Origin of the sequence: Plectonema radiosum NIES-515, assembly GCF_025753815.1 — a bacterium.
Taxonomy (GTDB): Bacteria; Cyanobacteriota; Cyanobacteriia; order Cyanobacteriales; family Nostocaceae; genus Hassallia; species Hassallia radiosum_A.
The window spans coordinates 57,672-114,194 of the sequence record NZ_JAOWRF010000276.1 but is presented as its reverse complement, the minus strand read 5'-3'; the positions used below and the strand labels follow the sequence as shown (position 1 = coordinate 114,194).

35 protein-coding genes and 2 pseudogenes (1 of these 37 cut by a window edge) are annotated in these 56,523 nt (G+C 42.4%); 12 read left to right on the top strand and 25 right to left on the bottom strand.

All coding sequences use genetic code 11. The annotated features are described in order from the left end of the window. The first annotated feature begins 242 nt into the window (after window positions 1-242). The gene (locus tag OGM63_RS19335; protein WP_263747286.1) at window positions 243-1,607 is read left to right on the top strand and encodes an SNIPE associated domain-containing protein; all 1,365 of its coding nucleotides are present in this window, start codon (window positions 243-245) and stop codon (window positions 1,605-1,607) included. Between the two features lie 40 nt (window positions 1,608-1,647). Here OGM63_RS19335 and OGM63_RS19330 read toward each other — a convergent pair whose 3' ends face one another. Continuing rightward, entirely contained in the window at window positions 1,648-2,910 is a 1,263-nt protein-coding gene (locus OGM63_RS19330) for an SUMF1/EgtB/PvdO family nonheme iron enzyme (protein WP_263747285.1), read from the bottom strand. Window positions 2,911-2,949: 39 nt separating this feature from the next. Continuing rightward, complete coding sequence (locus OGM63_RS19325; protein ID WP_263747284.1) at window positions 2,950-4,011, bottom strand: trypsin-like peptidase domain-containing protein; 1,062 nt, start codon at window positions 4,009-4,011, stop codon at window positions 2,950-2,952. A gap of 133 nt (window positions 4,012-4,144) precedes the next feature. Here OGM63_RS19325 and OGM63_RS19320 point away from each other — a divergent pair, with 133 nt between their 5' ends. The 6 genes from OGM63_RS19320 to OGM63_RS19295 all read left to right on the top strand — a co-directional run bounded on the left by OGM63_RS19320 (window position 4,145) and on the right by OGM63_RS19295 (window position 8,366). Next, window positions 4,145-4,303, top strand: a complete 159-nt coding sequence (locus OGM63_RS19320) for an ATP-binding protein (RefSeq protein WP_263747283.1) — start codon at window positions 4,145-4,147, stop codon at window positions 4,301-4,303. Continuing rightward, window positions 4,290-4,856 carry a hypothetical protein gene (locus OGM63_RS19315; protein WP_263747282.1) on the top strand — a complete coding sequence of 189 codons (567 nt, stop codon included), beginning with the start codon at window positions 4,290-4,292 and terminating at the stop codon, window positions 4,854-4,856. Before OGM63_RS19320 ends, OGM63_RS19315 begins: the two co-directional genes overlap by 14 nt. A 107-nt stretch (window positions 4,857-4,963) precedes the next feature. Continuing rightward, window positions 4,964-5,845 (top strand): tyrosine-type recombinase/integrase, encoded by an 882-nt coding sequence (locus OGM63_RS19310; RefSeq protein ID WP_263747281.1) that lies wholly within the window; start codon window positions 4,964-4,966, stop codon window positions 5,843-5,845. Between the two features lie 277 nt (window positions 5,846-6,122). After that, the gene (locus tag OGM63_RS19305) at window positions 6,123-6,290 is read left to right on the top strand and encodes a hypothetical protein (protein ID WP_263747280.1); all 168 of its coding nucleotides are present in this window, start codon (window positions 6,123-6,125) and stop codon (window positions 6,288-6,290) included. 59 nt (window positions 6,291-6,349) lie between these two features. Next, on the top strand, window positions 6,350-7,606 hold the full coding sequence (locus tag OGM63_RS19300) for an AAA family ATPase (protein WP_263747279.1): 1,257 nt from the start codon (window positions 6,350-6,352) through the stop codon (window positions 7,604-7,606). 175 nt (window positions 7,607-7,781) lie between these two features. After that, window positions 7,782-8,366 carry an HNH endonuclease family protein gene (locus tag OGM63_RS19295; protein ID WP_263747278.1) on the top strand — a complete coding sequence of 195 codons (585 nt, stop codon included), beginning with the start codon at window positions 7,782-7,784 and terminating at the stop codon, window positions 8,364-8,366. 93 nt (window positions 8,367-8,459) lie between these two features. Here OGM63_RS19295 and OGM63_RS19290 read toward each other — a convergent pair whose 3' ends face one another. Further along, window positions 8,460-8,642 carry a hypothetical protein gene (locus tag OGM63_RS19290; protein ID WP_263747277.1) on the bottom strand — a complete coding sequence of 61 codons (183 nt, stop codon included), beginning with the start codon at window positions 8,640-8,642 and terminating at the stop codon, window positions 8,460-8,462. A gap of 286 nt (window positions 8,643-8,928) precedes the next feature. Between OGM63_RS19290 and OGM63_RS19285 the strand changes: the two genes are divergently transcribed. Beyond that, on the top strand, window positions 8,929-9,132 hold the full coding sequence (locus OGM63_RS19285) for a hypothetical protein (RefSeq protein WP_263747276.1): 204 nt from the start codon (window positions 8,929-8,931) through the stop codon (window positions 9,130-9,132). Beyond that, on the top strand, window positions 9,110-9,829 hold the full coding sequence (locus tag OGM63_RS19280) for a hypothetical protein (RefSeq protein ID WP_263747275.1): 720 nt from the start codon (window positions 9,110-9,112) through the stop codon (window positions 9,827-9,829). The genes OGM63_RS19285 and OGM63_RS19280 overlap by 23 nt, the downstream gene beginning before the upstream one ends. Before the next feature lie 514 nt (window positions 9,830-10,343). On the opposite strand, the gene OGM63_RS19275 is transcribed toward OGM63_RS19280, so the two are convergent. Both OGM63_RS19275 and OGM63_RS19270 read right to left on the bottom strand, forming a co-directional pair. Then, window positions 10,344-11,522 (bottom strand): iron-containing redox enzyme family protein, encoded by a 1,179-nt coding sequence (locus OGM63_RS19275; protein ID WP_263747274.1) that lies wholly within the window; start codon window positions 11,520-11,522, stop codon window positions 10,344-10,346. 151 nt (window positions 11,523-11,673) lie between these two features. Next, window positions 11,674-13,770, bottom strand: a complete 2,097-nt coding sequence (locus OGM63_RS19270) for an NACHT domain-containing protein (protein ID WP_263747273.1) — start codon at window positions 13,768-13,770, stop codon at window positions 11,674-11,676. A gap of 53 nt (window positions 13,771-13,823) precedes the next feature. On the opposite strand from OGM63_RS19270, the gene OGM63_RS19265 reads away from it, so the two are divergent. Next, entirely contained in the window at window positions 13,824-14,108 is a 285-nt protein-coding gene (locus OGM63_RS19265) for a hypothetical protein (protein WP_263747272.1), read from the top strand. A gap of 249 nt (window positions 14,109-14,357) precedes the next feature. Here the strand turns inward: OGM63_RS19265 and OGM63_RS19260 are convergent, their stop codons facing one another. The 15 genes from OGM63_RS19260 to OGM63_RS19190 all read right to left on the bottom strand — a co-directional run bounded on the left by OGM63_RS19260 (window position 14,358) and on the right by OGM63_RS19190 (window position 34,875). Beyond that, window positions 14,358-16,133 (bottom strand): AAA family ATPase, encoded by a 1,776-nt coding sequence (locus OGM63_RS19260; protein ID WP_263747271.1) that lies wholly within the window; start codon window positions 16,131-16,133, stop codon window positions 14,358-14,360. A 178-nt stretch (window positions 16,134-16,311) separates the two neighbouring features. Beyond that, entirely contained in the window at window positions 16,312-17,880 is a 1,569-nt protein-coding gene (locus tag OGM63_RS19255; RefSeq protein WP_263747270.1) for a hypothetical protein, read from the bottom strand. Then, window positions 17,880-18,194 carry a hypothetical protein gene (locus OGM63_RS19250; RefSeq protein ID WP_263747269.1) on the bottom strand — a complete coding sequence of 105 codons (315 nt, stop codon included), beginning with the start codon at window positions 18,192-18,194 and terminating at the stop codon, window positions 17,880-17,882. The genes OGM63_RS19255 and OGM63_RS19250 overlap by 1 nt, the downstream gene beginning before the upstream one ends. A 235-nt stretch (window positions 18,195-18,429) precedes the next feature. Next, window positions 18,430-20,283, bottom strand: a complete 1,854-nt coding sequence (locus OGM63_RS19245) for a type IV secretory system conjugative DNA transfer family protein (RefSeq protein ID WP_263747268.1) — start codon at window positions 20,281-20,283, stop codon at window positions 18,430-18,432. A 251-nt stretch (window positions 20,284-20,534) separates the two neighbouring features. Then, complete coding sequence (locus OGM63_RS19240) at window positions 20,535-21,101, bottom strand: hypothetical protein (RefSeq protein ID WP_263747267.1); 567 nt, start codon at window positions 21,099-21,101, stop codon at window positions 20,535-20,537. Window positions 21,102-21,161: 60 nt separating this feature from the next. After that, window positions 21,162-22,988: a hypothetical protein gene (locus OGM63_RS19235; protein WP_263747266.1), complete on the bottom strand. Its 1,827-nt coding sequence runs from the start codon at window positions 22,986-22,988 to the stop codon at window positions 21,162-21,164. Between the two features lie 30 nt (window positions 22,989-23,018). Next, window positions 23,019-23,804, bottom strand: a complete 786-nt coding sequence (locus tag OGM63_RS19230; RefSeq protein WP_263747265.1) for a hypothetical protein — start codon at window positions 23,802-23,804, stop codon at window positions 23,019-23,021. Window positions 23,805-23,910: 106 nt separating this feature from the next. Next, a complete protein-coding gene (locus tag OGM63_RS19225) occupies window positions 23,911-25,920 on the bottom strand; it encodes a TrbI/VirB10 family protein (RefSeq protein ID WP_263747264.1) in 2,010 nt (669 codons plus the stop codon). Continuing rightward, window positions 25,920-26,717 carry a hypothetical protein gene (locus OGM63_RS19220; RefSeq protein WP_263747263.1) on the bottom strand — a complete coding sequence of 266 codons (798 nt, stop codon included), beginning with the start codon at window positions 26,715-26,717 and terminating at the stop codon, window positions 25,920-25,922. The genes OGM63_RS19225 and OGM63_RS19220 overlap by 1 nt, the downstream gene beginning before the upstream one ends. Before the next feature lie 130 nt (window positions 26,718-26,847). After that, window positions 26,848-27,876 carry a hypothetical protein gene (locus OGM63_RS19215; protein ID WP_263747262.1) on the bottom strand — a complete coding sequence of 343 codons (1,029 nt, stop codon included), beginning with the start codon at window positions 27,874-27,876 and terminating at the stop codon, window positions 26,848-26,850. A gap of 31 nt (window positions 27,877-27,907) precedes the next feature. Next, entirely contained in the window at window positions 27,908-28,639 is a 732-nt protein-coding gene (locus tag OGM63_RS19210) for a hypothetical protein (RefSeq protein WP_263747261.1), read from the bottom strand. 35 nt (window positions 28,640-28,674) lie between these two features. After that, window positions 28,675-31,407: a putative type IV secretion/conjugal transfer ATPase gene (locus tag OGM63_RS19205; RefSeq protein ID WP_263747260.1), complete on the bottom strand. Its 2,733-nt coding sequence runs from the start codon at window positions 31,405-31,407 to the stop codon at window positions 28,675-28,677. Window positions 31,408-31,551: 144 nt separating this feature from the next. After that, window positions 31,552-31,911 carry a hypothetical protein gene (locus OGM63_RS19200; RefSeq protein WP_263747259.1) on the bottom strand — a complete coding sequence of 120 codons (360 nt, stop codon included), beginning with the start codon at window positions 31,909-31,911 and terminating at the stop codon, window positions 31,552-31,554. Window positions 31,912-31,913: 2 nt separating this feature from the next. Then, window positions 31,914-32,513, bottom strand: a complete 600-nt coding sequence (locus tag OGM63_RS19195) for a hypothetical protein (RefSeq protein WP_263747258.1) — start codon at window positions 32,511-32,513, stop codon at window positions 31,914-31,916. Window positions 32,514-33,354: 841 nt separating this feature from the next. Further along, on the bottom strand, window positions 33,355-34,875 hold the full coding sequence (locus OGM63_RS19190) for a beta-barrel domain-containing protein (RefSeq protein ID WP_263747257.1): 1,521 nt from the start codon (window positions 34,873-34,875) through the stop codon (window positions 33,355-33,357). Between the two features lie 199 nt (window positions 34,876-35,074). Between OGM63_RS19190 and OGM63_RS19185 the strand changes: the two genes are divergently transcribed. After that, window positions 35,075-35,455, top strand: a complete 381-nt coding sequence (locus OGM63_RS19185; protein ID WP_263747256.1) for a four helix bundle protein — start codon at window positions 35,075-35,077, stop codon at window positions 35,453-35,455. Between the two features lie 45 nt (window positions 35,456-35,500). Here OGM63_RS19185 and OGM63_RS19180 read toward each other — a convergent pair whose 3' ends face one another. From OGM63_RS19180 to OGM63_RS29880, 4 genes and pseudogenes are all read right to left on the bottom strand, one after another. Then, a complete protein-coding gene (locus OGM63_RS19180) occupies window positions 35,501-38,461 on the bottom strand; it encodes a peptidase domain-containing ABC transporter (protein ID WP_263747255.1) in 2,961 nt (986 codons plus the stop codon). A gap of 201 nt (window positions 38,462-38,662) precedes the next feature. Then, a complete protein-coding gene (locus OGM63_RS19175; RefSeq protein ID WP_263747254.1) occupies window positions 38,663-39,097 on the bottom strand; it encodes a peptidylprolyl isomerase in 435 nt (144 codons plus the stop codon). Between the two features lie 67 nt (window positions 39,098-39,164). Next, window positions 39,165-39,455 (bottom strand): hypothetical protein, encoded by a 291-nt coding sequence (locus OGM63_RS19170; RefSeq protein WP_263747253.1) that lies wholly within the window; start codon window positions 39,453-39,455, stop codon window positions 39,165-39,167. Window positions 39,456-39,673: 218 nt separating this feature from the next. After that, a pseudogene (locus OGM63_RS29880) lies at window positions 39,674-44,413 on the bottom strand (beta strand repeat-containing protein); the annotation flags it as partial. 1,170 nt (window positions 44,414-45,583) lie between these two features. Between OGM63_RS29880 and OGM63_RS29875 the strand changes: the two are divergent. After that, window positions 45,584-46,108 (top strand): pentapeptide repeat-containing protein, encoded by a 525-nt coding sequence (locus OGM63_RS29875; RefSeq protein ID WP_375340499.1) that lies wholly within the window; start codon window positions 45,584-45,586, stop codon window positions 46,106-46,108. A gap of 111 nt (window positions 46,109-46,219) precedes the next feature. Here the strand turns inward: OGM63_RS29875 and OGM63_RS19165 are convergent. Beyond that, a pseudogene (locus OGM63_RS19165) lies at window positions 46,220-56,523 on the bottom strand (CARDB domain-containing protein) (its annotated part continues 13,663 nt past the right edge of the window); the annotation flags it as partial.

Below are 56,523 nucleotides of genomic sequence, written 5' to 3'. Positions count from 1 at the left end.
CAATTGCATAAGCGTCTCTACTTGAATACAATTAGGCGACAGCAGCAACCACTGACCGAGGTGTAATTGAACTGCCATTGTGGGGAAATGCTCAGAATCGCCCCTATTAGCTTTGACGATAAATGCTAGTGTCTAAATTTTAGTATGAGCGATCGCTAATTATCTCAAAACTATCTTGCCATAAGTTCTAAAAAATACTCTAAGCTAAGTAAAAAGGTACATAAGTGGAAATACTAGGTTCTATGTCATTAACACTTCTAGGCTTAGTGATATTAGTAGCTGGGCTTATTGCTGCATTGGCACAAGCCCTAATTCAAGAGTCTCGGCTGAGGAAGAAGTTACGCAAGTATGACACATTAGATAACAAAGAGGTTTATGAACGGGAATTAGAATTAAACATTCGTCTAAAACAAGGCGAGGTTGCTGAACTCGAAAACCAAAAGGAATCCCTAAATATCCAAATCAGAAATATAACGCAAAAAGTACGTGAGCTTGATGCAAAAGCATATCTTCAGTCCATAGATTCTTATGAACCAAAATATGACTTTATAAGTTCTGGAGATTATCTGCTTAGGCTTCGTGAGATCAAATCACAACAGGAAAGAATGCGAGGAAATAATCAAGCTTATATTTGTGATACTCAATGGAGTGTAAGGGAAAGTAAAAGAGAAGGTAAAAAAATGATAACTGATCTTCTCAAAGTGGTAGAGTTCGCCTTTGAAGATCGGTGCAAGTATGCAATTAAAGAGGTGAAATACAATAACGTTGATTCTTTCAAGAAAAATCTAAATAATACTTTTGTTAAAATAAATAAATTGTTAAAGACGATAGAGTGTAAAATCTCTCCAGAATATTTACAACTTAAGTTAATAGAATTAGATATTCAGTATGAGTTAGAGTATAAAAAACAGCAAGAGCGCGACAAAGAGCAAGAAATTAAAAAGCAAAATAAAGAAAATCAAGCTCTTGATAAAGTAAGAAAGAAAGCTGAAGAAGCTGAAGAAAGAGAAAATCTTCATCAACAAGAGCTTGAACAGCTTCAACAACAAATAGAAAAGATAGAACAATCTGAAGATGAAAAGCTAAAACAGCTACAGTCTCAGATTCAACAACTAAAGCAACAATTACTTCAAGATAAAAGTGATAAAGAGAGGGCTATTTCTGAATCGAGAAAGCTCAAATCAGGATACATTTATATAATTTCAAATATTGGCTCTCTTGGACGAGATGTATACCGTATATGTAATACCAATCGTCAGAAAGAAGATGAATATATTAGCGAAATGAACCCCGCAGTTCCCTTTAGATTTGACATTCACTTCAAAATATTTTCGGAAGATGCCTCAGATACATTAGAAAATTTGCATCAGCGTTTCGCTGATAAAAGAGTGAATGTAGTTAATACAAGGAAAGAGTTCTTCAAAGTTTCAATGGATGAAATTAAACAAGCCGTGGAAGAAATTGTTAAAAAAACCGGATTTTTGAGGATTGATAAATTTGAAGCAGCACCTGAAGCAAATGAATATCGCCAAACTTTAGCTGCACGTAAACAGCATCAACACCTAACCTCTGACGATTCGTATTTAAAGGAAGATGAAATAGCATAGGTTAAAAATAAAATAGAAGATACTTCTACACTACATCAGCTTAAAGAGAGTAAACAATTCTAAAACCAATATTATTGGATTTATCACTTGCATTTTTTTGTAAGCGGGAACTTGATCGGCACGAGTATGGGTCGTTTAACCATGATCCACCACGCATTACACGAATTTGATTCTCACTACTATCTAGCCAAGCATCTTCATTGGTAGGTGCATTATTATAATTATTATGCCAATGGTCTAAGCACCATTCCCAAACTAACCCGTGCATATCAAATAGTCCAAAGGAATTAGCAACCTGCAAACTACCCACTGGAGTAGTTTTTTCACGATAAATTCCTTTTTTTTCTGAGCCATAGAGGTAACTACCATCGTAGTTAGCTAAATCGGAGGTAATAGTTTCCCCAAAGTGGAAAGGGGTTGTAGTTCCAGCACGACAGGCGTATTCCCACTCTGCTTCGGTCGGAAGACGATAGCTATGACCTGTTTTTCCAGATAAGCGATCGCAAAACTCAACAGCATCAAACCAAGAAATTTGGCTAATAGGATGACTTTTGCCTCCATTACGCGATGGGCTTTTTTTGAGCTTTTGACGAACTTCTGACCAATTAGCAACTTCTCTCCACTGTGCTTGTGTAATCGGGTGCTTGCTCATGAAAAATGGTTTGACTGTTACTGAATGTCGGGGTCTTTCATTGGAGTATCGCTTTCCTTCAGATTCTGGCGAACCCATCAAAAATTCTCCGCCTGGAATATAGACCATTTCTAAAGTTACCCTGTTCCCAAGGTCTTCAGTTAAATAGTGGTTTTGTCTTCGATGGCAGTTAATCTCTTTGCCTTGGGCATCTACCATTACAACTGTAAATTCAAAGGCTTTAGTTCCAAGAATCGATGGGATAATCAGCTTTGTATCTTGTTCTTCCTCCAAACGTCCCGCACTTTGCATAGGAGTAGAAGGAATACTAACTGGTTGATTCCGATTAAAATTGATAAGTTCTCTATTCCATTGTTGAGTATCTACAGCCGCAATTTCTGCAATAAAATCGTTCAGTTTCCCCTTAACTTCCAAACCGACCAATCCACTAGCCGCAAGCGCATTAATGAATTTTAATAATTGAGCTTGCCCTTCATAAAAGACGAGTTCAACCAATTCCGAAAAAAATACATGATTGCTTTTTTCAAGGGAATTTATTCTAGCAATCAGATAATCAAACCCAGCGATACTTAAAAGCGCTTTACGCTCCCCAACGGTTTGGGTAGCAGGCATATTTATTAGCAACTGTATCAACCGAGGCTTGATATCCATAACCATTGGACTCTAGATACTTGTAGAATTTCTCTAAAATTATGTATTTATTTCTGCATTAAGCAAGTCTACAAGTTCTAAGGGTAAGTCAGCCAAGATGCTGCCTACCAGTATGCCTTCGTTTCTAACGTAACGTCGCTGGGTTGTTGGTTCAGGGATATCACCTCCTGCATGGTGCAGTGCAACAACCTCCCAAGCATCATTAAAGACTGGAGAGCCAGAAGAACCAGGCAAGGTGGAGGTTATATACTGCATCACATTGCCGCCTACGTATTCAACAAAATTGTTCTGTAGTGAAATTTGCTTGGCTTGTCCCGATGGGTGCTGAATAATATTGACTCTGCCACCACTACTAATTCTTTTAGGCATTAGTGGCAACCAACCCCATTTTTTTCCAGGTTCTCCTTCAAGTTCAACTAAAGTATAATCAAGAGTTTGGTTGGTATGAAAAATTCCATTGGGTTTAGGGCGATACTCATCAGTTGTTTGAGCTTCCCCCTGAAAATTCTCCTCGTAATTAAAACGAAAAATTGTACCTGGCAGTAAATCTGAACTAGGTAGAACGTGATTATTAGTTAATAATAAATTCTGAGTTACAACAAACCCTGTACCTGACCAGCGTTCCTGGCTAGTCCGTACTCCAATATAAGCAACTGATCGTGCTGCCTGAAGTCCCTGTTGCAAGAATGAGATAGGGCGCAGCGTATTCTCACCAATAATTTTCTCTAATATATCTGTAGTGGTTTCTTTCCCTCGCCAGTCATTGATTGCAGGTAACGCTGCAATTGGGGTCATCATGTCATATTTAGTCAGCAGCATATCCAGAAATGCTTGCTGCTGCACTCCCATAAAGCTTTTCAAAGTATTCAAGAACAGCCCTAATGCTTCGTGGTCATAAGTTAAACGCCCGTAACTAGACAGATAGCTAACTATCCCACTAACTGCTACAAATGAAGCACCAGAAAGGTCAATCATTGGTGATAACTGTTTTAAACCTGCTATCTCCAAAATTGAAAAGCGCGATCGCTCTGTAGCCAGTTCTGGTAAATCTTTTAGGAGAGTTATTAATTGTTTGCGATCTTCAGCTTCTAGGTTAACCATATTTTAGTCTTTCTTAGCAAAGCGCACAGTCCATTTGTGCTTACAGTTTGGGAGGACGTTATTAGAGTAAAATTATACCTCACCCGGCATTTGCTAACCTGTTGATGCCATGCATTCCGACGACATTGTAGAGATGTCAGCTGGAGAACAATCAGTATTTCCCATTTTCTACGAGTTTGTTAGACAACAAATTGCCCACTCTGTGGTGCTGATTGACGAAATTGACCTCAACCTTTGCTGTAAAATGTCTGCACCTGGGTACATAAGTGGGTGTAGAGATGGGGAGAATTGAACGGGAATCAATTAACTTTAAACTGCCCAAAACTTTAACAGCAGCACTTCGCAAAGTTGCTTCTTATCGTAACACCACCGCCACCGATTTGGTCATACTCGGATTGCGCCAAGTACTGGGTTCAGTCGAGGGTACAGAAGACGGTGTAGAAACTCGTCTTCCCCAACTCGAAGCTCAATTACACCACCTCGCCAATCGTATAGATGAACGTGTAGACAATGGTGTAGACAATAACAGACTAAGCTCGTTGGAGCAGAAGCTAGAAGAATTCGCGTTGCGGTTGGCAAAAATTGAAGGAGCAATAACAACACTTGGACAGCGGTCATATACGAATAATCGGAGGCAAGCTTTTAATTATCATCCGCCACAGCTAGAACTTCAACCCTACACAGGTGAAAATTTAGCTAAAAGATTGGGAATTGATGTAGCAACCCTAACTCGTGAGCGACAAAACAACACCCCGGCTGAGTTTGAAATTTGGTGTCGTCGTAAAGACCCAAGTCCTGTTGGTTGGCGCTTTGGTGATGATGGACTTTATCATCCGGTTAAGTAGGCGAAAAACGCATACTTCGACTTTTTTCACGACGAAGTTTGTTGACCGACATGAAAACGTTGTCCCAATAAGGTTTAATAAAGGTAGATTCAACATAAGAATAAGCAATGTTGAATAGTTCACCTACCCTCACTAACACAGAACTCGTTGAGCTTTGGCTGCATGGCAAAAGTGTCAACACCATCGATGGGTATCGTCGCTATGCCCAACGGTTCTTTCGTCATGTCGGTGATAAGCCCCTAGCTGATGTCACCCTCATGGACTTTCAATTGTGGGAAATGAGCAACGCTTGTTCTAATAATTCTCTTCGTGTAGCAGTAGGGGCAATTAAAAGTCTGTTCTCTTTCGCCAAAGAATTAGGAGTAATATCATCCAATTTGGGCATATTAGTTAAGTCCCCAACAGCAAAAAATCGATTGGCAGAGCGCATTTTAACCGAAGAAGAAGTACATAACATCATCAACGCTACTTCGATAAATCCGCACGAAGCGCAACGCGCAACGCGGGTACGCGATCGCACTCTGGTTCGACTGCTCTACTTTGCGGGTTTGCGAGTGTCGGAACTCTGTGCCCTGAAGTGGCGTGACCTGAAAGCACGGGGTGACGGTGGTCAAATTACTGTGTTTGGTAAGGGCGATAAAACCAGAACTGTGCTGGTAGGCAAAGGTATCTGGCGCGAAATTAACGAACTTAAGAACAATGCCCGTAAAGACGACCCGGTGTTTGTTTCTGCTAAGGGCGGTCATTTGTGCCGTAGTATGGTGTTTCATATTGTGAAGAATGCGGCAACACGGGCAGGCATTGAGGGTAACGTTAGCCCCCACTGGCTGCGGCACAGCCACGCTTCCCACAGTCTTGATAGAGGTGCGCCGATTCACCTATTACAGAAAACACTGGGGCATAGTTCGGTGGCGATTACGGAGATGTATTTACACGCTCGACCAACTGATAGTAGTAGTTTGTATTTGCCTGATGATGATGAGGAGTAATGGAGTGTGTGGGGGGTGCGATAAGCGGAGCTTTAACTGAGTTATCACATTTATCCTCACTTAACTGAGTTAGGGTGCGATTTGACCGTCAAGAATTTTTGATGCATCGAAGTGCGCTTCGCACTTCGATGCGCCTTTCCTTTGAAACGCACTCGCGTTCGGCAACGCCTGCTCCAATCACGAACGCTATGCAACTCGCACACGGCATAGCGGACGATGGGCGCGGTAAGCGTTCGCGGAGCGTCTCGAAGAGAAGCTATGCCGTAGGCTTTACGCGATGGCTTCGCCCGCCGTAGGCATCGCACTTCTATGCAAAAACTGCGTCGTGCAGAATTATCTTAACCTAGAAGCAGACCTGAACGACGGCGTTGTTCTGAATATGGCGCACCCAGAAGTGGGAATTGATACCCACTTCTGGGTGCCAGAAAATATTGGCTCATATTAACAGATGTAAATATGAGTGGTCTGCAATTGGTAAACAACAGGCAAGCATAGGATAGTCAAATGTTAAAAAAACTTTACCTCAAGCAAGTTGGTCCAGCTGACCATTTTGATGTTGAATTTGCCAACAGACTCAATATTTTTACAGGCGATAATGGTCTTGGTAAAAGTTTTTTACTTGATGTTGCTTGGTGGGTTCTCACTTCAAATTGGGCAGATAAACCCGCCTATCCGCAGCGAGTTGTAGAAGAAAATCCCGAAATAAACTGGCTACTTAGCAGCCAAAAAGATATTGGAGAATATCGTAGTTATTTTGATTTTTCTGAACAAAAATGGCATAATTTACAACAACATCCTTCATTAAATGAGGTAGTTATTTACGTTCGTGTTGATGGGGGTTTCTCCGTTTTTGACCCTGCTCGTAAACGTGACACTGCTTATAATTTTACCCCAGATACGCTTTGGAATGGCTTAAAATTAGATGATAAAGTTCTTTGTAATGGTCTAATTCAAGATTGGGTTACATGGCAAAATCAACCCAAAAAATATCCATTCCAACTTTTTTCTCGTGTTATTAAAAAACTTGCTCCTCACCCTGATGAATGGATAGAAGTGGGGGAACCAACACGAGTCTCTGTTGAAGATGTGCGTGATATTCCTACAGTTAATCTTCCTTACGGTAATGTGACTGTAATTCACGCTTCAGCCGGAATGAAGCGGATTTTGGGACTTGCTTATTTACTGGTATGGACTTGGTACGAACATAAAAAAGCTTCTGACTTGCGACAACAAAAGCCAATAAATCAAATAGTTTTACTCATTGATGAAATTGAATCTCACCTGCATCCCCGCTGGCAAAGAGTAATTATACCAGCAATTTTAGCAGTAGTAACAGAATTACAAGCGTCCATGAAAATACAAGCTTTAGTTACTACTCATTCGCCACTTGTTCTTGCTTCCTTGGAACCTAATTTCGATGAAGAACAAGACAAATTATTTTTATTGTCATTGCAACGTGCGCTTGTACATCAAGAAGTTACTCTTGATGAAGTACCTTGGTCTAAACAGGGAGATACAGTTGGATGGTTAACTTCAGAAATTTTTGGACTTAAACAAGCGCGTTCTCAGGAAGCAGAAATTGCTATTGAAGCAGCAGAAGCATGGATGCGTAAAGGCAATATGAGTGATTTTCCAGAGCATTTGAGAAATCACATACAAATTCACCAAGAACTGCAAAGACTTTTACCCGGACATGACCCATTTTGGCCCCGTTGGATAGTCACATCGGAAAAAAGAAATTCTGATTTATCAGGGGTATAATGTCACATCGGAAAAAAGAAATTTTGGTTTATCAGGAGTATAATGTCACGTTTTATTAAAAAAGCATAAATCATTTAGCAGTTGTGATTTAGCGCTAAATCTATTTTGAGGGGCTAGATTCCGACTAATAACTAAATTTTCTCATGAGTAATCAAGCAAGTATGATGTCAGGCAGATGATACCGTTTAATCCACCACCAGAACCACTTTTATTTGATGAAAAAGTACGACAACAAGGAAATGCTTGGTTGGAAAAAAATCAAGACCCAAAGAAAGGAACCAGAGATTATTGGTCACCTTTTAAAAGTAATTTAGCGGATGGGTTTAATAATCTTTGTGGCTACAGTGCTATGTACGAACCAGTAGGTACGGTAGACCATTTTCTTAGTCGTGATAATTATCGCAATTTGGCTTATGAATGGAGCAATTTACGCTTTGCTTCTGGTTGGATTAATAGTAGCAAAGGTACTCTTGATGACCAAGTGCTTGACCCGTTTGAAGTGGGAGAAGATTGGTTTGAAATTTTGCTTCCTTCTCTACAGTTAGTGTTAACTGATAAAGTTCCTCTAGAAAAACGCCAAAAAGCAGAATTTACGTTAGAACGCTTGCGGCTGCGCGATGATGAACGAGTCCTCCGCCAACGGCAACAATGGTATCAATTATATTTAGATGGCGACTTGACTCTACAAGGATTGGAAAAAAAAGCTCCGCTCATTGCCCGTACAATTAGAAAACAGCAGCAGACAGCTTCTGGGCAATAATATCAATCAGCTAGTACTATCGCCTTAAAGACTCAAAACCTGACCATCAGGTCAAAGGTGGTAGCCAATCAATGCCTGTATTACGACCAAAGCTTACGCTTTGGGTGCCGTGCATACAGGAGTGCGTTCTGACTTTGGCGTTAAAGCAAAAGTCTGGCTTTTTGTTGCTTTTCCACCCCACAAAAATAGTGGGTTGTTAACGGGAGCGGAACATAACTTTACCAATTCACCCATCAAATAGAGAATGGGTGAATTTTTTTGCTTGTCAATTTTCATTTCTACTTATTTACAAAACAGGTAATTAAGTAATTTTACTAGTAAGTAATATTATATTCATGTAAGTTGTGAGAAGCTTTACAATCAATACCTGTGTCTTTACGAATATTAAAAATAGCAAATAAAGAGACATTACTTTTGATATAAATTATCTGAAACTAAAGGCTGATAACACTTGCTTTAAAGGTCTACGATACTGAAATTACAAAGCGAGAAAAGTAACGATTTATCAGCTTTAGCAGCGAAACATTGACTGTTTCCTTAAAGAACTGAAAGTTTTTAGTAAGTGTCTGATTTAACAGCCATGACAACCATGAATTTAGGATTTACCCAAGGTTTTAATGCAGGTTTAACGACAGAAGTTTCTGCGGAGGCTGCATATACGAAGGAAATTCCCAAAGTTACTGTAACCAAACTAAGATGGCAGCAATACAGTTGGACTGCTTATAAACTGACAACAGGAGAGCTTGTTTTTAGCGATCGCTTTTAGGGCATTGGCTGTTGGGCAATCCAAAAAAGCTGCTCAGGATTTTGTACACAGCAACAACTTAAACACCATCCTCGTACAACTTCCCAACCGCACCTTGATGAGGGCAAATCCACTCTCTACAGTGGCAGCTTATTGGAAATCACTCCTAGCACTGGACTTAATTACCAATTCATCCAATTCATTCAACTGGGAGGAATTTCTGGAATGGGTAGAAACATCGGCAAGCAAGTTTTTGAAGAGTGAATCTCCTATTTCCAAATTCAAAATAGATACCCAAAACTTAAAAACTGTGGTGTCAGCTCAACCCATAAAATTGCAACTACAAGACGAACTAGTCACCAGCACTTCTAATCTCGAACTAGAAGTGCTAGTACTTTTTTCAGGGGAGTATCGCATCAGTTACCAGTCTGGACTTGCTGTAATTGGAACTAAGTCAAACTGGTTAAAGCAATTAAAAAATTCCCCTCGAAAGTTAAGAACGTTAGAAAATAAAGGGTTCTCTGGATTATCAAAATTGTGTTACGTGCATACGTCTTCATGTGTCCGAGAAATTGAAACTCTTAGTATTGACGACTGGCTGACAATTTGGGAGTATTTTGCCAACCACAATAATACTAAAGCTAGCGCTGTTTTAAAGGCATGTGCCAAAGAAAGTATCCAAAAGAGAGCGGCAAGTGCTGCATTGATGTGGATTTAACCTAGCAAGACTCGCTTTCATTCGAGAGTCAGTTTCTCATGGCTCAATAATTAATTGCGCTTCCCCTGAACTAATCTGAAAAGGGAGTGTTTGCGACACGGCTACGCCGAACGCACCAAGGAGTGCTTTTAACTTCAAAACTTTGGGACATAACGAAATGCATGTAAAATGGACACTTTGTAAATAAAAACTAGGAAATCTTGCATTAAATCCTTGATATGTTGTTTCAACATAACCGACCTCCGTATTAAGAAAGCTACAAGCAAGATTACTCCCTTCCCGCTATTAAATTACCTATCTCTCTGTGCATACTCTGCGCCTAGTAAGGTTTTTAAATCGGTAATCTCCCGACGGGAAGGGAGTAGCTCCAAGTTTTTCCACTTGTTTTGCAGTCAGAACTGCATCACCCAATGTGGCATGTTGCGATTTGGATCGTATTTACTCAATGCCCAGATAGTGGTAAACCCAGCTTGACGCAAAAATCTTAAACGGGTAAATTATTATTTAAACCTCATTAGACCGTAGATATCTTCTTCAACAATCCGAACTGTAACGCAAGATACTCGTTGTAGTGCCTCATGGCTTCCATGCGAAGCGCACCTCCTATAGCCAGTTCTATACCAGCTTCAGGCTGTACTTCAATGATAGGGAGAATTACACGACTAAGCCAGTGTGAACCATGCTCCTCTTCGACCTCTATATGGTTATAAAAATACTCACATTTCACTCGTGCGTCAAAATACAGACGCTCCAAACCAGCAACAACTGCACGATTGCGATTTGGATCGAAAAGTTCCGGCATTGTCAAACTTCCAAGTCCCTTGAAGTAGTGTTTTCGGTTTAAGCCAAAGCAAAAGTACAGATTATGACCTGCGTAGGGATGCCAGTCTTCCCAAATGGGGAACTTTGGTTGCTGTAGACCAAGGGAAGCAAGCATTAGTGTGAACAGTCTAGTGTGTGACTTATTTGCTACCCCACGACCACATTCGTCCCACATATTATTAGCAATTTCAGCTTTCACAGTTTCTGAAAAATGAAGCTGTGCTAAAGCTAGGGCATCAGAAAAGCGATAGTTTAAAGTTGCATCTGAAAGGATAAATAGATTGAATTGTTCGATAGATGCCTGGTTTCTTAAAAAGTTAAGGAAGCATCTATCGATATCTGACTCTCTTTGTGCCTGCTCAATAAACCAAGCACAAAGTAACTCTGGGTGTTTTGCTTCAGACTCCGATGGAAGCTTTTTTTGAATACGTGGTAGTTCATAATTCAGCCATGCAGTTTCAATTTCATTGCGAATTGTCAATAACCAGGGACTATGCTCATGTAAGCAAACTGGTGATAGGGGATGGCTAAGGCTCACTTCGTAGATTTCATAAAGAGTCTTGTGGACATCCAAAAGTGCCATAGGCTCTTCATCATCAAATGCTGAGTGCAAAGTTACAGGTAAATCACAATGTAAGGCATTAAGAATAGTTGTTGCCTCTGGAAGCAAATGGTGAACATCTGAAAGAAGATAGGCAACCCGTTGTGATAATGTGAGCGCTTCTTCTGGATGCTGAGGTATTGGAAAGGAAGGTTTTAAGTCAGCAACGCGTTCACCGGAGGTGTTGGCGTTCCCTTCGGGACACTTCGTGAACGCGCAGCGTGTCGCAGACAAGCCATCGCTTTGTTGATTAGATAGTATTCTACTCATATAAATATCCATTAAATATCCATTCGTGACGAGTTAAGTTTAAGTCGCATTCGTCAATCAGTAATATTGCTCAAAAACACCCGAAACATGATTACTAATTGGCTTCATCCGCGCCATCTTAACTTGTCAAGATTGATAAATACTCCTTTCATCAAATTCGTGAGTGTGGTAGCAACAATGTGTCTTCGATTTCTTGTCGTACACCCTTATCAACGCAGCAATCACTTTTTAGGCAGACTACTAGCAGCAAGTTGGCGTGGTAATACTGATTTAGCAAATTCCGCTGCTGGTTACTAAACGCCTTAACTTGCAAATTTTGCGGCTCATCATTCAATTTTTCATATCGCCAACTTCCACCCAGGCTATGGTAGGGGACTACAATTTTTCGCAATCGATCTCCCCAATCTTTACCGCTCTCTTTCCACCAGTTACTTAATATCTCCTCATTAATATCCTCATTATTTTTTAGCTCAGAAGGTAAGTCTTCGTAGAGTTTATTGAGTTCTTGTCCCAGTTTAGAGTCACCAACTTTCTCCAAAAGTTGTTCAATAACTTCAGCTCTCGCAAAAGTAACAGCTAGGTCAGGCTCAAGAGCCGAGGAGCGGCTAAGATTGGGAAGCTCATTATTCTTGTCCCTGAAGATATCCGTAACTTCACAGCGATCGGCACGAGCTAAGAAGCTAGCACACGTAAAAGCACGAGTAAAATCAGGGTTAAGAACCCAACCAAGTGTCCGATCAAGGTCAAGGGCAATGTCAAAGTCAAGGTAACAAGCTCGGATAGCTGCTAGATTATAGGTATCTCCAACTAAAACTGAAAGAAATTTAGACTTTTCATCCACCCACTGCAAAAACTCCTGTAATTCCCTATCCTCAGCCAACAGTCCATCAATTTGTGCTTTCATCAACTGCAACAAACTATCCGATCTAACCAACATCTCAGATGTCAGCAGAAACACCTCCCGCCAAGCTTGATTAGTTAAGCGATCCATTAGTCCTTTCAACATCGGACTATCCATTGAGTTCGGATCGCAATTGGCGACAATATGTCTAGCTGTAAAATACTCGTGAAAGGTTAGGTGTGAAAAAGAGTAAATCTTCTTTGCCCGTTCCACCAACAGCCCATGCTGCGCCTCAATTGACTTTAAAACTGCTCCACTGTCCACTTCCGACTCATTCTGGTCATTACTGGGCAATTTTTGGATATAATTGGTAATTTCATCCTCAGCCTTTTCCTGCTTGAAGACATAATTACCAGTTGTGAAAGTTGAATAAGCAATTTGGCTCAATAAATTTTCCTTATGTTTTGAAGATAAATTCTTATAAATCTGCGCTCGCTCAATATATCGCTTTGCATCCCACTTCCTCAACAACACATCTAAACCATCCTTATATAGCTCTGAGCGATGGGTTGGGAAACTACCAGAATCTCCAAAGACAAAACACAAAAGAGTTAATAATAGTGGATTTGTTGCTAATTCTCGAATAGGTTTATTTTCCTTATAATTCAGTTTTTGAAGAAATCTATCAGCTTGTTTATGGTCATTTTCGCTATCGAACCATCCTTTAACGAAATAGGTAATTTGTTCATCTTCAAAATCAGCAATTTCTACCTCAGTGAAATTCTCGAAGTTGTATTCTGTTACAGCTAGACGACAAGTTATAATAAACTTGTTTTTGTAAAAATACGAATGTTTGATGAAATTCTCAATTCGTTTTTTTACACTAATTTTATGAGTTTCTCTAACTTCGTCTAAACCATCTAACAGTATTAATGCCCGACCCTCATTTAAGATTGACTGGATAACAGAGGTATTTACCTGAAATAGCGATTCAATATAAGCTAACAAATCTGGTTGACCGGGAGCTTCTGCAAAATCTCTAAGAGTAATAAAAATAGGAACGAATTGCTTCAACCGTCTTTTCTCAATACACTGCTCTTCAATACACTGCTGCTTAAGAAACTGTTTTTCAATACATTGCTCCTCAATACACTGCATTGCTAAATACCTGAGAAAGGTTGTTTTCCCCGCTCCTGGTTTGCCCAAAATTATCAGCTTCTGAAATCTTTCAACAGCTTTTAGTCCTGGAACTCGCTCTTCCTGCACATTACCTAAATTTAACCTATCGGAATTTTGTGAGGGTAAATTTTCCAGAAGGTCGCTTAATGCTCTGCGTTGTCTGCCCCTTATTTTTTCCAGTATGTTGACTCTAGTGTAAATTCTATTCAAGTCAATTGGCTGAGACATATCTAGCACTCGCATCATGCTGGAAAGATGTTGAATTTTAAGGAAGCAAAATCATGATACCCAAAATTCAAAAGCAAATGTTAGTTGGAACTGTTTCTGAAGCTTTAGTAACTAATTCAATCAATAGACCTCTCTGGAAACTAAATTTAGCTTCAATTGGCATAATGGTTTCCATCTCCGAATCGCAGATGTTTAATAGTCCCAAATGTGTTCAACAGGCAACACTGTACGATTATCTTGCTTTACTTCCAGCGCTAATTACTGCCATTACTCCATTAATTTTAGGACTAAAGGGGAAAACATCTTCTGAGCAAGACACGAAGAAAGATAGCACCTAACGATTGTCGTAAGGGTGGGTTAAACCATGCGGATACTATATCGAGTAGCAACAGACAATTTGACCAACCGGGATCGTCCGTATGAAGACTCTATAAGGGAGCATCGCGCACCTTTACTACGAGGTCATAAACATTTACGTTTCTTTACAATTTGTCCGCTGAATGCACGTATTTTCTCATCCCCCAACTTGATTAATCTCTGAACGTGATTCATAATCAGCTTTGCATAACCATAACCATCGACTTAATCTAACCTAAAGTTGAACTTTTTTCACCCCAAAATGTAGTAATGGGCGGAGCATAAATGCTGGTGTCCTCTTTAGCAGCTGGTTGGGCGACATATTTAGCCCGATTTTCAATTGCCAAAATTCTATCAGTGTCGCGGACATAAAGCGACACCATCGCTTCTCTCTCTGCTAGAAGTTCTTGCAATCCTATTTGAATTGGTAGAGATTGGTGGAATAATTTACGAGCTGCCTTTTCTACCATTCGAGCCAATTCAGCTCCTGTACAGTTAACCGTCTTACCCAATAAAATCCGCCACTGAGACTCACTCAAAGGGCTATCAGGGCAGTGGTAACGCTCATCAAATCGTGATGCGTGAAGTGTAACAATCTGCTTGCGCTCAATGGCAGTGGGAAAGCCAACATAAAAAATTTCATCAAATCTACCCACACGAGTTAACTCTGGAGGCAGTGCATCTAGTCGATTGAGAGTTGCCACTACAAACACAGGGCTTTGCTTATCTTGCAACCAGGTAAGCAAAGTCCCCAAAATTTGTTTACTGCCACTATCTTCCCCTGAAATTGTATTAACAGTAAACAGCTTGTCTAATTCATCAAAATAAAGCAGAACCGGAGCGCAGGCTTCAACACGAGTCAGTAACCGCTTTAAATAAGTTGCCCCACCGGTAGCCACTGCTCCTGTATCTACACTAACTAGAGGAAATCCTAATTCCCGCGCCGAGACATTCGCTGCCAGTGTTTTACCCGTTCCCGGTGGTCCAACCAGCAAACACCCTTTGGGTAAAGGGATATTAGCGGCTCGTGCTGAGGGCGCAAAATCGCGTTTGGCATCTTGAATAAACTGCCTCAAATTATCCAAACCCCCAAAATCGTACACCGGAGGCTCTGGGATAAAGTTTAAATTAAATGATGCAAAGCGGTTGATTTTATAGTTTAATAGCGATTGCGCGATTTCCACGCTACGCGAACGCGCGATGTCCACGCTCCAACGCGATCGCACTATGTCTGTTTCTTGCAAAGAGTCAGTTTGGGCTGCGATCTGCGCTTCTGAAGCAGACGCGAAGGAGCGATGGCGTAGCCCGCCGTAGGCATCGCTCTTTACTCGGTGAGTGCAAAGCACACGCTCGTTCGCGATCGCCAGCCTTAATCCGGCTTTAATATCTTCCTTAGTTAACCCAGCAGCAGCAGTGGTAAGCGCAGCAACTTCTTGTGGCTCAACTTTTTCGCCCGTCAAAGTTGGTAAGTAAGCTGAAATTAACTCAGCTATCTCATCACTTGTAGGCAACGGTAACTCTAAAGTCTTAATAAGTCCACTTAAGGTCGTAGGCAATTCCATTTCATCAGTAACAAGCAGAATCAAAACCTTTTCAGATTCAGTCGCTGTTAACTCTGAGTAAGTATTAATCAACAGTGATTTCAATTCATCTCCGTCAATACCCCGCATACAAGCTTCGTAATTTTCTAGTACAAAGATTCCTGTATGGGTTAGCTCCCTAACAAATTTTAAGGCAGCGATCGCACGTTGACCAGGAGTACTTTGGTCACACTCCCCAAACTCGAAACCTTCCCTTATAACAACACGCTCATCATGCTCGTTATAGTTAACAGATTTAAATTGTTGTCCTTGCCCCAAATTCCACAAATACATTGGCAGTTTTAACTGGGGTACAAGATATGAGTGTAGCAATGATAAAATTGTTAGTCGCTCCCTTACAGGTGCAACAACAGAAATTACCCTTTCATCGGCAGCAATCAGTATTTTTAAATCTTGTAAATTCATTCGTTTAAAATATTTCTATTTATGAGGATTTTCTCTTGAAAACAGGCTAAAAAATGCGTTGCATTCAGAGATAATAAAAAACTCCAAATTGAAGCGTACCAGAACACATAAAAAGAGATAGGGAGAGAGAACATTCTCTGTGTGAATGCAACGCACGTATTAGAAAACACCGTTTTAATTAAGCTCTTTCTAGTTGTTTTGGAGACTGTTTTTGAGATTGTATTGGAGACAGTTGATTTTGACGTTGTGGTGTAGATTGTTGGAGAATTGGCAACATTTGCTCGAAGTAAGCTAAGTCTCGCTCGCTCATGCGAGTTTTCATCTGCCCTTGGGCCTTAATCAACAGCGAACCGCGCCCATCTTTAGCATCAATCCGCACTTTGCCATCAGGAGTAGCTTTCCACTTGTACGAAAATTGACCATCAACTTGAACATTCGTTCCTTGCCTCTGAGCGTATTGACTTAAAGCTGTGGTAATCGCATTGACTCTGGCAAAATACTCTGTTTCTTTTTTACCTACTCTTGCAAATGCCCCACCAGGTTCTTCACCCCGACTTTGAGAAATGCGGAGTTGTTTGAGGTCTTGATGCGCTGATGTTGTCAGCTGGCTTGATGGTGAAACACGCACTCCAATCGGGGATGCGTCAAACTGCATTAATGTTTTACCTGACTTATCGCTCAAGCTATAAGATTGTCCAGAACGGGCGATGGTATAACCCGCAGTATGATAAGCAGTTGCGCCTGGTGATGTACTTTGATCGAACAAACTTTTTATTGCAACTGCTGCTTTTACATCATGCGATCGCCTTACTAAAGAAGCCCACGCAGTTTGAGCAGTATTTGCCACAGAATGCGCTGCTTGTTGCCACCAATTAGTGTTTTTAGGTTCAGTAAACCGCGCTTTAATAAATTCATCAAACTGCCGTTGTTGATTTTGTAGTTGAGAGCGTTGCAACTCCTGCATTTGGCTTAGTTGGGCAGTTAAAAGCTGTTTTAAACTGCTATCCGGCAATGCCTCCAGAGCAGTCTTTACTCTTGCTCCGCCAGTTTCTGTAACAACAGGAGTTTGTTGAACAGGTGGTAGTGTGGGATATGTAACTACTGAATCAGGTTGTTGAGGTACAACTTTTCCTAAATTAGGCTCTCGTTCACCATTGACAATTTGATTGTCTTCAGCTTTGAATTCATCATTTACAAAAAGATTATTGAAATCTGGATATTCATCTGGTAATTCATTATTTATAAAAAGATTCTCAAAATCTGCATATTCATCTGGTAATTCCTCCTCATTCACAAAATGATTCTCAAAATCTGGGTATTCATCTGGTAATTCATCATTGACAAAAGGATTATCTAAAGCATATTTATTAGTGATTTTATGAGCATTTTTGTTATCACGAAGTTGCTCATAAAATGAATTGGTAATTACCTTACCCGACTCATCAGATTCGAGAACGACCTTGCCATCTAGCTTAACTCGCATTGAAACGGCGCTCTCTACAATACCACCAACAGGAGTATTTTGCAACTGACCTAACCGCTCAAGTATAGAGGGACTAAGGTCATTAACTCCTTGACCGTAAACGATACGCTCCTTAACAGTAATTTCAATTTCTGGTTGATTATCTGCATCTTGCTGCTGTTTATTTTTGTCAACAAACTCCCGCAGCCAGTCTTCAATCAGCCGTAAATACTGTTCGGTAAAAGAGCCAGATTCACCCGCCGAGATAGGAGAAACACCGGACATTATAATTCACCTCCATTTTTGTACGCAACCGCCAAAATGTGCAAGCGATTCACAATTACTTGATTACAGAAGCAAAATACTCCTAGCTTGCCATCAAAAAACCAGGCAATAAATTTGCTTGGCTCATTTATATTTCGCTTACCTTCATAAACAATACTTCCTAGTACCTCACCTACAAGTAACCCTTGCTGGTCGAATACTTCAGTTACCAAAGGTGAGTAATTTATTTTAAAAGGAGGTAGCTGCATCGCTTGTTTTACGCGCTCCTGCCATTCGGGATATTCTGCTAGTTGTGAAAGTAAAAAATTATTCATGGGCTACATATAGGTCAATTAAGCTGTTAAGGTTGTAATTTGCCTAAGTTTAGGCTGATAGGGAGATAAGGAGAAAAATTGATTAGTTTTACCCAACTTTGAAAATATGGAACTTGTAGGCTTCACAGATTAAGCCTATGAATGTCAATCTGGAGTTAAATCTTGATTTTTCGTAGGCTATATCCTGATAAAATCGTTAATTTATGCGAGACTGACATTCATAGAGTTAACAAATTTAAAACACTGCTGCTAAATCTTGTTCTAATGGTGTTTCTGTTGGTACAGTAAATAATTGTTCAGCTAAATCACGGCGCTCTTGAAATTGACGCGATCGCTCTTCATCAGTTACACCTGAATCCTTACTGGCAATTAATCTTTGACGAATCAAGTCCCACTTCATTTCACTCCAATTCATCTGTGTAATATCCGCTTGGGGAACTTTTACTGATTGCAGCAAGGGAACATACGCTTCATTACCACGGGTGTAAGCTGGGTTAATAATTACTGCCCGTCCCGTCCCCAATTTGGCAAACTCAGCAGCTTCCAGTAAATGCCGTTTTTGATTTTGGTCATTTAAGCTTTGAGTAGTGCCACCTTTGCCAGTGCTTCGAGATTTAGATTTGAAATTAACTTGCATTTCTCCCAAGTAATCAGAAAACAGCTTGGCAGATTCTGGATCTTGGGGGTTAAAAATAAACTTTGTTGCCGTTCCTCCCAAAATAGCTCTCGCCAATTCCTTACCGTAAGCTTTCTCCAATTGGGCAATATTCTGATAGCCTAAAATCCCACAAAATCCGTCTTCTCTGTTCTCGTTCAGCCAATTCACCAGTGCAGGCAGATATAAAGTCGGCAATTCATCCAGCGCCACAACCAAGGGGTCTTTACGAGGAATCGTTCGCGATACATTCCGAGATATAATCATGTGCAAGATAGCTGCCAGCAGCGGTCCCACAATGTCACGGTTATTTCGGTCTAAGCCAAACACGATTAGTTGCTTGCCATCCAAATCCAGGGGGAGGGTAGTTTTGCCACAGAACGCGCCTACAAAGTCTTTTTTGAGGAAGCGCTGAAAGATGCGCTGTGCTGTCCCAATGATACTGGCAACCGTTTTCTCAGAGTCCTTGACGCTGATTAGCTGAGATAAAGGTCGAGTTGTCCAAATTTTCAGTTTGTCCCTGGAAGCCACCTCTAATCGCGCTGGCAGATTGGGTAAAGATAAAATCGCCTGCGCCATCATCAAATCGCAGTATTTATCTTCCCCAGTCAGAGTTTTAATCGCCTTGGTGACAAGCAAAATCCCCTCAACTAAACTGTCCCCAGCTTCCTCGAAAAACTTATCGCCGCCAGAGTTGCCACCACCACGGTCGAAGTTACGGGCAACCACCATTGCCATTTGTCCTGCGGCGATCGCATCCTCTTCGTCTTTAATTAAGTCGAGCGGATTGCAGACTTCCGACTCTGGAAACCCCGGTGCAAATACCCGCACTGTGTAGCCACGCTTCATGGCATACGCAACGGCTCGTTTCGTTTGAGCCGGATACTTGAAATCGTACAGACACATGGGAAAGCCTTGGTCAAAAGCAGAACGAATCAGGGGGTCAATCACGGAGAAAGTTTTACCGCTACCCGCAGCACCAATAGCAGCAATACCCCGCTGGGCATCCGGGACATATAAAGTGGGGCTAGCATTAAGCAATTGCAGTGGCTTTCTCCACCTGGGGGAAGATGGTGTTTTCATTAATCCATGCTTGTGCCATTCATTTTCTAAGCGATCGCGCATTTCTCTTGGAGTACCTACATACAGCGCCACATTGTTACGTGTCACTTTTAACATTTGCTTTTTAGCTATAATCGCTGCTTTTTGCTTCTCCTTGCCACTTCCCCAATAGCTGGTAGCAATCTTGCCTTTTTTAGCGCTACCTGCACTCCAAAGTTGGAGAACTGCGACTACGACCAAACAACCCAAGAGCATTAGCCCTGATTGTGATTTGAGTAAACCCATAAGTTGTTCACCCACCCGTCCTGTCGTAGAGTGGGATGGGGACGCTGGCACTTGTATCAGGTAGTGAGTTGAGACGTGCGTATTCATGGCTGACGGTCACTTTGTGACAAATTAAAAGTTAAAAAGGCAAAATAAAGATAGACAAAGATGGTTTAAAGCCCCAATCTATTTTGGGGAAAGTTAAAAGGCAAAAAAGTTGTTTTACTCCCATCCCACCCAAAGAATACCGAAATTATTAAAGGATTTTTAGCTGACGCAAGGAAGCAAAAAAAAACACCAAAAAAAGGGGTAGTTTTATAGCAGGAAGGGAGTAGTTTTTACTTTTTACTTGTTTTGACCTACCCCCCAAAGTTTTCACCCATTTTCGTCAAAGCCTCGTTTAATTTGACAAATCCCGCACCTTGATAGCAATACTGAGAGCGTGATACCATACCCTCAATAGATGTAGTTTGGGTAATTACAAGGCACGAAAATCCATTTTGCACTGTATTATCAGCTCGAATTAACACTTCACCTTTGGGTAAGTTCGGGTTAGCAATTACTGAAAGAAGCAACTTACCCGACTCTTGGTAAACCGGATAAACACAACCAACTGCTCCACAAAGTTGCGGCGACTGAAAATCAAAAATGTACAATTTACCTGCACCTTGAGACGGGACTTGCAAAACTTTGATTGATTTGGCTTCAACATCACCTATTGAGTTTTCTCGCAACGCCCTTTTAATAAGTGATGCAGGTACAATATTTTGAGTATCTGTCCAGGTAAGTGTTTTTCCATCATTTTTTAATGAAGTCGCCTTCATCAATAAGGCAGGAACGACGAACAATGCTATACACCCAATCGCAAGTATTGTTTGATGTTTGACGGATTTAATAGTAGGAAATCGATTGATTATTGATTGCATAATTCTCTGTAAAAACATCCCATTGATTGCAAGGCTTGCGTATTGATTGCATAATTTTCTTTAAAAACATCCCATTGATTGCAAGGCTTGCGTGTAGTTAGCAGCTGCCTTTTCGCCATAGCCCTTAACTGAAAAAAGCCCGTGTACATCACTCACCGCTGCATCAATGGGAATACCTGCACCCCCAAAGTGCATTTGTGCCACTCGTTCAATTAATCGCTTTTTAGTAAAGGGTTGTCCTGTCGTCGGATCAATCTGTTGGGAGGCTTTTTCCAATAATTTCGTTATGTCAGATTCAAAGGTCGCCTGTTGTTCAGTGGGTGGAAAATACATCATCATTTCTTCACCACTTACCGCTTGTCCTTTATCCACAAGAGCAAGAAATTCTTGACCACCAGACTTACTTGATATAAGCGATCGCACGTCCGGACGATACGACATAAATTGCTTTGTTCCTAAGCTACGACCACAGTTACCCGCGCCATCACATACATACGCTCCCACAGAATCATAATTGCCTTCTATGTCTGAAAGTGCATTCGATAAAGCATCTATTTCTACTCCTTTATATTGTTTAGAACAATTACCTGAACTTGACAAAGTAGGAGCTTTAGTAGTCGTGTTTACCGAATTATTAAAACTAAATCCACTACTTTTTTTACCCGTTGGGATAGAAACTGAATTGTTAAAAGCACTACCTGTCACCAATCCTAAAAAAATTGGTTCATTTTCTTTGTAAGTCAACCAGGGAATCGGACCAATAAAGTAAGGTGTACACCCCAAATCTACTAATCCTTTCCGCATACAAGCGCGGAAGAATAAAGCTTGGGAGATCATACCATCGACTTCTGAGGTGTCCCAGACGACGACCTTAAAAGCATCACCAAAGGGGTGGCGTCCGGTTGGTTCTTTACCGCCATTAACGCTTGCCAAAATCCCTTTACCACCGTGTACCAATTGGTACTTGCCACTAATCCACTGTTTGCCTAAAACTAAGGGTGAGCCAGATAATTCGATGTGGGCGCAATCTTTTTCACACGGCACATTAAATCCTTCTTTCTTGCTGCCAGAAATTGTGCCAGAGCGCTGCTGTTCATCGGTGCCAAAAGCAATATCAACAATGCCCACATCTGCACCTACGGGATTAGCAGGATTAGGAAATTGCGAAAAAGGAACATCACCTAAACCGGGAATTTTATCAATGTTGACACCTTGCCAATCTTTAAAAGCCCCAATCGGTGTACTATCTAACCCTGGAATTGCATCTAAATTGTAGGAGTCCATTGGCAGATTAGCAAACTCTAACTGACCTAAATGTGGAGAGTGCTGTAATAATTGTCCGATTGTCTGTGTACTGTCAAACTGCGTCGCCAGTTCTTGAGAAAGTAAATCAAAAATTGGTTTGACTTCCGTAATAGGCAGATTTTTTAAAGCCGGAATAGCCTGTACCAAACTTTCTAAAGTTTGCAACTGCATTACTCCAAAGTCTGAGAGTTTAATTTTACTTAAATCTAGCCCGACAATTTCACTAATGGACTCTTGATTGAATTGTTGGAGTTTAAAACTATCCTGAAAATCTCCTAGTTTCATGTATTGAGCGGGCGTTTGTCCCGTAACCCAAGTGCGAGACGGGTCATATCCCAACTGCTTAGATACACCTGATGGTGCCAAGAAAGAACCAGATTCGGTGATACCAGGTAGAGATGAAAAAGTAATTTGATTCCAATCTGGTAACTGGGTGTTTTGCCAAGTGATTGTAGGAACTGGACTACTAGGTTCAGTTACAGCTAGCGATCGCTCACTGTAATCACTTATAAAAATACCAGAAATCACCAACGATAAACTTAATCCCGTGACAAACCCGCACAAATTCCTCAGCAATTTCATTGCTTTTTCTTTGATAATTATTTCAATGATTTAACTTGGCTGCATTTGAGGTGGAACAGGCGACGTTTTTCCTAGTTCTTGTAAACGTTGAACTAGCTGCAAAGAAATTCCACTTTTCGCTGCGGCGACTTCAATTGGTTCACCCGCTTTAACGCTTACCAAAAAGTTTTCAATTCGCTTCCACAATGGAGAGTCACGGTGAATAAGGCGCTGTTGTTGAGCAACAACTAAACCGCGACTCATCATTTGCGAATCCTGATATTGTGTGAGAACCGATGTCAAACGTGGGGGATTATTCGCTATAACTTCGGGCGTTTCTTTGGGTGTAACCTCGACCGTATGGTATTGTGAGTTTTTACCACCCATCGCCACCCGGAACATATACACCCGTCGCCCAGCAGCACCAGCTGTAACGACAGTTAGGAGTGTGCTATTTGTTTTTGCGAGTCCCGGCATATTTAACGAATTAATCCGCCGCAGATGTAAAACAGTTGCCGCATTTTGTTGGCACTCTCGCCCTAAACCCGATAAACAACCATCCGCATCCAGGGTAGCAAAGGAGGGATTGTCGAACCACACTTTTTCAACTGTCTCGCCCGTGGGAATAAAACTGATGTTGACTCCATATCCGGGAGATAATTCAATCAAAACTGGTGAAGCTGCACTTTGCCCTGTCGCTACGGGGACAGAAACACGTCGCACCGAACTAGGGGTTTCTTGAGCAAATACGCTGCGACTAGAGAAGACACTGGTCAATCCAAATCCAGTCGATATCAAAGCAATTAAAGTGATGCGTTGCTGCAATGAGGTTTTCATTTTACACTCCTAAATCAGTCCTGAAATCATTCGTCTCTAGTACTCTGTTTCTCTGCGTTCTCTGCGGTTACATTTCATTCAAAAAATCAAATAGGACTGCCATAACTTAAAACTCAAACGATTGATTTATAAACACCTGGACATTTGTCCCAGCACGGACATACCAAACGTCTTGGCGCTGTAGCATTTCTTGAAGGTCGCGCTGGTTACGCTGCAAAATTTGCTTGGTCAGAGGTGCAAAACCCCCTTCTAATACTGCACCTAATAAATTGGGGGACGAGTTGCGAGTGGTGGTGGAAGTGCTAAAATTAAAGCCACTTGTACTCGCCGATGATTCAAAATCGGGTCGATTCATCACTTCGCCGACCTTGGCAAGAGAGCCAAATAGAAATGCTGTGGCATCGTGAGAAGCATTCGCGCTGCCTTTATTACCCCACTTCGACGCAATCAAAGGCTGCCCCTTAGTACCACGAATACTTATTGCTCCAGGTGGCAGGATATACTCCTGACCATCAATCACAGCCTGCGTTGCCTCCATCTGGGCAAGTCCTGAATCGTTAATATCAACCACCTTCGCAACAATAGCAGTACCCGCTGGTAACGTTACAAAGCCCTCTTCATCGGTTATTGCTTCAGCCAGTTGGACAATAAACTTTTCGCTCTTGCGGTCAGACTTGGTAGCAACAGTGTTACTCTTAGAATCAGCCCAAATCACCGGGGTGACTAATTGCCCTTGACTTTGACCGCCCACTGTTAGCCGTCGTACAGGTACACCTGTGAGAAGAGCAGCTTCTTCAGCCGGATTAACTTGAGCTGCAAGCACTTCCTCTTCAGCTTGCGGATTTTGAGGTGCAACTACTCCGTCGCTCGTAGCTTGGATTGGAGTAGCACGGGGAATTGTTACTTTATCTGAAGTTTGACTACTTTTTACCTGAGCGATCAACTCTGGCGCTGCGCTACTCTGCCTTAAGTCACCCGGAGGGAGTCCACGCGCAATTGGGGAGTGCGCCCTAGCCTCCAGCTTGGAAGAGCCAAGCTGCTCAGAGCTTGCAAGAGAGGGCGGATACCCCGCATCTGCCGAGGTTAAACTGGTGATGGGTAAAGCCCCGCCTGCCGTAGGATGCCCGTTCGCTGCAAGGCGTCCCGTTGCAAGAGCATCTCCGACAGGAGAAGGGAAGGGCTGTAGGACGATGACTCCGCTCGCCGCAGGCATTGCACTTACTGAAGGTTGCTGCATTTGTTTTGAGGCAGATGTAGTAACTTCATTCGTTTGGACACCGCCGTAACTCCCCAAACGACTCATTGCTAGCCATTGTTCCATTGGATCGACTGGCTTTGAATTGGACGCAGATGTGTTAGACTTCGGTGTTTCTCGCACCGTGGGAAAACTAGCTACCGCCTGTCTTACAGGTTGTTGAATCGGTTGTCTAATAGGTTGTTGAACTGGCAGGCGTAGTGGTTGTCGAACGGGTTGAGGTGGTCTTGAAAGATAGCGAACAGGTGGTACAGTTTGACTTTTGTTCACTATCGGACGGGTTACAGGTGCAGTAGAGGAAGATAATTTATTGGTTGGTTTCTCAACAATTGTAGTTTTAGGACTCTTTGACTGCTCGACTGACTTAATTTTTTCAGCTTGGCTTCCTAATGCTAGCTGCGCCTTAAACTTACCTGTCTCAGCTTCCTGAGTTTCAACTTTTGTTGCTTGGATTTCGGGTTTGGACACCGTAACCATACTCGGAGCAGATTTAGGTTTTGACCCCATGATAGTGTTTAAAAATATGGCGCTGGAGCCAAACACCGCCAGCATTCCCAGCCCCACTACGCCAGATTTCGCAAACGGATTTCCTGATAAAGTTGGCTGGGTTTTACCAGTTTGCGGATCATCAAATAGTTCAGATTGAGCAATAACATTCTGACTTAAATCATCAGATAAACCTATATTTTCACCTTCAGTAAAACTGTTATCAATTCCCTCTGAAATTAACTTGTCTGTTACTTCATTGCCATTAAAATCATCAAAACCAATTAATTGAGCTAATTTCGCTTCATCCCATTCTGAGTCTAACTGGTCATCTTGTGGCAGGAAGCTAACCGTTTCATTTAGCTCTTTATCCATTACAAATTCTCCTCTGGTAAATCCCGAATTGCATAAATTTCTAACCCGCTTGCCCTAACTTGGTAAATCACAGCCGCTAGTCCCGTCATCGTTGCGGGTGGCTCTGGTGCTGACACTGCCCGAACAAATATTTCTTTATTAAAAGCAATAACTTCACCCACATTATTACCCCGGTTAAAGACAGTTAAATTAGCAACCATTTTCACTTTCCATTTACCTTCAGCAATTTTTATAGGTGGCTGGATTGATAGGGGAACTAACACAACTTGCGTTGTTCCTTTGAACACACCTTGAGGAGTTAAATCAGCTAACAACTTTAAAAAGTCTTTGCGAAAATCTTCACTTAAAGCATTGGATGCTTGCCACGCTCCGGTTGTTACTTTGCCGCGTCCATTCCCCAGTGAACGAATGTCTACCCCTGGATCTAATTTTGGGTTATTTGCCTCTTCAACTGTTGTGGGAGTGAGAGTTCCTGACCAATTCATCATCAGAGTCATTGTGTCAGTTACAAACCGGGTTACTACTTGGGGTGTACGTTCCAGACTACCCAAAGGTGCTACTGAAATTGACTTACCTGTTTCTAACTGCACGAGAGAGGGGGGTGCTTTTTTACTGAGTGAGGAGTAAGAGCCATACAGCATTAGCAACACAAAAAAAGTCAAAATGTGTAATCCAAATGTCCCCACAGCAAATAAAGCTAAAGCATCACCTGTGGAGAATTTAGTCTGTTGACGATTCAAAAAACGGAGGCGCTTTTGGTCAACTGAATCATTGCTAATATCTTTTGATGCAGCCATAAATCATCACTTTTTTAAGTTTTTACTTAAGTAGATTGGTACAAATAAAGTTAACTGGTGAGGCTATTAACAGTTAATAGTCATGACGCATGAACCCTTAATACAGTTATGTTTATTTGCGTCCACTTACTTATTTAAATTGAGGTAAAATTCGGGTGACAACACTGCTTAATCCAAAACGAGTAATACTGGATAAGCTATTAAAAACAGCCATGCCCCCACCTGCTGCGATCGCCATTGCCAAAATCGGGGCAAGCAGTCCAGTAGCAAAGGCAAAAATCATCGGGTCATTCTCTTCAGCATTTACAACCAGGGTGGCAACAAGTCCAGAAATAATATTAAATGAAACCTTTACCATTCCCACACTAAAAAAGCCAGTTAACCAAGCAAAAATTGCTTTTTGACCTACAGGGAGCAGTGAACCACCCACGGCTAATGGTCCCATTAAAGCAGTAAGTAGCATCGAGATTTCAATCATCCATTGAAAGGCAATTGAAAAAGCAATTAACCAACCTCTTACTGCCAATTGAAATACATTTGTGTTGAAAAATTCATTCACACCAAAATCAGGAAACCACCCCTTACCACCATTAGGAGAACTATCAGCAATTTGTTTTGCCTGAGCAATGGCATTCTCCATGCATTCGCGGCGTTGTTGGGGGTCAGCAATAGATTCGCATTGAGTTAAAAGCGATCGCGCTGCATCCTGGGAACCAATATCAGCCATTGCCCGTTGATAAGCTTCTTGAAGTTGAATCGAAGCCGAAGTAGAAGTTAACAGCGTTTGATTCGTCTGGTTAATAATCTCACGTAGTCCTCTGGTTGCTGCTGCTAAAGGTTGAGCTTGGTTGCTAAGAAGAACTACAACTACAAGAGGCCAAATTAGTTCCGAGAAAGCTTTGGGGTTATCACCGTCTACCATGTCTTTTGCCCATTGAACAACGAATAACAGGAGAGTGCCAACCCCAAAGAAGACTCCCAGTTGTGCGATCGCTCCATACAAGCCGCCGCTAAGTACATCATCCCAAAGTCCGTTCATAAATTCAGCAATTGCAGCACTTGCTGCTGCCCCATCTTCAGTGATGCGAGAAGCTTCCTCGCCCACTTTTGATGTTTGAGCAATAATCAATCCAGAACTGAACAGTTGAAATAACAACATAGACGGCGTACCTTTTATCTGCTAAAATCCTTTAGAACAACCGCGCTTTGGCAGTTGTACGGTAGTTTTGAAATCCTTGACCTACCGTTTCCCGTTGCTTTGCCTGGTTTTGACCATCAACAGAGCGAGAGATATTAGTCAAGTTAATATTCGCTAAATCTTGCGACTGTTGCTGTTTCAATCCGTCAGCCCGCATCGCTCCTAAGATTGCTGCTTGTTGGGCGTTTTGTTGAGCGATTTGCTTCATCACGTTTTGCGTCACAACTTCGCCTTGAGCAGTTGTTGCTTGTTGCTGGACTCGCTCAATAGATTGTTGCGTGCGCTGAATTTGTTCTTTTTGGCGTTCTTGACCTTCTTTACCTAACGTTGAAGCACTGACTGCACGGGTAATTTGACGATCAACTTCATTAGTTGCGTTCTCAACCGGGTTAACCGGAGCATCTGTGGCAGCCCCTATTTTCTCAACTTCTTTTCTTGCAACAGTCGGGTCGGGTAAGCCCAATGCACCCATTGCTTCATCAATGGCAGCTTGTAAATCTCCCCCCAAAGATTCAGCTAAGGGTTGAATTTTGTCAGAGAGGATGGAGGACACATAATTTTGCAGAGAACCAAGTTGAGAAGTAAATTGCTCAAACACTTTCGCTAAGGGATTGTCACTTTGAAAAGGAAGGGTTGTAGCAAGAGAAGGAGTGTTTGCAGTTGATAGGAGTGCGATCGCCATAGCTGTACCAAATACAACTTTTTTCCACTGACCTGCTTTCATAAATCCTCCAGAATTCTAGTTGATTGCAAACTTTATTACAGTGATTCCACTAACTGTTTAGAAAACTCAGTGAGTGCCACAAACTTGTCAGCATGACGAGCGAGTGCTGTTGTTCTTTGGGCTTGCTCGTCGGGATTATTTGCCACTGCTGCTAGTAAATTTATGGCTGGGTAGTAACGACAAAATGTAAACACTCCAGCATCATCCAACAGCCATTGCGAATAAATCCCAGACTTCTTAGGAAAGAAACTTTCAGTAGCATTCCGTCCAATAATCTCTCGCGGGTACTTGAGAATCGAAACAAAACTATCTACCGCTGTGGGTTGAATCCGACCAATTAGGCGAGTGGTTAAGTTCTGAAAAATCTTGGCACCAGCTGGAGATTTGGCAATCGTGTCAGGGTCTTGAGCTGATAAAATAACTCGAATCCCAGCCTTAGCACCGTTGGCACATAAGCGCCCCACTAGGGCAGCGATTGAGTCATATTCAAACAAAATCGGACTTTCATCGATAAAAAACACACTCGCAGGAGCTGCCAACGCCCGACGCAGCGCTGCTGAGTAAGCACTTAAACTGAGAATGGCTGCATCTTCATCGTTGGACAAGTTACGCAGCGCAAAGACGAGTAACCTAGCATCACTGTTAAATGTACTCGGTTGAGAGATTGCCTTACCCACTCGACTACTAAGCCAGAAGCGCAAGCGCAATTTTACTTGCTCTAATCCAGCTTTAGTATCTCCGCTTATAGCGTCCAAACGCAATCGCTCGTGGGAACAAAAGCTCAAGAAGTCAACTAGAGTCGGCATTGCTTGCCATTCAGGGGAGCCGAAGCCCGAAGTGAATGCAGCCGCATAGCGATCGCGGATTTGGTCGTCACTGAAAAAAGCAGTAATTGCCAGTGCCAAAATTGACCGCACTGTATCGCTTATCACCAACGAAGCTGCACCACTTTCGGAGCGCTTTGTTCCCACAATCATTGCCAGCAGCGCCGTTGCTAAGAAATCTTTGTAGTCTTCAAACCGCTCTTGCTGCAATTTGGGGTCGAGCGATCGCAGATTGGGCAACTCGAACAAATTTGAACTTTCCCGCCCGATGTCGAAATACGCCCCATCTTTCCCCATAAAGCGGGTGTAATCGGTAAACGTGCTACTACCATCTGGTTTGGGATAATCCATCGCTACAACGGGCATTCCATGAGCTAGAGCTTGGGTGAGAATTCCTGCTGCTAGTACTGATTTACCACTCCGGGTTGTGCCGAATAATCCCAGATTCTTGTGCTGGGTATAAAGATTGAGGAAAGTGGGCGTACCCCCTTCTTCAGCAATAAGTTCAAATCCGGTATTATCTCCGGCTTTTGTTCGCACAAGGGGCATCAATCCAGGCACTTCACCACTGAGGTAAACTAGCCGACGATTGAAGGGAACGGTCATTAAGCGCTCCCAGGTAATCGGGAAGGTCTGCAACCAAAGTCGCCAGGGATATTCAGTTTCGCGCACTACCCAAGCTGGGCGTAAAAACATTGATTGCAGATATCGACACGCCTCATCTAGTTTTTCTCTTGTAGGGCGATGCACTAAAAACACTACAGCAGTGTGGATGGGAACAGCTCCCTCATATAGTTCCTCTTGGGCAGCGATTGACTTTTTGATATTGAGCAGCGATTTAACATCAACCGAGTTTTTCTCACTTGCTATCTGAGCGGTAGTATTCGATTGCTTGGTAAGACGCTGCATATTAGTTTTAACTAGCGTCTCGTTCGCTCGCATCAGCTGGCAGTAAATTTCAGTGTCGTACACCCGTTCCCGTGAGACTACCTCCCACAGATAACGCAACTGACGCTCCTTGTCCGTCCACCCACCGGGCTTATCAGCGAAGGTGAGTGCGCCAATATACTTATCTTTCAGGTGTACCCAACGCCGATCGGCAAGGGGAATTGATGACTCACTCTCCATCAATAAAGAGGTAGGATGGACTTCTGAGTACACTTCTTCTCTCAGCCCGTCTTCATCTAAAACCAGTAGCTGGGGGATGTCCCGTGGTGGGGTGTCGTTAAACCGCTGCCAGATAACTGCCCAAAGTTCCTCTGCACTTAACGGGCGAATATCTAAGCCCATTTTATTGGCGAGTAATTGTTCCCATAGCTGGTAGCCATCAGTAAAAGATGTGTAGAGGAGACGCTCAATCCGAACAAACTGCATCTCGTTGATTTCACCTGTAAATGACTTCCAGGAACGTTCCAAACGGGACAACAACTTCTCAATTGCGTCAGTTGTGCCAGCCATATCTGGTTCAACCGTATATGTGCAGTATAATCTCAACGTTTTTGGTTTACGAACTCCAGTTTTAGTTAATTGGTGGATGCGCGATCGCTCTCCCATGAGCAGATACTGTAATTCTTGGTTAGGAGCGCTTGCAGATAAATTGCGTAGTTCCTTTTGCCTTTTTTCATCTGAAGTAAAAGAGCCAAGATGAATTGTTAAACGTTCTCCTTCAGGTAAATCTTTCAATCCTGATTCAATCGCATCAAACACTGGCTCAATTTCTTCTGTTCGCAATGTGGCATGAATGCCTTTGCATTCAAACCCAAAGTGAATCATGAAGTTGTTCAATCCCTGACGCAGCACATAAGCGCCGACTTGCCTACCTTGAAGATTAATTTGTAACATCGACACTAAAGCGAAGGCATCTTCCAGAGGTGAATAACGAACTTTTGTTGCTCCATTATCAACGATTGCTTTACCAACTTTTGTTTTTACTTTAGAAGTCAAATTATCACCTCCTTGTTTTTTTGACAAAGCTGTTAGCTATTAGCTATTAGCCCGGTACATGCCTCGCCCGACGTTAAGCGAAAAATTAAGGCAAGGGGAGGTTAATACCCCGCTCCTCGTGAGCGGCTTGTCTAAAGCTAATCGCTAATCGCTAATCGCTTTTATGTTTTTTATTTTCTTGACTTTCTTGGGTGCGCTGTAATTATTCAGTTGCAACATTCTTTGATATGGTACGCGCACTCTTGTCCAGTTGGGAGTCAGTACAAACTTAGCTAAGAATCGCCAAGCTCTTGACCCTGTAAGCACCCACCAAGTAGATATTCCCCAAGCAGCCACAGCGGATGTCCAAATCCAATTCAATTTCAACAAACCGTGACATAAGTAATAAGAGATGCCACAAATAACTGCCCAAGGAATAAGTTGGTCTGCTGGAAACGGACCGATATTCGGTTGTTTTCCCAGAGTTGCATTGACAGTGCGGAATTTAGATTTCTTCGGCTCCATTCCTATCCTTTAGCGATGCCACCACCACCGCCACCGACAATCAAACTTGCTAGAATATCGCCCATTGTTATTGCAATTAGAATAATCATCGGTGTCCGGGCTAAATTCTGCCAATCCTCATCTTGGCGGGCTGCTTGGATGACTTTGACTAAGGAAATTCCCAAGTAAAGTAAGAACAAGCCCCGTAGCACGTTAAAGACTAAAGGAATCGCCTCACCTGCACTTGTAAACTCCCCGGTCATCCAAGTTTCTGCACCTTGGAAGAACTGAGCATTAGCTGGAGTGGATAGCGCATCTAATAGGAACAAAGCACCCACCAGTGTAAATAAAACAGTGGCAATTTTATAACGGCGGTTGAATCGAGTCAGCCAATTGAAAAAAGGATTTAGTTCGTGTCGCCAGACAATTGCAGCAGTTCCAAAAACTGCGCTACCAAAAGTTGTAAAACTAACTAAACTCGCGGTCATAATCATGTCTAATAACATGGCTATAGTCGCAAGCATCATTAATGGATAGATGGTGATTGATTGAGATGAGGGATTATGCGGCACTTGCAATTTGGAAAAACCAGTTTTTTCTGTTTTAAATGTTCTTGATGACATTGGAAAAACACCTTTATGTGTAAAACAAAGCGGATAGCAAAGTTGCTATATCTGTGGTAACAGTTTGTCATCAGAACCCCCATCAAACCATTGTTAGAGGTTTGTTACTGACTTCCAGTCATTAATTTTTGGTAATTGTTAAATAAATATTAAATTTTTTTTGATAAAAAACAGCACTTTCAAGTGCTAATTAGCAGTTTAACTGGAGGTAACCGTAATTAAAAATTATTTAAAGTAATTTTTATTACTAAAATAATTGAAAATTAGTAAATTTACTGAATATTTTTACTTTCTATCAAAAGATAGAAAATACAAGTTAAAGCAGCAGCGCTTGCCCTAAGGGGCACACTTTGCAAAGGCTATCGCTCCTTCCTTAACCACGCCGCTTTAGCTCAAGTCATGCCTGGGTGCAACTTATTCGGGCACAAGGTCATTGAACTGTAATGAATCCAGACCAAAAAGACGATTAAGCCATACACAAACACACAGAGCCAGCAGCTTGCTCCTTTAAGAATCGAGTGCGATCGCGCTCGATTGCGGGCGCACGAGTGCCATCGCTCATTACCTTATGTGACGTACTACACTGATTGCAAGCAATGAGCGTGTAGGCTTCTCAGAGACTCTGAGAAGCCACTTGCTGTACCAGTTAGTATGTTAGACATCTCCAGAAATTAATTATGCGTTGCCCGAAACCCTTGTAGAGACGAAGCATGTGGAACGTATGAATCGTCTTTTCTGGAGATGTCTGTTGTAAGGAGAACCAATTAGCTAACAGATGATAGCTATCGCACAGTCTTGAGACTCTCGACACTTGAACTAAACATATCGGCAAATATGGACATCACTGTGCGATCGCGTATCTTGATATTGGTATTAATCCCCATTCCCGACTGCAACGGGATAAACATCCCGAAACCAACAACTGCTGACTGGATAATTCGACTTTGGCAGGGAATCGGTAAAAGGGATAAATTTGGTCGGGTGGTAATGCGTCCGAACCTATGGACACTAGTTTACCTTTAATATCGCCAAATTCGCTAAAGGGAAACGAATCAATACGCACATCAACCGTCATCCCCTCTTTAACAAAACCAATATCCTTGTTGGTGATGAATACTTTAGCAATAAGCTTGTCATTCGGGACTATCTTTAATATTGGTTCGGTCGAGGATGCAACAAATCCCGGAGATTTTGCCTTGAGTTCAAATACTGTACCACTGGTTGGGGCTTTTATCTCCTGATACTTCAGATTCATCTGCGTTTGACTAATTTGCGAGTCGGTTTCGGCAATCTTTTTATTATTCTCGACAATTGCTTTAGTGAGTTGACTATCAATTTCAGCTATTTTTTGATTATTTGCGGCTATTTTATCAAGCCAATCTTTACGGGAAACTGCTACAGTGTTTTGTAATTTAGCTTTTCCACCAGCGATTTCTGCTTGTAATCTAGCTTTTTCTTGTGTTAGTTGGTCAAGTTGGGATTGGGCATTACGCACTTCTTCTTGTTGTTTAAGGAGTTGAATTTGCGATATTGCCCCTTGTTTAGCTAGCCCACTAATATTATTAAGAATACCCTGGTTCATTTTCAAGGTATCTTTGGTAGAGGCAACCTTAATATCGGTTTGTTCAACTTGACGCTTCAACTGTTCGATTTCTGATTGAGAAGCATTTACTCTTGCATCTAATTCTAATTGAGTTGATGCAACACGCTCTTTTTGTTCGAGGTTTAACCGTCCGGTAGAATTACCATCAAACTGAGTGCGGTAAACTAGGTTTTCAGCAAACAATGCAGCACGACTTTTAGTCAAGTCTATCATTGATACAGGTACTTGTAGTGAGGTAACATTTATCGCATTGCTACCTTTTAATTGCGATTGATAAAATTGGTTTTCTTGCATCAAGCTAGTACGTACTTTCTGCAATGATTCCATTTGCGCTTTTGCTGTCGTATTGTCGAAAGTAAGTAGCTTTTCTCCTTCTTTAACTTGTTTGCCATCTTCAACAAATATCTCTTTAACTACTCCACCAACTGGTGCTTGTACGTCTTTCGTTGCACCTGATGCTTCGAGTTTCCCCGTAGCAGAGACAGCTTCTTCAATTTTAGTAACGTTTGCCCAAACGATTGTACCTGCGGTTACTATCATTAAAGTCCATAATATGGCTCTCGACCAATTTCTTGATTGTTTTAATATTACTGGTTGCTCAAATTCGGGAACATAACGTGGTGCGTGATTGGGGGGTTTGGGTTTAATTGCTTCAGGTGGTTGTGATGCTTTTTCTGCTAATTCTGACAATTGTTGCATGGAAATCATTGCGGGTATCGAGTCATCAGCTTTACCGTTACCATTACCGTTATTATTCATAGGTTTTTAGCGATTAGCTGTTAGCTGTTAGCTTTAATAAGTGAATATTTGAGATTGCTATAACCGAAAAAACATCTTTTTTTGAGAGAAATATAGACAAAATCTACGTTTTTTTATTGATTATTAATTTATTTATTAGTATAATAACATTGAATAAATTGACTAATTATACCGCTTTCATTTGTGTAATTTTACTTCTATGAAAGATTTTAGAGACTTAAAAGTTTGGCAGAGAAGTCATAAATTAGTTCTTAGTATATATGAAGTAACTGCCAATTTTCCCAAACACGAATTATATGGCTTAACTAGTCAAATGCGACGGGCAGCAGCCTCTATTCCAACTAATATAGCTGAAGGTTGTGGGAGGGGAAGTGATGCCGATTTTGCTCGCTTTCTTCAAATGGCGATGGGGTCGGGTAGCGAATTGGAATATCAACTTATACTTGCACATGATTTAGGTTTTATTGATAAATTACAATACGATAAATTGAGTAATGAACTAATTGAAACTAAACGTATGCTTAATTCTTTTCTTCAAACGCTTAAAGGTAATCGAACACAGCTAACTGCTAAAAGCTAACTGCTAAAAGCTAACTGCTAAAAGCTAACTGCTAACTGCTAAAAGCTAATTGCTAGATGCTTCTTGCTGTTGATAGAGACAGTAATACAATCCCTTCATTGCTATTAATTCATTGTGTGTGCCTTGCTCTGCCACCTTTCCTGCGGACATCATGAGAATAATGTCAGCATTTTTAATTGTTGCTAGACGGTGCGTAATAAACAATACCGTCCTTCCTCTAAACGCAGCTTGTAGGTTTGAACAAACTTGTCTTTCGGTAGCATAATCAAGCGCACTGGTTGCTTCATCCATAATCAGCAATGGTGGATTTTGCAGTACCGTTCGTGCGATCGCAATCCTCTGTTTTTGTCCCCCCGACAATGCGGAACCCCTTTCCCCCACACGGGTGTTATAGCCATTGGACAAATTCATGATAAAGTCATGGGCACAGGCTATTTGTGCTGCTTCCACTATCTCTTCTGGTGTAGCATCGGGTACTGTCAGCGCAATATTTTCCTGTACAGTGGTATCAAACAGAAGGGTATCTTGCAACACCATCCCGATTTGTCTTCTTAGGGAGTACAATTCCACTTTGCTAATGTCATACCCATCGATGAGGATTCTTCCCGCATCGAGTTCGTACAATCTGGGGATTAATTTAGTCAGGGTACTTTTACCCGCACCACTTTGTCCGACTACTCCAATAAACGCACCATTGGGTATTTCAATTGATACGCTATTAAGTTGGGGTTGTGGTGATTTAGCAAAGGAGAAGGTAACGTTTTCGTATTTGACTTGTCCCTTAATTGCTGGCATTGGAATATTATTTCTACCAGCTAATTCGCTTTCTTGCGGAGTATCTAGTATATCGGCTAATCTTTCTAACGATAATGCTGTTTCTTGGAAGTTTTGCCATAATTGAATTAATCTCAATAGGGGACTCGTAACATAACCTGCTATAATCCTAAATGCAATCAATTGTCCTAATGTAATTTCTTGTTTCAATACCAGATATGCACCCACCCACAATAAGAGTAAGCTAGATATTTTATTAAGGAAGTTGCTTAATGAACCAGCAGTATTGGAAGTAATGACATTACGTTCACTTGAACTAATATATTTACCATAGCGAGTTTGCCAGTTCCATCTGGAATTGAGTTCGATATTCTGCGCTTTGACTGTTTGAATACCCGATACGACTTCAACTAAATACGATTGAGTTTCGGCATTACGTTCAGCTTTGGTGCGAGTTTGACTGCGAATAATTGCTGCAAATATAAATGTGAGTAATCCAAATAATGGTACGGTTGCGAGTGCTACTATGGTGAGCAACCAACTATAAAATATCATTACCCCGATATAAACCACCGAGAAGATGGCATCTAATACAACCGTGAGTGCTGTACCTGTCAGAAACGAGCGAATATTTTCAAGTTCGTTTATCCGACTTGAGATTTCCCCAACGGGACGCTTCTCGAAGTAGCGTAATGGTAATCTTAATAAGTGGTCGATGACTTCACTACCCAAACTTAAATCAATCCGGTTGGTAGTATCGACGAATAGGTTAGTCCGCAACCAGGTAACTATACCTTCGATAATTGCCATGACGATGAGCAAGCTACCCAAGACGTTGAGGGTGTTTATCCCATTTTGGATGATGACTTTATCAATAATTACTTGGGTAATTAATGGGTTAGCTAGTCCCAACAGTTGGACGAATAATGATGCGATAAATACTTCAATTAGGACTACTTTATATTTTTTAATTGCTGGGAGGAACCAACTTAAATCAAACCGCTTTTTTGGTGTTTCGGGTGTTGATTGTAATAGTAATACTTGTCCGGATTCACCCCATGCTTCGATAAATTCAGCAGGCTTTTTGCGAACAATCCCAATTTCTGGAATAGCGAGGGTTAATTCTTTCTCGTTGGCATGATAAATAATTGCAAATGTGCCTTGCCAAGAAAGTAAAATTGGTGTGGGCAATTTAGATACGGCAACTGCTGGTACTTCTACTAGTTGTGCTTTTAACCCCATCAATTCGGCTACGGCACCGCATACTTCAATCGATATACTGCCTGTACGTTTGTAGTTATTTTCTAATGCACGTTTGAGTACATCACGTTTCCAGGGGATATTCCACAATAATGCCAGCATTTGGAAACAGGCAAGTGTTGCGTCAACTACTCCTTTACCATGAATGTAGGGATATTTGACTTGTTTGTTGGTTGTACTTGGTGCTACTTCTGGTTTTAGGGGTGCGAATGGGATGCTTTCTGAGAGGGAGGGATTGATTCCGACATCTGCTTCTGGTGCGATCGCATTCTGAAAGAATGATAATGTGGGGTCAGTAAACCCGATGAGCCGTATTCCCTTACCTGTAGATTGGATGTATTCTTGATTATTGGTTGGGTTGATAACGCTGCCAACAGGATAGTTACTACTTTCACTGCTGACTAACCATAGTAGATTGGGGTCGATTTGAGAAAGTGGGGTTTTACCACATGGGAGGTTGAGTACAGTTGCTTGTTTTCGTGATGCTAGAGCAATCTGTTTTAAGTCTTCTACAACCTTACCCCGACGATTGGTTTCTGCACCTATTAAGTCGTATGCTTCGATTAAACTTAATTGGTTGCGAAAGTATGCTGCTATGTCGGGTTGTTGGGATAATAATTCTTGAAAGTCAGACACTTTGAGGGTGAGACATACCGATTCAGTAGATGCAATTACCGTTTCGCAAGGACAAGAACGAATAATGCCTGTTACACCAATTATTGCACCTGGTTCGAGTTTTAAGAGTGTTTGCGGGGCAATTGAATCCGGGGGATATCCCAACAACCGTGCTTGTCCAGTGTGGAGAATATAAATATTTGCAGGCAAGCTTTCTTTAACTAAAATTGCTTGTCCCATCCGGTAGCGCAATGGTTCCAGTTTGCTGACTATGCGTTCAAGTTCCGTCGAGTCGAGAAAGTCAAACGGTGTGATTTTTGCGAGAAACTCATGGTAGAGGTTTATACTGGTGGTCATTGCGTTATAGGAGATCGGATGCGAACCAGGATAACCAAACGATTGCTGTTATCCCAACTAGAAGTAATATAATTGCCAAAATGATTATGTGTTTTTACGCAACAAAACCTGTCTCAGGATGGCTTGCGGACTGTAATGATGACAACAGTATTATTACGCAATTAGCTATTAGCTATTAGCTTTTGGCGTCGGGCTAACCCGCTAATAGCTAACTGCAAGTGGTAGAGATAGTCGGGGTTGAGATAATGATTGGCAGTTATCATTCCCATTCACAATTGAAATTGGCTCTAGTTGGATTTGTTCACTTAGCCATTGTTCAAACAAGTGATTGAGTAGCGCTTTTCGTGTGGCATCATCTAGCAGGGAAGGAATAAACTTTTCTAAACGTAGAATTACATACCAATTCTCCAACTTCATTGGTGGTAATACTTGCCCCGGTTTGGATGTACCCAACTTTTGTGCGATCGCACTTTGGGGTTGCGACAGGGGTACCGGACCAATCAACCCACCAGTCAGTGCTTCGATCCCTTGTGAGTATTCCTTGGCACAATCGGCAAATGTGGCGTCACCGTCTTGAATGCGGAAGAATAGTTCCTGTGCTATTTCGCTATTGTCAGTACGGAGAAGGGAGTACACGACTTTATCAAGTTGGGGTTTGTATTGAAGGAAGTATTGTTCGAGTTTGTTTCCCCATCTGGCTATTTTAAATTTTTCTACCCGCAATTCTCTTGTGGCTATGGCAACAAAAGAGTTGCTCAGTTATACACAGTTGTTGTTGTGCAGCTTTAAGAGCTTCTTGTGTAGTAAGCTTGTTAAGTTTCGAGAATTGTTCGATTGTTATTGCTTTCTCTTCGGGAGTAAGCTCGATAGGAGCAATGGCTTTATCGATAATTACTTCACGTTGGAGTATATGTAATATTTTATGCCCAGCTAGCAAGTGGGGTAATTCTGCTGGCTGTATTGTTTGGTTGCCAATTTGGATAACGTTCGCCATAGCGAATGGTAAAGTAGCGATTTTTGGGTAGGGAGTTGGTAGATTTAGCCTCCTGCATCATGGCTGAAGTCAAGTAATTATGGCAACAGCGACCATACTTATTTTGGTAGTGAGGATAACTTGCTTTTTTTGCGTGTAAATGCGGCGAAAATAAGTTCAAGCGCAGCGAGTGACTCCGTTCATTAAAGCGTCCTTAACGCGTCCTTTGTAATGCTCGTTTATTTCCCTTGATTCTTCGGTACGCGCACTTGTGTGGTCGAATATGTGACGTTACCAGCGCTATCCGTTGCACTGTAGGTCAAGGTGTAGATACGACCATTGCCATTACCTGAACGTTCCGCACGTAGGAAGATGCGTCCATCAGAGCGAATCTCAATATCGCCTGCGGTATCGCCATCACCCAAACCGTTATCCGGTTCGTTGCTGGTAATTGATAGGAGTCGGACGGTGGGGTTAGCATCAAAGTCATCGCTAACGTTGACGTTGACCTTTACTTCAACCATCTTGTGGTTGGGTGGCCACAATTCACCAGGTACGGCAGCTACATTCAATGTTGGCGATTCATCATCATCGATCAGGGTGCCAATACCTTGAGCATCCAGAATCGAGGCGTTGATGGCTTCACTGAGGTATACAAAGAAATTCTCGTTCTGCTCGTCTAAGCGATCGCCAATTATCTGTACTGCGATGGTTTTGGTGGTTTCTCCTGCTGCGAAGGTGAGGATACCGCTTGTTGCTGTATAATCGCTGACGGCAGTTGCAGTGCCGTTGGCGGTAGCATATTTGACGCTGATTGGTTTCTGGCTCGGTGCGTTAAGGCTGACAGTAAAGTTAAGTATTTGTGTACCGTTATGTCCTTCGGTGATAGTTCTATCGTTGATTGTCAGTACGGGCGGTAGGTCGTTATCAATGATAGTAGTCATGCTGCTACCTTTACCGATGGTAGCATTGGTGGCGTTGTTTAGGTTGAGGAAGAAGGTTTCGTCAAACTCGTCAATGCTATCACCAAGTACTTGGACTGTTATTGTTTTGGTGGTTTCTCCTGCTGCAAAGGTCAATTTACCGTTAGTTGCGGTGTAGTCAGAACCCGCAGTCGCACTACCATCTACTGTAGTGTAATCTACTGTGACTGGTTTACCGGAAGCTGTGTTCAGGCTGACAGTATAGGTTACAGCCATCATGCCGTTGTCGCCTTCGGTGATAGTTCTATCATTAATTGTGAGTGTTGGCACCTCGTCATTATCTAAGATAGTGCCTACACCAGTAGTTTTGGCGATAGTAGCGTTTGTAGCATCGGTGAGGTTGAGGAAGAAGGTTTCGTCAAATTCATCTAATGTGTCGCCAATTACCTGTATTGAGACGGTTTTTGTTGTCTCACCTGGCGCAAAGGTTAGTGTACCGTTGGTAGCTGTGTAATCGTTTCCAGCGATTGCAGTACCATTTGCAGTAGCATCTTTAACAGTGATTGGTTTAGCGCTGGCTGCTGACAAGCTAACAGTAAAGGTGGCAATTTGTGTACCATTATCCCCTTCAGTAATATTTCTATCACCGATAGTAAGTGCTGGTGCCTCGTCATTATCTAAGATTGTACTTATACCAGTTGTGTGAACAATAGTAGCATTTGTTGCACCACTCCAGTTGAGGAAGAATGTTTCGTCAAACTCATCCTGGGTGTCGCCAAGTACCTGTACAGAGACGGTTTTGGTTGTCTCACCTGGCGCAAAGGTTAGTGTACCGTTGGTGGCGATGTAGTCAGAACCCGCAGTAGCTGTCCCATCGGCTGTTGCATATTTAACACTGATGGGTTTGCCACTTGGTGCAGAAAGGTTAACTGTGTAAGTGATGGTTGATGTACCGTTGTCGCCTTCGGTGATAGTTTTATCATTGATTGTGAGTACGGGTGGCGCATCGTTATCAATGATTGTGCCTACACCAGTAGTTTTGGTGATAGTAGCGTTTGTTGCAGAACTTAAGTTGAGGAAGAAGGTTTCATCAAATTCATTGATGGTGTCACCAATTACCTGTACTGCGATGGTTTTGCTTGTCTCACCTGGTGCAAAAGTAATGCCGCCACTTGTTGCGGTGTAGTCAGTTCCAGCAATTGCAGTCCCGTCGGCAGTAGCATATTTAACTGAGATGGGTTTACCGCTAGGTGCAGAAAGGTTAACTGTGTAGGTGATGGTTGATGTACCATTATCGCCTTCGGTAATCGTTCTATCGTTAATTGTGAGTGTTGGCGCCTCATCGTTATCTAAGATAGTACCTACACTCCTTGAGGGGGCGATAGTAGCATTTGTAGCATCGCTCAAGTTGAGGAAGAAGGTTTCATCAAATTCGTCTAGAGTATCACCAATTAGTTGGATGGCTATGGTTTTGCTGATTTCCCCTCTTTCAAAGCTAATTGTACCGTTAGTGGCGGTATAATCACTGCGGTCGGTTGCTGTGCCGTCGGTGGTGGAGTAGTTAGCGGTGACGGTACGTAGGCTAGCTTCACTCAAGCTGGCGGTAAAGACGGCGTATTTGTTACCATTATCTCCTTCGAGGATTGAGATATCGCTAACTGACATTGTGGGTGGTTTCTTCACCGTGACCGTCATTGTATCGTTGGAGACTGCGCCTGAAGAGTCGGTGATGGTGAGGGTAACGGTGTATTCACCATCTTGAATGTAGATGTGGTTGGGGTTGAGAACGCCAGCTACGGTGTTACCGTCACCGAAGTTCCACTCGATTGTGTGGGTATCTAGAATACCTGGGTCGGTAAATTGTCCGTCGAAGGTCACGGGTTCGTTTTGGTACATGATTTGGTTCGCACCCGCGTCAACTGTAGCTGCGACGTTATTGACTTTCGTCGTTAGGGTTTGGGTTGTGGAACCTCCATCAGAGTCGCTGACAGTAAGGGTGACAGTGTAAATACCATTGTCAACGAAGGTGTGGTTAACATCTTTACCTAGTACGGGGCTGGAACCATCACCAAAGTTCCAGGTGTAGGTAAGGGTGTCTAGCCCTTGGTCGGTTGCAGTGGCGGTAAAGTTGGCTGGTGTGCCTTCTGCGACTTCGGTTGTGCCTGTGAGTTGGGTAATTGTGGGTGCGACGTTGTTGACGCGTACTGTCAGCGTGTCGGTTGTGGATGCACCTGCGTTGTCCCTCACGGTCATGGAGACTAAGTATGTGCCGTTATCGCTGTAGGTGTGGGTGGGGTTGAGAAGAGGATGTGGGGAGGGGAGGAGTGGGGGAGTGGGGGAGTTAGAAGAGAAATTCCCCCCCTCCAGGATTGTACCGTCGCCAAAGTCCCAGGTGATAGTATGGGTGTCGAGGATACCTGGGTCGGTAAATGTGCCGTTGAAGGCGATCGCTTGTCCTTCGTTGGCGGTGAAGTCAGTGCCTGCGTTGACTGTTGGGGCAACGTTGCTTACCTTAGTGTTGAGGGTTTGTACTGTAGTTGCACCATCCGAGTCGGTAACAGTGAGGGTGACGGTGTAGTTGCCGTTGTCGGCGAAGATGTGGCTGGCAGATTGACCTTCAACGGGGTCGGTGCCATCGCCGAAGTTCCAAGTATAGGTGAGGGTATCGTTTCCTGGGTCAGTTGCAGTGGCAGTAAAGTTGGCTACAGCACCTTCGTTGACTGTGATATCACCGTTGATGGTGTTGATCGTGGGGGTGATATTGTTGACGGTGACGGTAATCGTGTCTGTACCGATACCCCCGTCTTGATCGACAACTGTGAGTTTGGCTAAGTAGGTGCCGTTGTTGGCGTAAATATGAGTTGGTGTGAGGGTGGCATTTGTGGTGTTGCCATCGCCAAAGTCCCAACTAATAGTGTGGGTATCTAATATACCGGGGTCGGTGAAGCTGCCGTTAAAGTTAGCTGTACTACCTTCGTCGAGAGTTAGGTTGTTGCCTGCTTTCACTGTGGGAGCGAGATTGTTAACATTTACAGTTAACGTTTCTTCTGTGGAAGCACCCGCAGTATCTTTGACGGTGAGGGTGACAGTATAAGTGCCGTTGTCTACAAATACGTGGCTAACATCTTTACTCTGTATTGCTTTGGAACCATCACCGAAGTTCCAGATATAGGTGAGGGTGTCGTTTCCTGGGTCGGTTGCAGTGGCACTAAAGTTAGCTGGTGTTCCTTCTGTAATAGTAGTATCGCTGGTTATGTTGGTAATTGTTGGCGCGACGTTGTTGACTTGAACTTGTAAGGTATCGGTTGTAACTGCACCCTCGTTATCTGTAACGGTAAGGGTGGCGGTGTAAGTGCCATCTAGCTTGTAGATATGGTTGGGGTTGAGGATACCTGTTACGATCGCACCATCCCCAAAGTCCCAAGTGATGGTGTGGGTATCTAATATACCGGGGTCGATGAAGCTGCCGTTGAATGCGATCGCTTGTCCTTCGTTGATTGTTACGTCACTGCCAGCATCGACTATTGGTGCAACATTGTTGACTGTAACATTGAGGGTTTGGAAGCTGCTTATACCTTTGCTGTCGCGTACTGTCAGGGTAGCAGTGTAAGTACCGTTATCAGCATAAGTGTGGGTCGTATTTTGACCAATCACTAGCTGCGAACCATCCCCAAAGTTCCAGATGTAGTCGATATTGTCACCTGGGTCAACTGCGATCGCGTTAAAGTTGGTTGTTGCACCCTCGGTTGTGGTGGTGTCGCCTGTAATTACCGTGATGACTGGGGCAATATTGTTGACAGTGATATTGACAGTGGCGGTGTTTGATGTTAAGCCGTCTGTGTCAGTTAGAGTGTAGGTGAAGGTGTCGGTTCCTACAAATGTACTATTGGGGGTGTAAGTAACTGTGCCGTCTTGGTTAACCAGGATTGTACCGTTAGTTGGGTTGGTGTTGATGGCAAGGGCAGTTGGGTTGATGGTGCTGTCTGCATCAGTGTCGTTGGCGAGGATATTTATTGTGACGGGTTTGGTTTGGTTGGTGATTGCGGTGTCATTGTTGGCAACTGGTGCGTAACGGTCGTTATTTAGCAGCATTACGTTGTCGAGGACGACTTTAGCATTGCGATCGCCGAAGCCGAGTAGGTCAAAGTAGAGGGTTGCGGCTGTTCCTGATTGTACTCCCGTTAGGTCAACTTTAAATGTGAGTGGTTGATTGAGGGTGAGGGTGCTATTGGGGGTAGTGTTGAGTAGGGTTACTTTGTTGCTTGTGTAGTATGTACCGTCGTTTTGGATGTTGAGTAGGGAGTCGGTTTGGCTGAGTCCTGTGACTGTGTTGACTAAGGATTGTTTGGTGTTGGCGTTGAGTAATGCTACCTCGAAGGCGTCACCTGGGGCTGTTGGGGTGTTTGCTCCCAAGGTGGTGTTTTTCAGGGTGAATTGGAGGTATTTCGCACCTTCTGGGATAATCAAGGATTGGGAGAAGTTACTGTTAAAGGGTGAGTCTTCGGTGAGGACTGCTTGCGAGTTGAGGATATTGGCAGCACCTCTGGTTGACCAGTCCGCTTGTGTGTCGAAATCTCCGTTGAGAATGCCGATTAGGGGGTCAGAGTTTAGGGGTGCTGTTAGTGTTGAAATTTTACCACCTGTTGCGGTAATGTTGCGTACTGCGTTGAGGATTTGCAGGTCGATGAGGGAGGGGAGTTTACGGACACCTGGGGAGAGGGAGGTGTTCATTAGGTCGAAGGGATACAGTTTAGAATCAAGGTGGCTGCCGTCATTCGTGAGGGTGGCGGTGAAGTTGTCGCCGATGAAGAGTTTAGAGCCGTTGACGGTTTGGATGTGGCGGTCAAATTCACTGTAGCCGGAGATGATGCCTGCTAGGTGTCCCATTTCGTGCAGGATGCTGGTGAGCAGGTCGTATTTGCCAACTGCGTCGCCCGTGGTGCCGCGGAATGCGGTGTCAGTAAGGGAGGTGGTGAATTCGCTGTTGTCGAAGGGGGTGGAGTCGATGAACCAGCCGATTCCGTTGGCATCAGCGTCGATGAGGATGGTTCCACCGTTGGGGCGACCAAAGGAATCGTAGTTGGTGATTTGAGCTTCGGCGAGTTGTCCAGAGGGGAGGTCAGTGATTTGGAAGGTTAGCTCAAATGAGTCGGTGGGGTTGAGTAAGTTAGACCATATTTCAATAGCACTATATTTGAAATAAGAAAATAAATTGAAGGTAAGATTATGATTTGGGAAATTACTGCTGAAGAGTTGTTGGCCCGGTATGCTGACGGGGAGCGAGATTTTCGAGGGATTGAGTTGATCCAATCCGCTGAGGAACCTCAAGATAACATGATCGATCTCCGAGGAGCTATTTTGCGAGATATTAACTTGCGAGGAGCCTACCTGAGACAAGCCGACCTCACTGAAGCCGATTTGACTGGAGCTGATTTGTTTGGTGTTTCCTTGGAAAGCGCTTGGTTGAAACGTGCTATTGTCAGGGATGCTAATTTGTATTCCGCCAACTTGCATTGGTGTAGTTTGCATGAAGCCGATTTGCGAGGTACCAATTTGGCTCAAATGAATGCTTGTGGTGCTTTTTTTTGTGGGGCTAACATCGGTGGTTTCGAGTTCGCTATTTTGATTAAAACTAACTTCAGAAATGCTCGAATAGCTCCAAACATTATTTGGAGCTATGGTAATTTTGTTTACGATACCACTATGCCTGATGGCACTATCAAAAAAGGCCCCATTTTCGGAGAATTTTAGTTCATCTTCAGTTGCAGCCATGAGTGGCGCAGGTTTAATGACATTTAGTTTTGCTAAGATGTCAGTAACATCATGGTTTTCAATTGCTTCCTGAATTTCTGTAGAAATATTGGATAAAAAATTATATCCTGTTATTTTTTCAAGCTCTTCTACATTAAACAGTCCATATTGATTACCCATAAGTGAAAAATTTGTTGTCCAATCCTTATTTGGATCTTGACCAACATTTTTACCCATATATTTAGGATCAGTACCTGTATAAGGAGCCAGAGAATTTGGTAGTCTAATTCCAAAAGCGAGAGTATCTTTATTCACATCTAAGATACCCTGTCCAGGTTTATCCAACACTAATACTACTTTCCAAATACTTTCCGGAACATTTACTTTTGACTTTATGGTTTTAACGGTTGCGCCATCTCTTCCTGCAATAATGTAAAGTTCCTTATCGTGAATTTTAACTAAGTCGGTTAAATATAGTTCTAATTGTGACCATCGATCATTAGGCTTTTCCAAGGGCTGAGGAATGATATTACTCATTAAGTACGTTGCTACATAATCTTGCTTATTTCGGCTACGATGGGAAGCAGTAGCTATATGTCCTCTTTGATAACCGCTATTATCAGGAATATCATTCTGTTGAATTTGAATTGCAAAAGGCAGACGAGGATCACTTCCAAAACCACTCTGATTTTCAGCACCAAGCCAAGATTTATTGAATTGATAACTAACCCAGTTAGGGTTTTTTAAATCATTATTATATGAGAGAGAATACTGTGGTCTTTCAATTAGATAGTTATCAGAAAAATCACTCAGAGGATCGTTGGGAATATAAGTTTTATAGTCAGAAGTAAATTCAGGAGTATTTATATCTTTTCTAGCTTCTTGCCCATTTAATGCGGGATTACCAAATAATAGATGTTGACTCTTGAAGAAAATATTATCTAAATAAACTGTTTTGCCTCCATTCACCTCAAATCTAAGAGTTTTTACTTTTCCACGTAATTCATTAGGGATGTCAAGCTGAAAAGTCTGAAATCCTTCTTTTGCAAAACCAATCCTGTTAGATTGACCTTCTCCATTCCTCGCACCTATATCTCCATCTACTTCACGCAAGTCAACAGATGGATATTCGCCACCCTGACTTCCTTTCACTAATCCCTGAAAAGCAGAGCTTTGTAGTTCATAGTCATCAAGAAAAACTCTGACAACACTATTTTGAGCAGCAGTAGCAGATTCAGGGTCTGGTACATGCAAATCAAACCGCAATGCACCCCAATCAGGGACAACAAAACGGTTGTGAGTGATGATGTCATTAGGTCTTAACTCCAAAGCGTAGTTCGTAGGAGAATTAGAATCAATTCCTAATCGTTGCAAATAGCTTTCTGTTTTAATTGGATTGCCTGCTGTATCGCGTTCTACAACAATACGAGGTTGGTTAAGGGATGTAATATTTGTCCAATCAACCAAAGGTAATTGAAAGGTATCATTTTTGTCATTATGTAAAGACCAACCAGGGATAGTTTGTGAGTCAATCTTGGCAGTAATCGCATCAAAATTACCATCAAACAGCGTGGGAACTGCATAATCACCCTTAGCAACATCCTCATCAGTATTATCGTAACTTACTGACACACGCTTACTCATATCCACAGTTGGACGCTGATCTTTACCACCACCCAACACAGAATAAAACCAACCAGTACCAATACCCTCCGTAGAACCTTGATTACCAGCCGAAAAGTACCAAGGTGTCAGCGTGACATTATCATTATTTGAATCAAGTAACTCTTCAACACTCCTTTCACCTAATTGGTCATAAATGGGTCGTGCCTTTTGCGTATATCCATTATCAACTTCATCTATTGCTAAATTAGCTGTTCCTGCATACCACGAAAAGACATTTCCGTGCGGACCTCCTCTTTGGTCATCCTTGGTAAACCCAGGCATCCCATTAAGCGACATATTGATATCAGCACCATCTATAGACCGACCATTAGGAGTCCAAGTAGAACCATTAGGGTCAGCTACAGTCTGATAATAATTATCAGCAAAAGTAATATTATCCCAAACTTGAACCGTAGGTTCATTAAAATCTCTAAAATCCTTTATTATCGTCCCAGGAAGTACTAAATCTACTTTCAAACTCTCCTGAGAAAAATCATGAGGGTCAATAGTCGTCATCTGCAAATCACGAACTGCCTTACCATTACTATCAACAACTGGTGTCCCATCAGCATTAATCTTTCCACCAGCATAAGGAAAATAAGTTCCCAATCGTTGAATAATCTCACTATTAACAACAGTGCCGCGACTAAAACCAATAAAGTGTAACGACGAATCGAACAGCGCTCCTTGAGTACGAATTAAATCCCCTTTATCATCATACAACCTCACCAAATTACCACTAGCATCATGCTCTCCAACATCACCACCTAAAGCTTGATCCAATTGCACAATCGAAGCGAAAATTGCATCAGCAGCAGCTTCCGTAAACCCGCTATTTGGTTGTGTTGACTCACCACCTGTAGACCATTCGGAAAGCAATACCAATGCTTTATTTTGGTTGACATATTTGCTTTGAATATTGTTTGCTAACGTGACCAAATAATTGTCATCTCCAGGATTCAGACCACCCGTCAAGTTAGCAAGTACCCGTGCCTTATTATCTACAGGAATCCACAGACCTGTAGGCTTGTCATAACGTAGAATTAACCCTTTCTCTGACGGTGAATCCCCACTACCAGAAGTAATACTGTCTGCTAAATCATAGAAATTATCAGGAATCCCCGTATTTGATGGAAACAACGTAAACCCATGAGTAAGGACAGTTACACTACTAAAAGGATTTGCATTAAAAGGAGTAATTGTATTAAAATTACCAAACTCAAGTTCAGATTGCCCTGTGCTGCTAACAGCTTGTACAGCCCAATTATAATTTTGACCAGCCGTTAGTCTGCTGTTATCTGGTAAAGTGAAGCGAGTATTGTTATTTTCCGGGTCATTAGTCGGTTGAGCAACAACAGTAGTACCATCGTGCCAGTACCAAGTATTAGTTTCTCGTTTCCAAGTCGCTGTAACAATTCGTCCCGGATTGAAATCATCATACCCATCCCAAGATTTTGTTAACAGTTGCTGCTTTTGCTGTTGGTTCAACTCAGGTAAGAACTCTGAGTCAGATAAATCAACCACCCGATCCCAAGGCAATAAACCTTTACCCTCAGCAAAAGTACTGACAAAGAGGTTAACTTCCTTAACTTGCTCATCAGGAATTTGAAAATCCCAAGTAAAGGTAGGAGTTAAATCTCCTTCTTTAATCCCATTCGGACTTGTTAACTTCAGTATATCTGGAGGCGACACAGCCAGATTTCTGACAACACCAACGTTTACAGGAGCGCGATTACTTCCCTCGAACACCCCATAAGTAAACTGATTTTTCACCCGGTTTTCTTTGATAATTCCATAATCAGCAGCAACACTGATTTTTGGGTTAATATCATCAAGCGGTACCGTATCAAAGTCAAAGATGTTAGCCGGACGTTGGTAACGAGGGTCGAAGAATTTAGAATCAATTGGTCTACCAAACTGGTCAATAGTATAGTCAGTTGGGTGTTCCAAAGTTTTTATCATTTCCTCGACATCAAATACATATACACCACCACCTAGTGGGTAAGAAGCATACAAGTATTTATCGTCATTGGAAAGCGCTAAATCGCTAGTTAACCCCAGAGGAATGGGTCGTGTAGCGGCAAACAATAATGGATTATCGCTGAGTGGGTCTTTAATAATGCCAATATTGCTACCTGCTTGGACTCCATCAATACTTTCAATACCGTAACCAAAGTTACTGCCATTAAAACCAGCTACAAACCCGTATTTTTTGTCTTTGGTTATAGTAACTGCCACACCTTCATTAACATCAAAATAGTCATGAATGCTACCAAGATTTAATTTAGCGTAGCGCGTAGTAGCAGCAAAGAAAATTGAGGCTTCATCATTTGTTATTTCCAAAACTCCGTAACCCGTACCATCATTTTTACGATTGGTGAAGGTCATAAAATGCGGGTCAGATGTAGCTGCTAACCCCTCTACTCCTCTGTCAGCATCAATTGTGGCAAATTGTTCGTGCCATCGACGAAGATTATTTTGGTTAGATTCAGGTTTATCTTTGGGGTCTATATTAACGACCACAATCTTACTTTTTTCTGTACCAAACGCAGGTACCGTTGCAAACAACTTACGACCATCACTGTTAATTGCTAGTTCGCGTAATCCACGAGGTGCATTGTTAATTTGGATGTTTTGAATTACTTGATGGTAAGTCTTTGAGGTTGGATTAATATCTAATACATATATTAGTCCCAGTCGTCCATCAGCAATGTAAGCGTATTGGTCTTGCTTGTCAATCACAATTGCGCGCGGTGAAGCAGCAGTTGGTAAATTGATAGTGTCAATTTCTTCAGTGTCTGGGTTTGTATCTATTGGTTGCAAGAACAATGGGTCAATCAGTGCAATGCGACCAGAATTTTCTAAAGTTACGTAAGCACGAGCACCGTCTGCGGTAAAAGCAATATCTCGTGGTCTATCTGCCACCCCCGAAGCACCTACAGGAATACGCGCTACCAATAAATCTTTGCTGCTTGTCGCTTCAACTACTGCTTCTGGGTTTGTTCCTTGTAAAACAGCTACCCTATCACTCCAAGGTTGGGCTGCTAAAACATAACCATTATTAGCTGAGAATCGAATAGAATTACTGTCGTAATTAATCGTTTGATAACTTGTCTGTTCAGTACCAAAGCGTTCTTGCTGAGGTCGAGTGATTGAAATTTGGGCGCTTCCTAAAGCAGCTTTGTTTGAGGGTTTGACTTTAATTTCAAATTGATTGTTACCCAAGTCTTGTCCAGACAAAACTGTGCCTTGATAAGTTGCGTTGCCAACACGGAAATTAACAACCAAATCTTCAAATCTAGTGTTGGAATTATTAGCGGTGGCGTCAGAAATTATGAAGTTACTGCCTGTGAGAATTACTACTGGCTCATTATTCTCAAACTTCAGTTCTGCTTTTTGTAAAACTGGCGGTGTAGATGGGTCTGTTGTCGTTGGTGCGCTTATGTTTAACCTGGTTTCAAAGGTGGCTATCCCATCTGGATTGAGTTGTACTTTGGCAGAAGTTATTACAGGTAGTCCAACTGTAGGAACTTGCACGATATTAATTGATGAAATATCGTAAGAAACCTTAAATGCTGGGATAGAGACAAACAAATCTGGATTTAGTAATTGTCCAAAAGCACTATAAGGTTTTAGTACTTGAGTAACTTTTTTCAAAACTTCTGCATCAATATGTCCTTGTGATAAAGCAGCCCCAACTTCTGCAAGAGTTTGTGCTTTTTCTACAATTTCTGTGATTTTTGCAACTGTTTCCAGAGGCGCTTTTAATATTTGAAGTACCTCACCAAGTTCTTTGATTATTTTATTTTTGCTATTGGGGAATGTTGCTAAAGCGATACCAAATCCAATTTCTCCAACATTAATATCGGGTAATGGTGGTGGAATTAAAATCCCATAGAAGGCTGGCGGAAATTTGTATTCAAGGCTTACTTTCCCTTTGACTAGGCTACCGCTACCAGCAACTCCTGAGTAAAAAGCTGCATATTCACCAGGTTTGGTTACACCTGGATATGGAGGTGATTGGGTGCGAATCATCCCATCTGCGGTGACTTTAGCCGATTCTTCCAATATCCACATAGGCTGCCAAGTTCCTGTAGCATCAGGCATTGAACCAAAACGCATCAAGTAAACTTCAGTACCAACAGGTAAATTGGCTGGTGCAGGAATAGCAACCTGTGCTGGGATTAAAAGATTATTGTCACCAATATCTAAGTTAAAGCCACCAACAAACTCAAACCCACCAGGAACTGGTAGTGATAAATCTTCTTTTTGATCTAAGAGTGTAAAGTTAACGTTTGTATCTTCGAGCAATGCGCCTTGAGATAACATTAGCAGTGAACGGTTTGCACCATCACCAAATTGAATAACTCCGCCATTTATGCCGAGTTTAGTCTCGCCCAGATGAGGTGTTTCTACACGCACGGGTACTATTGCTGACTCTGCACCGTAAATTACTGTTACGTTGGTAATACCTTCATTTAAAGCGGTAATTAGCCCATCTTTACCTATCTGCAAAATCCCAGGATTGCTGACATAGTAGCGAGTGCCAGCTTCTTGAAATTTCAGGTCTGGTGATTCCTCTACTCCGTATAAACTAACTAATAATTGTCTTGTTGCACCAATAGTTAGCATGACAGCTTCAGGGTACAAGTCTAGACCTTCTTGTTCAGCTAGAGCAACATTCAACTCAGTTTGATTAGTCGGCTGTAAATCACCCACCCTGATGGCAGTAACAGCAGAGATACCATTGCGAGAAGCTCTTAGTACAGATACACCATCAGATAAACCCGTCACTATACCCAGATTTGAAACAGTCGCTACCGCAGACTTATCCTGATTGAACTGCAAGTACGAATAAGGCAGCAGTACATTATCTTGGTCAGCAAAATCCCCAATTACCACCAACTCAGTACTTTCACCCTTATCCAAACGCAAACCGCGCTTCACAAAGTCGAGATTAATCAGCGCTGCATTACTAACATTAACATCCACCTTAAATGGTGCAGACGTACTATACCCATCATCAGCTACCAAGCTGAAACTGGCAGCACCAAAATAATCATCATTTGGGGTAAACAACACCGACTTCCCATCTGCCGTAAATTTCGCACTACCATTTTCAGCATTAATAATCCGGAAGAATACCGCATCCCCTTCTGGGTCGGTAGCTAACTTATTCAACGCAACCGTTGCATCCAAATCAACATGGGTTAGTACGTTAGTTGGTTTAACAACAGGCGCCCGATTTGCACTAAAGCCGTAATTACTACCCAGAATCTGCACATCAGCCGCATTTAATACACCATCACGGTTGAAATCATAAGCTTGATTATAACTACCGAGTGCGATCGCATTCCCCAACAACCCACTATCAACACCATCCACAGTCCCATCGCGGTTAACATCCCCAGCAATTGAAAGTTGCAGATTATACGCGCCATTCCCCACAACTTCAATTTGATTCAACCCTGCCTTATCAATAGCATACAGCACATAACCACCATTACTAGCTACTGGTGTCAACCCCGATTTAGACACACCACCCCCAGTAATATCCACACCAACTAGAACAATACCCGTCGCAGTCGAGCTTAATTCGCTATCTCTCAAACTAAACGTGTATCGCTCATTACCAACTCCACTCATTGACTGACCATTCCACTGCACCGCACCACCCAAATCACCCTTCACGGTAGATACTTGCGGTGTAGCACCATAAGCGATCGCACTACCCGGAGTACCAGGATTACCACTTGCTAAGGTCAGAAGAGGAGTGGGGGAGGGGGAGAGAGGGAGGGGGGGGGTAGAATAACCGTAGCGGCTAACACTTCCCGTAGAGAGATTGCGTGAAGCAACTAAATTATCACCCTCATAGCTGTACCGAACCAAACTACCATCGGGTGCAGTAATTTCCTGCAACCTACCAGTAGTATCCTTCACAAACCGAATTGTCTCACCAGTCGAGCTAGTAATCCCACTATCGCTGTAAACTAACGAAGTACCATTTGTAGCAACCTGCTCAATCACACCTTTGCCAGTACTGAGATAGTAAACATTACCATCGCTCGCAGTTAATTTATACTCGTACCCATCAAATCTACCACTTGCAGGATTGTTGTAAGCAAACCCAGTTTTCATATCGTAGAAACTACTACCAGACTGAATTAGCTTGCTATCAACCGACTCCAGGGTATAGCTAACACCACTATCAGCAACCCATGCTGGGTTGTAGTATGTAGCACCAGGGATAGTTGTTTTAGTGGGAGCAAACGTAAATCCAACCCGTTCCCCATTTGGTGCAGTCAGGTACAATCGCGTAGCAGCACGGAACGGATTGTATACACCAAGTTCTTCCCTACCAGTTAGTGGTACATTAGTTTGGATATCAGCATCAATGTTTGCCAAACTCCAACCATTGCCGAACGTACCAGCTTCATCACTGAGTAGCGAATTGTAACTGCGTACCAAATTGAGAGTCACACCACCAATCGTCGTCGTCAGGTCGGTTTCCTTACGTACATATGCATTTTTCGATGCACTTGATACTTCAAGTACCGATTGGGTAGTGCTGGTGCGTCCACTAATATCAGTTGCACTCAAACGTAATTGATAGAAACCATTCTCATATTTACCAGGGTCAAATTGAGACAATACCCCGTTGAGAGATTGAGTACCGCGTGCAATTGTTGTAAACTCACTACTACCAAAGTCAGCTACTTGTAGCACCCACTCATCCAGGTTCGTATCAGCAATCACCCCAGTAATATTAGTTGCACTTATTACCTTGCTACCATCAAAACCAGCGGCAAACGATACAACTGGTGCAGCATCATCATTGACATCGCGTATTTTAACAACCTTGCTAGTGCGAGAAGAGAGACCCGAAGCATCAACAGCGATCGCTTCTACAACAACTATTCCTGGTGCAGTAGGTGTAAACTCAAATCTACCAAATGTGTCAATTGGTACTTCAACACCAGCAACTCTAGCTGTTAGTGAGGTAATTGCCGCTAGTCCTGCTGCTTGCGTTTGGACTATAACTTTTTGTCCAGGTACAGCGGGGAAACTGGGTGTTAAATCTAACGTGACAGTCGGAGGAACAGACACCAATGCTACTTTAATTAAAGCAGTTTCAGTTGCAGTTAAATCGCCATCTGATACCTTAAATGTGACAGTATAATTACCAACTTGTCCTGGGTTAGGTTGCCAGCTAAATTGTCCAGTTGCAGTATCAAGTGTGGTGCCATCTGGTAAATTGATTGCACTGTATTTAAGGGTAGTATTAGCATCGAGGTCACAAAAGGCAAGTTTGAATTCCAACTTACCACCCAATGCGATCGCTCTATCAGATACTATAAGTTTGGGTGCCCGATTTACATTGGCAATACTCACAACAACATCAAGTGTTGTTATTGCACCACCTGGGTCTTTAGCTTGGAACTTAAGGACATGTTCCCCAGCTTGTTCATAATTAGGTTTCCAAGTAAATTCACCCGTGCGGCTATCTAAAATTGCCCCTTGCGGTAATGTACCAACAGCAGTATATTCAACAGTGGCACCGTCTGCATCGTCCGCAACCAACTTGAACGTTACCCGGTCGTTCTCTTGACCATACTGAACACCAAGCGGTGTAAATATAGGCACTTGGTTGGTGTTATTAATCGTGATGGTGAGTGGTCGTGTTGCTGACTTATTACCATCAGATGCAATTATAGAAATGTTGTAAGTTCCAGCTTGAGAATAGTCAGGAGTCCAGGTTAATAACCCAGTTTCTCGATTAAAGACTGCACCAACAGGTAAATTACGCGCATCGTAGGTTAGTTTATCCCCGTCACTGTCTGTAGCAGCAAGTTGTAAATTGAGAGTGCTGTTTTCATTAACTGTCTGTGGGTTGATTGTTGACCATACAGGTGCAGTGTTACTGTTACGAACAACTATGTTAACTGTTTGCGTATCGCTTAGAACATCACCTTTACCAGCGTTACCACTATCTCTGACGGTAATAGTAACAGGTAATATCTTACCAACATCATTTTGAGTTGGTGTCCAAGTAAATCGTGCTTGACCGTATGCAGTGGTAGGAATAAGATTTGTAACACCTTCGGGTAATCCTGTAAACGAGTAGGTAAGTGCATCTTGGTCGCGTTGGCGAAGCCCGCCGTAGGCATCGCTAGTGTTGATGATAAAATCTAAAGTCTCACCAAGGACTGCAACTTTATTTCCTATATACCCAATTTTCGGTGCGCTATTTGGGGCGATAATATTAACGTTGAATGGTAATATGCTGTTGAGTGCAGTTGTTCCATCACTACGAACTTCGGTTGCAACCAGTCTAAACGAGTAGTTGTTACCAAATGCATCCAAACCTGGTTCTACACGCAACGTCCATGTACCATCATTGTTGTTACGCAATGGTTTAATAAAGCTGGGTATACCATCACCCGCATTGCGTTCGAGTTCAAGGTTTAACGAGAGTGCATCGCTTTCAAGGTCGCTAACTTTGAAGGTTATTTCCTTAACCTCACCCCTATTAACATCAACATTGGTAAATGCTGTTTTATCAACAACAGGTGTACCATCTGGATTGAAGGTAGTGATGGTTTTGGTTGTATTACTACCACCACTTGCAATCGCAACATTATCAAATAATGGCGCCCGATTCGTATTACGAATGGTGATAGGTACAATAATCGATGTCACCTTACTTACCCCAGTACCATTACCATCATCAGTAGCAGTAAAGGTGACAT

What these genes read in the sequence shown, in the direction of transcription:
- OGM63_RS19190 (WP_263747257.1), bottom strand. Translation starts at nt 34,875, where the DNA reads ATGAATAATAACGGTAATGGTAACGGTAAAGCTGATGACTCGATACCC.
- OGM63_RS19185 (WP_263747256.1), top strand. Translation starts at nt 35,075, where the DNA reads ATGAAAGATTTTAGAGACTTAAAAGTTTGGCAGAGAAGTCATAAATTA.
- OGM63_RS19225 (WP_263747264.1), bottom strand. Translation starts at nt 25,920, where the DNA reads ATGGATAAAGAGCTAAATGAAACGGTTAGCTTCCTGCCACAAGATGAC.
- OGM63_RS19275 (WP_263747274.1), bottom strand. Translation starts at nt 11,522, where the DNA reads ATGAGTAGAATACTATCTAATCAACAAAGCGATGGCTTGTCTGCGACA.
- OGM63_RS19335 (WP_263747286.1), top strand. Translation starts at nt 243, where the DNA reads ATGTCATTAACACTTCTAGGCTTAGTGATATTAGTAGCTGGGCTTATT.
- OGM63_RS19305 (WP_263747280.1), top strand. Translation starts at nt 6,123, where the DNA reads ATGGCTTCGCCCGCCGTAGGCATCGCACTTCTATGCAAAAACTGCGTC.
- OGM63_RS19170 (WP_263747253.1), bottom strand. Translation starts at nt 39,455, where the DNA reads ATGGCGAACGTTATCCAAATTGGCAACCAAACAATACAGCCAGCAGAA.
- OGM63_RS19220 (WP_263747263.1), bottom strand. Translation starts at nt 26,717, where the DNA reads ATGGCTGCATCAAAAGATATTAGCAATGATTCAGTTGACCAAAAGCGC.
- OGM63_RS19270 (WP_263747273.1), bottom strand. Translation starts at nt 13,770, where the DNA reads ATGTCTCAGCCAATTGACTTGAATAGAATTTACACTAGAGTCAACATA.
- OGM63_RS29875 (WP_375340499.1), top strand. Translation starts at nt 45,584, where the DNA reads ATGATTTGGGAAATTACTGCTGAAGAGTTGTTGGCCCGGTATGCTGAC.
- OGM63_RS19290 (WP_263747277.1), bottom strand. Translation starts at nt 8,642, where the DNA reads ATGAAAATTGACAAGCAAAAAAATTCACCCATTCTCTATTTGATGGGT.
- OGM63_RS19235 (WP_263747266.1), bottom strand. Translation starts at nt 22,988, where the DNA reads ATGAAATTGCTGAGGAATTTGTGCGGGTTTGTCACGGGATTAAGTTTA.
- OGM63_RS19230 (WP_263747265.1), bottom strand. Translation starts at nt 23,804, where the DNA reads ATGAAAACCTCATTGCAGCAACGCATCACTTTAATTGCTTTGATATCG.
- OGM63_RS19200 (WP_263747259.1), bottom strand. Translation starts at nt 31,911, where the DNA reads ATGGAGCCGAAGAAATCTAAATTCCGCACTGTCAATGCAACTCTGGGA.
- OGM63_RS19240 (WP_263747267.1), bottom strand. Translation starts at nt 21,101, where the DNA reads ATGCAATCAATAATCAATCGATTTCCTACTATTAAATCCGTCAAACAT.
- OGM63_RS19255 (WP_263747270.1), bottom strand. Translation starts at nt 17,880, where the DNA reads ATGTCCGGTGTTTCTCCTATCTCGGCGGGTGAATCTGGCTCTTTTACC.
- OGM63_RS19310 (WP_263747281.1), top strand. Translation starts at nt 4,964, where the DNA reads ATGTTGAATAGTTCACCTACCCTCACTAACACAGAACTCGTTGAGCTT.
- OGM63_RS19180 (WP_263747255.1), bottom strand. Translation starts at nt 38,461, where the DNA reads ATGACCACCAGTATAAACCTCTACCATGAGTTTCTCGCAAAAATCACA.
- OGM63_RS19210 (WP_263747261.1), bottom strand. Translation starts at nt 28,639, where the DNA reads ATGAAAGCAGGTCAGTGGAAAAAAGTTGTATTTGGTACAGCTATGGCG.
- OGM63_RS19195 (WP_263747258.1), bottom strand. Translation starts at nt 32,513, where the DNA reads ATGTCATCAAGAACATTTAAAACAGAAAAAACTGGTTTTTCCAAATTG.
- OGM63_RS19215 (WP_263747262.1), bottom strand. Translation starts at nt 27,876, where the DNA reads ATGTTGTTATTTCAACTGTTCAGTTCTGGATTGATTATTGCTCAAACA.
- OGM63_RS19330 (WP_263747285.1), bottom strand. Translation starts at nt 2,910, where the DNA reads ATGGATATCAAGCCTCGGTTGATACAGTTGCTAATAAATATGCCTGCT.
- OGM63_RS19245 (WP_263747268.1), bottom strand. Translation starts at nt 20,283, where the DNA reads ATGAATACGCACGTCTCAACTCACTACCTGATACAAGTGCCAGCGTCC.
- OGM63_RS19315 (WP_263747282.1), top strand. Translation starts at nt 4,290, where the DNA reads ATGGGGAGAATTGAACGGGAATCAATTAACTTTAAACTGCCCAAAACT.
- OGM63_RS19295 (WP_263747278.1), top strand. Translation starts at nt 7,782, where the DNA reads ATGATACCGTTTAATCCACCACCAGAACCACTTTTATTTGATGAAAAA.
- OGM63_RS19300 (WP_263747279.1), top strand. Translation starts at nt 6,350, where the DNA reads ATGTTAAAAAAACTTTACCTCAAGCAAGTTGGTCCAGCTGACCATTTT.
- OGM63_RS19325 (WP_263747284.1), bottom strand. Translation starts at nt 4,011, where the DNA reads ATGGTTAACCTAGAAGCTGAAGATCGCAAACAATTAATAACTCTCCTA.
- OGM63_RS19265 (WP_263747272.1), top strand. Translation starts at nt 13,824, where the DNA reads ATGATACCCAAAATTCAAAAGCAAATGTTAGTTGGAACTGTTTCTGAA.
- OGM63_RS19260 (WP_263747271.1), bottom strand. Translation starts at nt 16,133, where the DNA reads ATGAATTTACAAGATTTAAAAATACTGATTGCTGCCGATGAAAGGGTA.
- OGM63_RS19250 (WP_263747269.1), bottom strand. Translation starts at nt 18,194, where the DNA reads ATGAATAATTTTTTACTTTCACAACTAGCAGAATATCCCGAATGGCAG.
- OGM63_RS19320 (WP_263747283.1), top strand. Translation starts at nt 4,145, where the DNA reads ATGTCAGCTGGAGAACAATCAGTATTTCCCATTTTCTACGAGTTTGTT.